61 protein-coding genes, 1 tRNA gene and 1 other RNA gene (1 of these 63 running past the window's edge) are annotated in these 57,671 nt (G+C 37.9%); 45 read left to right on the top strand and 18 right to left on the bottom strand.

Features of this window, described 5'->3' with window-relative positions; genetic code table 11:
* The 4 genes from M3206_RS15135 to M3206_RS15120 form a co-directional block, all read left to right on the top strand.
* Positions 1-5: the 3' end of a hypothetical protein gene (locus tag M3206_RS15135; protein ID WP_251313367.1), read on the top strand. The gene continues 505 nt to the left of window position 1, outside the view; only the last 5 of its 510 coding nucleotides appear in the window; the start codon falls outside the window, past its left edge; its stop codon occupies positions 3-5.
* Positions 6-72: 67 nt separating this feature from the next.
* Complete coding sequence (gene tlp / locus M3206_RS15130; protein WP_251313366.1) at positions 73-309, top strand: small acid-soluble spore protein Tlp; 237 nt, start codon at positions 73-75, stop codon at positions 307-309.
* Positions 310-394: 85 nt separating this feature from the next.
* On the top strand, positions 395-817 hold the full coding sequence (locus tag M3206_RS15125; RefSeq protein ID WP_251313365.1) for an acyl-CoA thioesterase: 423 nt from the start codon (positions 395-397) through the stop codon (positions 815-817).
* Positions 817-1,113 carry a hypothetical protein gene (locus M3206_RS15120; protein ID WP_251313364.1) on the top strand — a complete coding sequence of 99 codons (297 nt, stop codon included), beginning with the start codon at positions 817-819 and terminating at the stop codon, positions 1,111-1,113. The genes M3206_RS15125 and M3206_RS15120 overlap by 1 nt, the downstream gene beginning before the upstream one ends.
* Before the next feature lies 1 nt (position 1,114).
* On the opposite strand, the gene M3206_RS15115 is transcribed toward M3206_RS15120, so the two are convergent.
* Positions 1,115-1,399 (bottom strand): HesB/YadR/YfhF family protein, encoded by a 285-nt coding sequence (locus M3206_RS15115; RefSeq protein ID WP_251313363.1) that lies wholly within the window; start codon positions 1,397-1,399, stop codon positions 1,115-1,117.
* A 155-nt stretch (positions 1,400-1,554) separates the two neighbouring features.
* On the opposite strand from M3206_RS15115, the gene asd reads away from it, so the two are divergent.
* Both asd and M3206_RS15105 read left to right on the top strand, forming a co-directional pair.
* A complete protein-coding gene (asd, locus tag M3206_RS15110; RefSeq protein WP_251313362.1) occupies positions 1,555-2,412 on the top strand; it encodes an archaetidylserine decarboxylase in 858 nt (285 codons plus the stop codon).
* 99 nt (positions 2,413-2,511) lie between these two features.
* Positions 2,512-3,138 carry a uracil-DNA glycosylase family protein gene (locus tag M3206_RS15105; RefSeq protein WP_251313361.1) on the top strand — a complete coding sequence of 209 codons (627 nt, stop codon included), beginning with the start codon at positions 2,512-2,514 and terminating at the stop codon, positions 3,136-3,138.
* A gap of 11 nt (positions 3,139-3,149) precedes the next feature.
* On the opposite strand, the gene M3206_RS15100 is transcribed toward M3206_RS15105, so the two are convergent.
* Positions 3,150-4,559 carry a Na+/H+ antiporter NhaC family protein gene (locus M3206_RS15100; protein WP_251313360.1) on the bottom strand — a complete coding sequence of 470 codons (1,410 nt, stop codon included), beginning with the start codon at positions 4,557-4,559 and terminating at the stop codon, positions 3,150-3,152.
* Positions 4,560-5,039: 480 nt separating this feature from the next.
* On the opposite strand from M3206_RS15100, the gene M3206_RS15095 reads away from it, so the two are divergent.
* From M3206_RS15095 to M3206_RS15080, 4 genes are all read left to right on the top strand, one after another.
* On the top strand, positions 5,040-6,563 hold the full coding sequence (locus M3206_RS15095; RefSeq protein ID WP_251313359.1) for a DEAD/DEAH box helicase: 1,524 nt from the start codon (positions 5,040-5,042) through the stop codon (positions 6,561-6,563).
* A 242-nt stretch (positions 6,564-6,805) separates the two neighbouring features.
* Positions 6,806-7,306, top strand: coding sequence for a metallophosphoesterase family protein (locus M3206_RS15090; RefSeq protein WP_251313358.1), 501 nt, complete (start codon positions 6,806-6,808; stop codon positions 7,304-7,306).
* Positions 7,307-7,366: 60 nt separating this feature from the next.
* Positions 7,367-7,909: a GNAT family N-acetyltransferase gene (locus M3206_RS15085; RefSeq protein WP_251313357.1), complete on the top strand. Its 543-nt coding sequence runs from the start codon at positions 7,367-7,369 to the stop codon at positions 7,907-7,909.
* 117 nt (positions 7,910-8,026) lie between these two features.
* Positions 8,027-11,560 carry a dynamin family protein gene (locus M3206_RS15080; protein WP_251313356.1) on the top strand — a complete coding sequence of 1,178 codons (3,534 nt, stop codon included), beginning with the start codon at positions 8,027-8,029 and terminating at the stop codon, positions 11,558-11,560.
* A 427-nt stretch (positions 11,561-11,987) separates the two neighbouring features.
* Here the strand turns inward: M3206_RS15080 and M3206_RS15075 are convergent, their stop codons facing one another.
* Positions 11,988-13,439 (bottom strand): UDP-N-acetylmuramoyl-L-alanyl-D-glutamate--2,6-diaminopimelate ligase, encoded by a 1,452-nt coding sequence (locus M3206_RS15075; RefSeq protein ID WP_251313355.1) that lies wholly within the window; start codon positions 13,437-13,439, stop codon positions 11,988-11,990.
* Positions 13,440-13,566: 127 nt separating this feature from the next.
* Positions 13,567-14,724 (bottom strand): aminotransferase A, encoded by a 1,158-nt coding sequence (locus M3206_RS15070; RefSeq protein WP_251313354.1) that lies wholly within the window; start codon positions 14,722-14,724, stop codon positions 13,567-13,569.
* A 175-nt stretch (positions 14,725-14,899) separates the two neighbouring features.
* Between M3206_RS15070 and M3206_RS15065 the strand changes: the two genes are divergently transcribed.
* Positions 14,900-16,165, top strand: a complete 1,266-nt coding sequence (locus M3206_RS15065; RefSeq protein WP_251313353.1) for an MFS transporter — start codon at positions 14,900-14,902, stop codon at positions 16,163-16,165.
* A 35-nt stretch (positions 16,166-16,200) separates the two neighbouring features.
* Here the strand turns inward: M3206_RS15065 and M3206_RS15060 are convergent, their stop codons facing one another.
* Positions 16,201-16,815 (bottom strand): cyclase family protein, encoded by a 615-nt coding sequence (locus M3206_RS15060; protein ID WP_251313352.1) that lies wholly within the window; start codon positions 16,813-16,815, stop codon positions 16,201-16,203.
* 2 nt (positions 16,816-16,817) lie between these two features.
* Positions 16,818-18,317, bottom strand: a complete 1,500-nt coding sequence (zwf, locus tag M3206_RS15055) for a glucose-6-phosphate dehydrogenase (RefSeq protein WP_251313351.1) — start codon at positions 18,315-18,317, stop codon at positions 16,818-16,820.
* Positions 18,318-18,413: 96 nt separating this feature from the next.
* Here zwf and M3206_RS15050 point away from each other — a divergent pair, with 96 nt between their 5' ends.
* From M3206_RS15050 to M3206_RS14985, 14 genes are all read left to right on the top strand, one after another.
* Positions 18,414-19,247 (top strand): sulfurtransferase, encoded by an 834-nt coding sequence (locus M3206_RS15050; protein WP_251313350.1) that lies wholly within the window; start codon positions 18,414-18,416, stop codon positions 19,245-19,247.
* 41 nt (positions 19,248-19,288) lie between these two features.
* Positions 19,289-20,128 (top strand): PHP domain-containing protein, encoded by an 840-nt coding sequence (locus M3206_RS15045; RefSeq protein ID WP_251313378.1) that lies wholly within the window; start codon positions 19,289-19,291, stop codon positions 20,126-20,128.
* A 73-nt stretch (positions 20,129-20,201) separates the two neighbouring features.
* Positions 20,202-20,798 carry a trimeric intracellular cation channel family protein gene (locus M3206_RS15040; RefSeq protein WP_251313349.1) on the top strand — a complete coding sequence of 199 codons (597 nt, stop codon included), beginning with the start codon at positions 20,202-20,204 and terminating at the stop codon, positions 20,796-20,798.
* Between the two features lie 97 nt (positions 20,799-20,895).
* Positions 20,896-21,756 carry a putative beta-lysine N-acetyltransferase gene (gene ablB, locus M3206_RS15035; RefSeq protein WP_251313348.1) on the top strand — a complete coding sequence of 287 codons (861 nt, stop codon included), beginning with the start codon at positions 20,896-20,898 and terminating at the stop codon, positions 21,754-21,756.
* Positions 21,757-21,816: 60 nt separating this feature from the next.
* Positions 21,817-23,211: a sigma-54 interaction domain-containing protein gene (locus M3206_RS15030; protein ID WP_251313347.1), complete on the top strand. Its 1,395-nt coding sequence runs from the start codon at positions 21,817-21,819 to the stop codon at positions 23,209-23,211.
* A gap of 178 nt (positions 23,212-23,389) precedes the next feature.
* Entirely contained in the window at positions 23,390-24,817 is a 1,428-nt protein-coding gene (gene ablA, locus M3206_RS15025; protein ID WP_251313346.1) for a lysine 2,3-aminomutase, read from the top strand.
* Positions 24,818-24,831: 14 nt separating this feature from the next.
* A complete protein-coding gene (locus tag M3206_RS15020) occupies positions 24,832-25,104 on the top strand; it encodes a YokU family protein (RefSeq protein ID WP_251313345.1) in 273 nt (90 codons plus the stop codon).
* A gap of 20 nt (positions 25,105-25,124) precedes the next feature.
* Positions 25,125-26,546, top strand: a complete 1,422-nt coding sequence (locus tag M3206_RS15015) for an aspartate aminotransferase family protein (protein ID WP_425590740.1) — start codon at positions 25,125-25,127, stop codon at positions 26,544-26,546.
* A gap of 14 nt (positions 26,547-26,560) precedes the next feature.
* A complete protein-coding gene (locus M3206_RS15010) occupies positions 26,561-27,289 on the top strand; it encodes a CoA transferase subunit A (RefSeq protein WP_251313343.1) in 729 nt (242 codons plus the stop codon).
* Positions 27,232-27,894 (top strand): 3-oxoacid CoA-transferase subunit B, encoded by a 663-nt coding sequence (locus tag M3206_RS15005; protein ID WP_251313342.1) that lies wholly within the window; start codon positions 27,232-27,234, stop codon positions 27,892-27,894. The genes M3206_RS15010 and M3206_RS15005 overlap by 58 nt, the downstream gene beginning before the upstream one ends.
* Before the next feature lie 20 nt (positions 27,895-27,914).
* Positions 27,915-29,174 carry a peptidase gene (locus M3206_RS15000; protein ID WP_251313341.1) on the top strand — a complete coding sequence of 420 codons (1,260 nt, stop codon included), beginning with the start codon at positions 27,915-27,917 and terminating at the stop codon, positions 29,172-29,174.
* Positions 29,174-30,481 (top strand): 4-aminobutyrate--2-oxoglutarate transaminase, encoded by a 1,308-nt coding sequence (gabT, locus tag M3206_RS14995; protein ID WP_251313340.1) that lies wholly within the window; start codon positions 29,174-29,176, stop codon positions 30,479-30,481. The genes M3206_RS15000 and gabT overlap by 1 nt, the downstream gene beginning before the upstream one ends.
* A gap of 122 nt (positions 30,482-30,603) precedes the next feature.
* Positions 30,604-30,762 carry a hypothetical protein gene (locus tag M3206_RS14990; RefSeq protein WP_251313339.1) on the top strand — a complete coding sequence of 53 codons (159 nt, stop codon included), beginning with the start codon at positions 30,604-30,606 and terminating at the stop codon, positions 30,760-30,762.
* Positions 30,759-32,015, top strand: a complete 1,257-nt coding sequence (locus tag M3206_RS14985; protein WP_251313338.1) for a hypothetical protein — start codon at positions 30,759-30,761, stop codon at positions 32,013-32,015. Before M3206_RS14990 ends, M3206_RS14985 begins: the two co-directional genes overlap by 4 nt.
* 34 nt (positions 32,016-32,049) lie before the next feature.
* On the opposite strand, the gene M3206_RS14980 is transcribed toward M3206_RS14985, so the two are convergent.
* Positions 32,050-32,298, bottom strand: a complete 249-nt coding sequence (locus M3206_RS14980) for a DNA alkylation repair protein (protein WP_251313337.1) — start codon at positions 32,296-32,298, stop codon at positions 32,050-32,052.
* Between the two features lie 105 nt (positions 32,299-32,403).
* Here M3206_RS14980 and M3206_RS14975 point away from each other — a divergent pair, with 105 nt between their 5' ends.
* The 3 genes from M3206_RS14975 to M3206_RS14965 all read left to right on the top strand — a co-directional run bounded on the left by M3206_RS14975 (position 32,404) and on the right by M3206_RS14965 (position 33,719).
* A complete protein-coding gene (locus M3206_RS14975) occupies positions 32,404-32,544 on the top strand; it encodes a hypothetical protein (protein WP_251313336.1) in 141 nt (46 codons plus the stop codon).
* Positions 32,545-32,574: 30 nt separating this feature from the next.
* A non-coding RNA gene (gene ssrS, locus M3206_RS14970) (6S RNA) lies at positions 32,575-32,759 on the top strand.
* Positions 32,760-32,831: 72 nt separating this feature from the next.
* Complete coding sequence (locus M3206_RS14965) at positions 32,832-33,719, top strand: 5'-3' exonuclease (RefSeq protein ID WP_251313335.1); 888 nt, start codon at positions 32,832-32,834, stop codon at positions 33,717-33,719.
* On the opposite strand, the gene M3206_RS14960 is transcribed toward M3206_RS14965, so the two are convergent.
* Complete coding sequence (locus M3206_RS14960) at positions 33,716-34,636, bottom strand: DMT family transporter (protein ID WP_425590742.1); 921 nt, start codon at positions 34,634-34,636, stop codon at positions 33,716-33,718. The genes M3206_RS14965 and M3206_RS14960 overlap by 4 nt on opposite strands.
* Complete coding sequence (locus M3206_RS14955) at positions 34,636-35,037, bottom strand: reverse transcriptase-like protein (protein WP_251313333.1); 402 nt, start codon at positions 35,035-35,037, stop codon at positions 34,636-34,638. Before M3206_RS14955 ends, M3206_RS14960 begins: the two co-directional genes overlap by 1 nt.
* Before the next feature lie 73 nt (positions 35,038-35,110).
* On the opposite strand from M3206_RS14955, the gene M3206_RS14950 reads away from it, so the two are divergent.
* The 3 genes from M3206_RS14950 to M3206_RS14940 are packed head-to-tail and all read left to right on the top strand — an operon-like array spanning position 35,111 to position 36,779.
* Positions 35,111-35,779: a reverse transcriptase-like protein gene (locus M3206_RS14950; protein WP_251313332.1), complete on the top strand. Its 669-nt coding sequence runs from the start codon at positions 35,111-35,113 to the stop codon at positions 35,777-35,779.
* Positions 35,780-35,831: 52 nt separating this feature from the next.
* Complete coding sequence (locus tag M3206_RS14945; RefSeq protein ID WP_251313331.1) at positions 35,832-36,131, top strand: DUF6123 family protein; 300 nt, start codon at positions 35,832-35,834, stop codon at positions 36,129-36,131.
* A 3-nt stretch (positions 36,132-36,134) separates the two neighbouring features.
* Positions 36,135-36,779: an HD domain-containing protein gene (locus M3206_RS14940; RefSeq protein ID WP_251313330.1), complete on the top strand. Its 645-nt coding sequence runs from the start codon at positions 36,135-36,137 to the stop codon at positions 36,777-36,779.
* 308 nt (positions 36,780-37,087) lie between these two features.
* On the opposite strand, the gene M3206_RS14935 is transcribed toward M3206_RS14940, so the two are convergent.
* The gene (locus M3206_RS14935) at positions 37,088-37,417 is read right to left on the bottom strand and encodes a 2Fe-2S iron-sulfur cluster-binding protein (protein WP_251313329.1); all 330 of its coding nucleotides are present in this window, start codon (positions 37,415-37,417) and stop codon (positions 37,088-37,090) included.
* A gap of 166 nt (positions 37,418-37,583) precedes the next feature.
* Between M3206_RS14935 and M3206_RS14930 the strand changes: the two genes are divergently transcribed.
* The 4 genes from M3206_RS14930 (at position 37,584) to M3206_RS14915 (ending at position 41,985) form a co-directional block, all read left to right on the top strand.
* On the top strand, positions 37,584-39,272 hold the full coding sequence (locus M3206_RS14930; protein WP_251313328.1) for a formate--tetrahydrofolate ligase: 1,689 nt from the start codon (positions 37,584-37,586) through the stop codon (positions 39,270-39,272).
* A 54-nt stretch (positions 39,273-39,326) separates the two neighbouring features.
* Positions 39,327-39,476 carry a YycC family protein gene (locus M3206_RS14925; protein ID WP_251313327.1) on the top strand — a complete coding sequence of 50 codons (150 nt, stop codon included), beginning with the start codon at positions 39,327-39,329 and terminating at the stop codon, positions 39,474-39,476.
* Positions 39,477-39,590: 114 nt separating this feature from the next.
* Positions 39,591-40,451 carry a CvfB family protein gene (locus M3206_RS14920; RefSeq protein ID WP_251313326.1) on the top strand — a complete coding sequence of 287 codons (861 nt, stop codon included), beginning with the start codon at positions 39,591-39,593 and terminating at the stop codon, positions 40,449-40,451.
* Positions 40,452-40,566: 115 nt separating this feature from the next.
* Positions 40,567-41,985, top strand: a complete 1,419-nt coding sequence (locus M3206_RS14915; protein ID WP_251313377.1) for an amino acid permease — start codon at positions 40,567-40,569, stop codon at positions 41,983-41,985.
* Positions 41,986-42,001: 16 nt separating this feature from the next.
* Here M3206_RS14915 and M3206_RS14910 read toward each other — a convergent pair whose 3' ends face one another.
* A complete protein-coding gene (locus M3206_RS14910) occupies positions 42,002-43,543 on the bottom strand; it encodes a solute symporter family protein (RefSeq protein ID WP_251313325.1) in 1,542 nt (513 codons plus the stop codon).
* Positions 43,540-43,875, bottom strand: a complete 336-nt coding sequence (locus M3206_RS14905; RefSeq protein WP_251313324.1) for a DUF485 domain-containing protein — start codon at positions 43,873-43,875, stop codon at positions 43,540-43,542. The genes M3206_RS14910 and M3206_RS14905 overlap by 4 nt, the downstream gene beginning before the upstream one ends.
* 209 nt (positions 43,876-44,084) lie before the next feature.
* Here M3206_RS14905 and M3206_RS14900 point away from each other — a divergent pair, with 209 nt between their 5' ends.
* Both M3206_RS14900 and M3206_RS14895 read left to right on the top strand, forming a co-directional pair.
* Entirely contained in the window at positions 44,085-44,765 is a 681-nt protein-coding gene (locus M3206_RS14900) for an MgtC/SapB family protein (protein ID WP_251313323.1), read from the top strand.
* Between the two features lie 12 nt (positions 44,766-44,777).
* A complete protein-coding gene (locus M3206_RS14895; protein WP_251313322.1) occupies positions 44,778-45,335 on the top strand; it encodes a cysteine hydrolase family protein in 558 nt (185 codons plus the stop codon).
* A gap of 64 nt (positions 45,336-45,399) precedes the next feature.
* Here the strand turns inward: M3206_RS14895 and M3206_RS14890 are convergent, their stop codons facing one another.
* Positions 45,400-46,464 (bottom strand): SDR family oxidoreductase, encoded by a 1,065-nt coding sequence (locus tag M3206_RS14890; RefSeq protein WP_251313321.1) that lies wholly within the window; start codon positions 46,462-46,464, stop codon positions 45,400-45,402.
* A gap of 73 nt (positions 46,465-46,537) precedes the next feature.
* Between M3206_RS14890 and M3206_RS14885 the strand changes: the two genes are divergently transcribed.
* Positions 46,538-47,200, top strand: a complete 663-nt coding sequence (locus M3206_RS14885) for an NAD(P)H-binding protein (protein ID WP_251313320.1) — start codon at positions 46,538-46,540, stop codon at positions 47,198-47,200.
* Positions 47,201-47,263: 63 nt separating this feature from the next.
* Complete coding sequence (locus M3206_RS14880) at positions 47,264-47,698, top strand: BrxA/BrxB family bacilliredoxin (RefSeq protein WP_251313319.1); 435 nt, start codon at positions 47,264-47,266, stop codon at positions 47,696-47,698.
* 98 nt (positions 47,699-47,796) lie between these two features.
* Here the strand turns inward: M3206_RS14880 and M3206_RS14875 are convergent, their stop codons facing one another.
* The 3 genes from M3206_RS14875 to M3206_RS14865 all read right to left on the bottom strand — a co-directional run bounded on the left by M3206_RS14875 (position 47,797) and on the right by M3206_RS14865 (position 51,070).
* Positions 47,797-47,976, bottom strand: a complete 180-nt coding sequence (locus tag M3206_RS14875; protein ID WP_285876991.1) for a YjcZ family sporulation protein — start codon at positions 47,974-47,976, stop codon at positions 47,797-47,799.
* Between the two features lie 228 nt (positions 47,977-48,204).
* Positions 48,205-48,789: a glycerol-3-phosphate 1-O-acyltransferase PlsY gene (gene plsY, locus M3206_RS14870; RefSeq protein ID WP_251313318.1), complete on the bottom strand. Its 585-nt coding sequence runs from the start codon at positions 48,787-48,789 to the stop codon at positions 48,205-48,207.
* A 91-nt stretch (positions 48,790-48,880) separates the two neighbouring features.
* Positions 48,881-51,070: an MMPL family transporter gene (locus M3206_RS14865; RefSeq protein WP_251313317.1), complete on the bottom strand. Its 2,190-nt coding sequence runs from the start codon at positions 51,068-51,070 to the stop codon at positions 48,881-48,883.
* A gap of 111 nt (positions 51,071-51,181) precedes the next feature.
* On the opposite strand from M3206_RS14865, the gene M3206_RS14860 reads away from it, so the two are divergent.
* Complete coding sequence (locus M3206_RS14860; RefSeq protein ID WP_251313316.1) at positions 51,182-51,955, top strand: class I SAM-dependent methyltransferase; 774 nt, start codon at positions 51,182-51,184, stop codon at positions 51,953-51,955.
* 15 nt (positions 51,956-51,970) lie between these two features.
* Positions 51,971-52,990 (top strand): low-specificity L-threonine aldolase, encoded by a 1,020-nt coding sequence (gene ltaE, locus M3206_RS14855; protein WP_251313315.1) that lies wholly within the window; start codon positions 51,971-51,973, stop codon positions 52,988-52,990.
* A 38-nt stretch (positions 52,991-53,028) separates the two neighbouring features.
* Here the strand turns inward: ltaE and M3206_RS14850 are convergent, their stop codons facing one another.
* On the bottom strand, positions 53,029-54,489 hold the full coding sequence (locus tag M3206_RS14850) for an amidase family protein (RefSeq protein ID WP_251313314.1): 1,461 nt from the start codon (positions 54,487-54,489) through the stop codon (positions 53,029-53,031).
* A 140-nt stretch (positions 54,490-54,629) separates the two neighbouring features.
* The gene (locus M3206_RS14845) at positions 54,630-55,370 is read right to left on the bottom strand and encodes a DUF6081 family protein (RefSeq protein WP_251313313.1); all 741 of its coding nucleotides are present in this window, start codon (positions 55,368-55,370) and stop codon (positions 54,630-54,632) included.
* A gap of 193 nt (positions 55,371-55,563) precedes the next feature.
* Here M3206_RS14845 and M3206_RS14840 point away from each other — a divergent pair, with 193 nt between their 5' ends.
* From M3206_RS14840 to M3206_RS14825, 4 genes are all read left to right on the top strand, one after another.
* A complete protein-coding gene (locus tag M3206_RS14840; protein WP_251313312.1) occupies positions 55,564-55,848 on the top strand; it encodes a hypothetical protein in 285 nt (94 codons plus the stop codon).
* A 99-nt stretch (positions 55,849-55,947) separates the two neighbouring features.
* Positions 55,948-56,322 carry a DUF2203 domain-containing protein gene (locus tag M3206_RS14835; protein WP_251313311.1) on the top strand — a complete coding sequence of 125 codons (375 nt, stop codon included), beginning with the start codon at positions 55,948-55,950 and terminating at the stop codon, positions 56,320-56,322.
* An 80-nt stretch (positions 56,323-56,402) separates the two neighbouring features.
* Positions 56,403-56,477: transfer RNA gene (locus tag M3206_RS14830), tRNA-Arg, on the top strand.
* A 122-nt stretch (positions 56,478-56,599) separates the two neighbouring features.
* A complete protein-coding gene (locus M3206_RS14825; RefSeq protein ID WP_285876989.1) occupies positions 56,600-57,520 on the top strand; it encodes a rhodanese-related sulfurtransferase in 921 nt (306 codons plus the stop codon).
* Positions 57,521-57,671: the final 151 nt, after the last annotated feature.

The raw sequence follows: 57,671 nt of genomic DNA, 5'->3' as shown, positions 1-57,671 counted from the left end.
ATTAAAGAATAATTTGTTTGGGTTTTTGCAAACACTATGATGGATCAACTTTAATAAAAAGGAGAGTACATCATGCCAAAACCAAACAGAGATGATCGCAGCAATAACGTAGAGCGATTAGAACAAATGGTAGAGAATACACACCAAAACATTCAAGAAGCAAACGAAACGGCTGAAAACATGAATTTAACTGCTAGCCAGAGAGAGCAGATTAAAGAAAAGAATCAGCATAGACAAGAATCGATCGAACAATTTCAAAATGAAATTCAAGAAGAAAAAGCCTATAGAGAAGGTAGAGATCTTCAATAATAAAGAGGCCGGCATATTGCTGGTCTTTTTTTGCTTTCTCTATTAAAGTGAAAGAAATAGAGAATAAAGGGTGGAACTGATACAAATGAAGTTTATTGAAACAACCGTGGACGTAAGGTATGCAGAAACAGATCAAATGGGAGTTGTATACCATGCTAATTATTTGGTTTGGTTTGAAATTGGAAGAACGAAACTCATAGAATCTCTTGGTTTTAAATATGCGGATATGGAAGCGCAAGGTATTCTTTCACCTGTAACGGATATTCAAGCTTCATATAAAAAACCGTTAACCTATGGACATCAGGCTATTATCAAAACAGCAATAAAGGAATATACAGGGATTAAAGTTATTTATGCTTATGAAATCTTTAACGAAAACCAAGAATTGTGTGTAACGGGCACCTCAACACACGTTTGCGTAAAAAAAGAAAACTTTCGTCCGATCTCCATAAAGAAACACTTCCCTGAATGGCATAATGCCTATGTAAGAGCGAGCAGTGATCTCTGATGGCGTTTGGAATTAATAGGGCTCAGTTAAATAAATGGAAATCAGAAGTGGAATCAGGTGAGATTTCTTTTCTTACTCACTATTGGCTGGATCCGCGTTTTCCTCATGAAAAGAGTGTTACGAAGGTAGGATGCAAGGATTTAAAGAAATTAACAGCATGGGGCCGCAAATATGGCTTGCAAAAAGAATGGATCCATGAAAGGGACGCTTATCCCCATTTTGATCTGATCGGGGATAAGCAAAGGATAATCATGGAAAAAGAAGGACGTATGGAAGAGCTGAAAAAGTTTTTATAAATTAGTTATGAAATTTGAATTTAATTTCATCGTTTTCAACGGAAACCGTTAGATCATTTTGATCAAAGAACCATTCATCTTCTTCCTCGATAAAGAATTCATGATTCTGAATGTCCAAAGCAACCGCTGGATGCTTTGGCGTATCTTTATTGATACCTAGAGAAAAACCATCTTGAACCGTGCTGCATCCTCCTAATCGAACAAAGAAACGGATTTGGTTTCCTTCAATGGCTTGTAGGTCATTAATAATATGCTCTGCTGTTTTTTCGGTCATGTTAATTTTCAATGTGAACACTCCTTATACTGAACGATTTTGATTGGTGCTATTGTGACATATGCCTATTGAATAAACAATAAAAATGCCTTTCCAACTATGTTAAAATGATATAAGTAGTAATCGCATATTTTGACAGGATCTAACATCTATAAAGGGGAAATTAAATGAAACATCGAGTTGCAAGATTAGCACTAACCCTATTACCACAAAATAAAATATCATCCATTGTCGGCAGAGCAGGTCGTTCGAAATTAAGTAAACGTTATGTGAAACGGTATGCGGAACATTATAAAATTAACCTATCTGAAATTGAGAAACCCATTCATGAGTATGCCCATCTGACAGAGTTCTTCACAAGAAAACTTAAACAAGATGCTCGGCCAATCTGCGGGGAGGAATCAGAGGCTGTTTCGCCCGTTGATGGACTGGTGACTCAAATGGGACGTATCGAAAAAGGAACGATCATACAGGCGAAAGGAATTTCCTATCCTGTTCAAAAACTCCTCGCAGATGAAGGGAATCCTGATTTCGAAAACGGTCATTTTATCACCATTTATTTAAGTCCGAAAGATTACCATCGAATCCATATGCCTGTTAAAGGGCAAGTATATAGTTCAACCTATATTCCGGGTAGGCTTTTCCCAGTAAACGATATCGGGGTTAATCATGTAAAAGGATTATTTACTAAAAATGAACGCGTTGTTACATTTGCACAAACCGATTACGGTAAGCTTGCGATCGTTAAGGTAGGCGCATTTATTGTAGGGAGTGTAAAGGTTAAATACGATGATAATGTACGGAAATGGAAGAAGATAAAAAAGACTACCGTTTCTCCTGTTACGTATGAAAAAGGAGATGAAGTAGGTCTTTTTGAGTTTGGATCTACAGTGATCCTGCTATTTGAAGATAAAGATTTTTCATTCGATAAATCTCTTTCGGTTGGAAAATCTGTGCGAATGGGTGAAGTTATTGGAAAACATCCAGATACATCAAAACAAAAAGAGTACTCACCATCTGTTTAATTTCCCTGCTAGTTTATTTATTACTCTAGTTAAATACTCAATAAATATATCCGGCAGACATTTGTTTGCTGGATTTTACTTTAGAGAGGAGTAAATACCATGCTCAATATAAATAAGTTTTTTGAAAAAGCAAAAGCGAGTTACAGTGTGCCAGATATTGCCTTACATCCAACGATAATCTTTATATTGGAATCTCCACACAAAGAAGAACTGAAATCAGGCGTACCTCTTGCAGGACTCTCTGGAAGATCAATGGCGAAAGAACTGTTTTTAAAAGAAGATACCCTTCCTATGGGGAAATATTTAAAAAAACTAGCGGATAATAAAACGCAAATGTTTTATGGCATTGTTAATGTTTGTCCTTTCCCGCTCCAAGAATCAGCCTATCCTGATAAAGAATTTGTTCAAAGATATAAAAATGAACTGCAGATTACTGAAGCTATCCGTAAAAGCACAGCAAAACATTTTAGAGATGAAAACAAGGAACTGTTTCATAAACTGGTTTTAAAGGATTTTGAAGAGCGATTATTGAGTACGGTAGAAGATGATTCCATTATCGTTCCATGCGGAAAATTTGCGGAGAGATATGTAAATCAATTAACAATAAAGGACAAGCTGAATATAATTAAAGGAGTGCCGCATCCTTCATATAATTCTTGGTCAAAAGAACGTTATAGAGACGTTATCCAAACGGTAAGGGATCAAGAAAAAAAACGAACCTCCTGATGAAAGGAGGTTCAAAAGAAGAAGACAGTTACCCCATATAAGACTGCAGTAATGCCGGCAGCAATAAGAGCAGGTTTCAACTTGTAACGCGCATATTTAATCACAGATAGATTCAAAATACGGGCGATGGTGTTCGTGTCATCACTCAATGGGGAAGCAAAAGCCCCAAAGGTTCCGCTTGCAAAAACGGCTCCAATCATAAGTGGCAAGGAAACACCAGCAACGCCTGCCATAGAAATACCAAGCGGCATTAAAATTCCCCAAGTTCCCCAAGCTGAACCGATAAAATAAGAGACCGCACAGCCAAATAAAAACAATAAAGGTACGATTACTGACGCTGGTATCCATCCTGCATATTTTGTTACAAAGACAGAAAAGCCTAGCTCTTCTGTTACAGAGGATAGCCCCCACACCACAGCAAGCAGAACAATGACGCTCATTAGCTCGTTTCCTCCGAATATGAATCCATTCAAAAGATCACCTGTCTTCATGTGCTGGAACCGTAAAAAGAGAAACGTAAAGATCGAGGTGAACAAAAGAGCAATCAGCATGGCGTCCATTACATCTGCTGAGATAAAAGCTTTTATGAATCCCCCCGATTTTTTATAACCATCCCACCAGGTAAGAAGAAGGGTCAACGTAACCACTATGATCAATGGGATGATTAAATTCCAAGGTTTGTTTGGCAGATTCCTTCCTACTGCAGGATCACAACTATGCCAGTCATCATCCTCTTTTTCTCCAACATGATCAGGATCGCTTTCTTCCGTAGATTTTGAGTGATGGAAGAAGCTTAAGTAAATCCCAACGATAATCATGACGAACGAGAAAAAGTTATATGGGATACTTTGAATAAATAAAGCATAGGGATCTCCCGAAAGTTTTTCGTTTTTTAGGGAGATATCTACGATCGATGTCATATAGCCTACGAAAGCTGTCGCAATAGGGATCAGAACAATGATCGGCGTTGCCGTTGTTTCAATAACAAAACCGAGTTCTTGAGTTGACATCTTCACCTTTTTTAACAACGCTCTCATGATAGGAGCAATCGTTACGAATCGGAAACTCGGTGCCGCAAAAGTACCGATGGTAGAAGCATAAGTTAGAAAAAGAGCCCCTTTTTTCGTTTGAATTCTGTTGGATGCTTCTTCAACAAAACCTCTAATCCCTCCAGAAAGCTTGATCATCGAGATCAAACCTGAAAAAGCATAAAGAAAAACTAAAATCTTAATATTTTTTGGATCAATAAGTCCTTTAACAAGAAATTGGACCATTCTATCGAGGCCTCCTACAAACGTAGGTTTAAGGAGGTAAGAACCTGTTAAAAGTCCTGCAATCAGGCCTGGCAGTACTTGTTTTGTTTTTATTGCGATTGGTATGACAACTAAAAATGGGATGACCGAAACCCAGCTGCTACTCATAAAAGCCCTTCTTTCGCACGGAATCATAAGATTAGCGTGTGATGGTTTTAAAAAAATATTCTACTTATACCAATAAAAATTATTAAGCGGGATCATTTTTATGTTTTAACTTTTTTGAGTTTGGTTAAAATAACGTAAACTCAATTAGTTGAAATAATTATCACTCAAATATTTAAATGCTTCTTCAGATGGAAAGAGTTGCATTTATTATGGTTACGTGATAAGTTTAACAACGGAATATATATGGACGGAACAAGTTTGAATTACGGATAGCCTTGTAACTATTAACTTTTAATTTTTACGCATATTCACATGGCCAAGCATTTCCAGTCATTTACACTCACGGAAATGCTATTTTATGTGCAAAACATGATGTATTTTGAAAATCGATTTGGCTGACACCTAAAAAAAGAGTTTTCTTTTGTCAGGTCCACGAGGTTATCGTAAAAACCTTTTTCGTCAAGAAAAGGAGATAGAACATTGACAACATTTAATGAATTGGGACTTAGTCCCGAGTTGCTTCAATCCATCAATAACATGGGGTTTGAGGAAGCAACACCGATTCAGCGTGATACAATCCCTACTGCTTTAAAAGGGACTGACTTAATTGGACAAGCACAAACAGGTACTGGTAAAACAGCAGCGTTTGGTATACCGCTAATCGAAAAAATGGACACAAAATCAAGAATCGTGCAAGGAATCGTTCTAGCACCAACGAGAGAATTAGCTGTCCAAGTAGCAGAAGAACTAAACAAAATCGGACAATTTAAAGGAATTAAAACATTGCCGATCTACGGTGGACAATCCATCGTTCGTCAAATTAAAGCACTAAAGAATGGTCCGCATATCGTAGTAGGAACACCAGGTCGTGTTCAGGACCATATCAATAGAAAAACGTTAAAATTAGAAAAAGTTCATACAGTTGTATTGGATGAAGCGGATGAAATGCTTAACATGGGCTTTGTTGAAGATATCGAAAAGATCCTAGAAAACGTTCCTTCAGAACGCCATACGATGCTTTTCTCAGCAACAATGCCTAAGCAGATTCAAAACCTTGCAGCGAAGTTCATGAAAGATGTTTTACTTATCAAAGTTAAAGCTTCTGAAATGACAGTTAAGAACATTGAACAAGAATATGTAGAAGTAAAAGAACGCCAAAAATTCGATGCATTATGCCGTTTTATGGATATTCACTCACCGGAACTTGCAATCGTATTTGGACGTACGAAGCGCCGTGTTGATGAGTTATCTGAGGCTCTTAGCAAACGTGGTTATTCTGCAGAAGGTATTCATGGTGATCTTCCTCAAGCAAAGCGTGATAAAGTATTGCGTGCCTTTAAGAACAATACTATCGAAGTACTTGTTGCAACTGACGTAGCAGCTCGTGGTCTGGATATCTCAGGGGTATCACACGTGTATAACTTTGATATTCCACAAGATCCAGAAAGCTATGTTCACCGTATTGGACGTACTGGACGTGCAGGAAAAACAGGTTACGCTTTAACGTTTATTACTCCGCGTGAAATTGATCATTTATATACGATTGAGAAAATCACGAAGCGTAAAATGGTAAAACGTTCTGTTCCATCCGTATCTGAGGCAATGGAAGGACAGCAACAGATTACACTTGAAAAATTAATGGAAGTTGTTGAAGAAGATAACTTTGGCGGATATAAGCAAACGGCAGTTGAATTATTAGACGAAAATGATTCTGTGACGCTTTTAGCAGCTGCGTTAAAACTTCTAACAAAAGAGCCTGATACAACACCTGTTAAATTAACAGACGAGCCACCATTATCAACGAAAAAGCGTCGTCCAAACAACCGTTTCTCTGACCGCAGACGTTCTGGCGGCAAAAGAGAAGGTGGAGGCGGAAGAGATCGTCGTTCTGGCTTCTCAAAAGATAGAAGCGGATCCCGTGATGGCGGAAGCCGAAGCGGTGGACGTGACCAATCTTATCGTTCTCAAAAACGTGTTCGTGAAGATTTTAAAAACAGAGGTTAGATGAAATAAAAGCAAGGGGAAGATTCCCTTTGCTTTTTTGTTTTGGTTGTTTGCGTTTTCAGTATAGTTTTGTGATTATTGTTAATTTCCAGCCCCATTCGTCACTTCTTGACATTGAGCGGTCTCACCTGTCCCACTCATCCTGCAGGAGTCTCGCAACCTTACGCTCCAATTAACTTGCATAGTAAGATATAAAGAAAAACACTTTGATGTCGCTTTTACAAAAGGGGAGAAAATCTGTCATGAAAAAAATTTTACTATTAGCTGATACCCATATGCCTAAGAAGAGAAAAGATTTTCCTGTTGATCTCCTACATGTATTAAAAGAAGGGGTGGATCTTATCATTCATGCAGGGGACTGGTCCGAAAAGTCGGTATATAAGGAGTTAATCCACTATGCACCTGTTTACGGAGTACAAGGGAACATAGAAAAGGATGGATGGACGAAACAGCTTCCGTTTAAAAAAGTCATCCAAGTAGAAAACAAAAAGATCGCAATCGTACATGGGCATCTTGGCAAGGGAAGGACAACACCAGATCGTGCCTTTCAATCATGTATGGACGAGGAACCAGATCTTATTGTTTTTGGTCATTCACACATCCCTTTTATGGAACAGCGAGATAAGGTTATGTTATTCAATCCTGGTTCACCCACTGATAAAAGAAAACAAAAGCAGTTTTCCTTTGGTCTTTTAACGATAGATACAAATGGTATGGAATTAAAGCATCACTATTTTACATAGTGAATGACAACTTTTGAAAGAGATATAATAAGAAAAGATTGACAAGGGAGGAAATGGAACATGCAGAGTGGGGAAACTTTTTCATTTCAAGCTAAAAACAGTGAAACCATACGTTTGCGTCCAGTTGAGGAAAAGGATGCACAAGATATCATCAAGCATGTAGAAACTATTATTCAAGCGGGTAGATATCTTCAAAAAGAAAAACCACGTTCATTAGAAGAAGAAATAAAATTTATACAAGAAGTAAGGTTAAAGAACAACATGTACACAGCTGTTGAACGAAACGGGAAAGTCGTTGGTATTGCAAGAGTCATAAAAGGCGAACTTATTATGAAAAGCCATACAGGCATATTCAGAACGTGGATCCATCCTGATTCCCAAGGGCTCGGAATCGGAAAGCAAGTGATGAATTATACCTTAGAATGGGGACGTACAAACCAATTACATAAATTATGGCTGACTGTTTTTTCTGGAAATGAGAAAGCGGTAAAAGTATATGAAAAATCTGGTTTTATAATAGAAGGCAGGCAGAAGAATCAGGCTTTCATTGATGGGAAATTTGAAGACGAGATCTTTATGGCCTATTTTTTTAATACAAAGTAAAAAGAATGGTTATGGATTGTGTTTTTCGCGTATTCAATCTGATAAACAATGATGAAATCGGTATCATATATATGGTAAAGTGAATAGTGATACATGAACCAAAGACAGGTGGATACGATGAAATCAACTGAAAAAGATGGTCTATATACTGAAAAACAGCGTTTGATTGCACTTTTTGAAAAGTTTGAGGAAATAAAAGAATTTGAGAAAGCAGAACAGGTCAGTGATTTTTTTCTTAAAGTAGCTGACGAAGAATATGCCATCGCTTTTTGCGGGCATTTCTCTGCTGGAAAATCAAGTTTGATCAATGCTTTATCAAATACAGGTATTTTACCAGCTAGTCCAATACCGACAAGTGCGAATATCGTAAAAATGAAAAAAGGTGAACCTAAGGCAGTTGTTCATTTAAAAAATAAAGAAGTCGTTACGTTCAAATATCCTTACAACATCGAAGAGATCAAGACTTTATGCAAGGACGGCGAGCTCGTTGAGTCGATTGAGCTCTTTTATGAAACAGAGGATGTTCATGCAGCAAACATTGCGTTTTATGACACTCCTGGGATCGATTCTACAGACCCTGCTCATAAAAAAGCGACGGAAGAAGTCATACACTTAGCAGATGTCATTTTCTATGTTATGGATTATAACCACATCCTTTCAGAGACAAATATTGAGTTTATTAAATCGCTGAATGAAAAGGGCAAATCGATCCGATTAATTATCAATCAAATCGATAAACATCAAGAAGAGGAACTATCTTTTCAGTCCTTTAAAAAGAATGTATTTAAGGCTTTTCAAGCATTTGGAATCAGTAAAGAACAAATCTTCTTCACAAGTGTAAAGTCACCCGATATTCCGTTTAACGATTTATCCGGTTTAGTCGCTTATATTAAAAGGATTGAACTAAATAAAGACAGTTTACTTTTAGAAGAAACGAATCGCCAACTTCGTTATCTAGTTACAGAGTTTGTTGATGAAAATGAAAAAAACAAACAAAAAGTAGATGTAGTAGAAGGAAAACTGGAACAATTGTATGAAGAAAGGGAAAAACAACAAGCATTCATAAACGAGACTGAACAAAAGATAATGGATAAAGAAAAAAACATTCGTGACCAGTTTGCAAAAATAATAGAGTCAGCACAATTGATGCCTTATGAAACACGAGAAAAAGCAGGGCTGTTTATTGAAGCTGCTAAAAAAGATTTTAAGGTAGGCTTGTTTTTTGCAAAACAAAAAACAGAACAAGAACGAAATCTAAGAAAAAATGCGTTTCAAGAAAAGCTTCAAGAGGCGATCGATGCTCATATTAATTGGCATGCACAAACTTATATAAGTACCTTACAGAAAGAGTTGCAAGCCGATCTGCCCCAATGGGAAGCGGTAAAATTGAATGATGAAACATTGTATACACATGTTCAATCCGGTTTAGCTTCACAAGGACAAGGCCTTCTCAATTATTGTGAAAGCATCGCTGGGGAAGTGAAAAAGAAAGCCCGTCAGCAGATGATTGATGTAACTTCTTTAGCCGTTTCCAAGCTAAAAGAGGAGAATCAAAAAGTTACTGCGACTTATCAAAATAAAGTTGAAAAAATGGATCGAGAAATAGGAGCTCTTGAAAAGGAAAAAGAAGAATCGATTAGTTGGGCGGAGAAAAAGAGAGCATTATTTCATATCGTTAGTTCCGAAGCTTCATTCGTATATGCTGTAAACAAATATGAGGATAGATTCAAAGCTCAGTTCGATGAGATCTCGATTGAAGCGTTTAAAAGTAAATTTGGTGGAAAATCAGTAAATGAAACAAATACAGCCGAATTAGAGAGTGTGGAACGACAAAAGGCAGAAAAAGAAAGTTTGAGCTCACTACAAGCTGAGACTGAAAATTTATATAAGACAGCTTCTCTCTTAACTCAAATATCAGGTTTTTCAAAACTAGCAGAAGAGATGGATCAGCTCGCACAAAGACTAGAGAAGCGTTCCTTTTCAGCAGTATTATTTGGGGCATTTTCTGCAGGTAAATCCTCTTTTGCAAATGCTTTGTTTGGAGAAGCCATTCTTCCTTCATCACCAAATCCAACAACAGCTGCCATAAATGAAATCAGAAAACCTGATGAAATGAATGAGCATGGCACTGTATCGATTGAAATGAAATCAGAGAATGAAGTTTTGAATGAAATCAATAGTATTCTTCAAACGAATTATAGTGATTTGAATGATGTCTTACAAGACCATCAAGAAATCAAAGAGAGTAAACATATTGGTGCTTTTTTGGAAGGGTATCAAGATTCTAAGGGACATTTAGGTACAAATGTTATAACGGATCTGTCTCATATTAGATATTATGCTGCTGTTGAATCGAAAGCATGTTATGTAAAAAAAATCACGATCTATTACAGCTGCCCGTTAACTGAAAAAGGGCTAGTACTCGTTGATACACCAGGGGCAAACTCTATTCATTCCCGACATACAGAAGTGGCTTTCGAATATATGAAACAAGCAGACATTATTATCTATCTGACGTATTTTAATCATGCGTTCTCGTATGCGGATCGAGAGTTCTTAATACAATTAGGTAGAATTAAAGATACATTTACATCTGATAAAATGTTTTTCGCAATAAACGCATCTGATCTTGCTAACAGCGAAGAAGACAAACACGATGTTGTGAACCATGTAAAAGATCATCTTCTTTCTTTTGGGATCCGAAATCCAAGATTATTTTCAGTTTCCAGTAAGAATGAATTAGCGAAGCCAGGGAACCCTGAGAGCGGTTTTGATCGTTTTAATGAAAGCTTGTACGAATATGTAGAGAATGATCTAGAGCAGGCAATGATTAATAGTGCCCTAGCTTCTCAGATTCATGCTAAAAACGTCCTACACAATATGCTTTCTGAAACAGAGTTAAGGATGAAAAAAGAAGATGAATATATAAATGCTGTTCAACAAAGGGAAAATTCATTGCTTGATTATTGCTCGAAGAAAATTTTCCTGGATAAGAAGCAGTTTGAACAGGAACAGAAAGAGCTTTTATTCTACGTGAAACAGAGAGTTCTAATTCGTTATCACGATTTTTATAAAGAGACCATTCATCCGGCTGCAGTAAGAAATGCCAAAGCTGAGCTTCAGACTTGTATCCAAGACTTGTATGATAAGTTAGCACATGATCTTCACCAAGAATTCAGAGCCTGTTCATTGCGGTTAGATCGATGGATACAAAAAGATTTAAATGACAAGGAAAAGAAGATGATTACAGAAGCTGAGGAAAGTCAGGTGAGCTTAAAAACACCTGTAGAGAATAGAGATCTGTATTTCACACCCTCACTTTCTTCTAAGTTCAATGAGCTTGCAGGAGTAGACCATAAAGGATGGTTATCCTATTTCAAAAATGCAAAACAATTCTTTGAACAAGGCGGTTCTAACGAGTTGAAAAATGATTTAGCAAAACAAGTTGAAGAGGAAATAGAGGCTTGGATTTTAGAAGCAGGCAAAGCGCTTGAACTCCATTATACATCCGTTATTGAGAAAGCTGAACATCATTCAAAAGAAGATTTCACCGTTCAAATCACGAATTATTTTGATGAACTAAAGAAACCAGGTGATTTAGAAGCACGGATGGCAGAATTAAAAAATTGCCTGGAAAAGATGGAATATTAATTTCAGTGTTACCTTTAAATCGCGACGGAACTCGTTGCGATTTTTTGTTTAGAATCGATTTGATAGAAGAATCGACTTTTATCATCGAATTTTTAGCTATACAGGAAGGCTGTATACCCCTAATTTAATTATTGTAGTTAGTTTTGTGGTTTTGAATGAGATGGGCTGACGCCGTCAGTCTGTTTTTTGAATGATAAAATACAAATGAAGTTTTTACGGTACGTGTTTTTCGCGCAAACTTGCTGATTCGAACCTTGCTCAGCAATAAGACACCGTGTATAAGCATTTTTGCATGGAATTCGTATCTCATCTGGTTTTCATTCATCAAAACGTTCACTTTTTTAAATAAAAAAGGGGCTAGACCCAAAAGTTTTTAGACTTTGGGGTCTGCCCTTTTATTTTGTGACTTAATAGGATATTTTTTGTTTTATAACGCTGTTTTGTTCGACGATTGAAAAAGTTTAACTGTAGATAGATCTGAATTCGACGGGTATTGATACTTTTCTTTATATTGCTCAGGTCCTTTTCCCGTAATAATGACCACACTATTTGGAGGAGCTTCCCTTAAAGCATAGAAGATTGCTTCTGTTCTGTCCGCAATAACTGTTGGTGAGTATGGTCCAGGAGGTATGGCTTCAATTGTTTCTTTAATAAGCTGCTCACTTGTTACCCCGTCTAGATCATCTACGGTTAAAATGCTTTGATCACTATATTCAAGTGAGATGCTGATCATTTCCGTTCTTTTCGTCACATCCCGATTTCCTCTAAATCCAAAAACGTGATAGAAAGGGCGGTCACCGGCTTTTTTTCTAGCTGCCTCTAATACTTGAGAAACACCATCAGGAGTATGTGCATAATCGATGATGACTTCAGTACCATTATAGAGTGTAACTTCCTCAAATCTTCCTGGAATACCTCCAAAGGTCTTCAGATAGTTGATCGACTCCTTTATTGGAACACCATAATCAAGGGCAGCTGCGATAGCGGCACTCGTGTTTAACGCGTTGTAGTCACCAGGCAAAGGAAGGGGGACAGTGACATGCAGGGTTTCATGAACAAGATTAAAATAATCTTTCCCTATATCTTCAATATAGAAGTGATCACTTTTTCTTTTTCCATATGTCCATACCTGTAAGGAATCTTTTGTTGACAATTCCTTTATTAAACGTCTACCATAGTTTCCTTCACTACAAATAATAGCGGTACCGTTTGGCTTCAAGTATGAAAATAATTCTGCTTTGCATTGATAATAAGACTCCATCGTACCATGGTAGTCCAGATGATCATGAGTTAGGTTTAAAAAGATGGCCTGATCATACGTGATTCCCTCAATCCTCTTTTGTTCAAGGCCATGAGAACTTACTTCCATTACAACCGCTTCATCATTGCTTTCTTTTAACATTTTCTGCAAGGTAACAGGATCAGGGGTTGTGTGAGAGCTTTGAACAATTTCAGAATTAATATAATGATGAACCGTTCCAAACAACGCGGTTGTAATTTCGTGTGAAATGAGTATATGCCGCAAGAGGAAGGAAGTCGTGGTTTTTCCATTCGTTCCAGTTATTCCAGTCATTTTATGCTTTTTATACGGTTCATCATAGTAATAAGAAGCAGCGATACTTAACAGTCGTTTCGTATCTTTTGCGTAAAAGTAAAGTCCAGAGGCTGATGTTTCATGATATTCACCAACTACGGCTGCAGCACCATTCTCGAATGCTTCTTGTATGTATTGATGTCCGTCCGCCTGCACACCAGAAATTGCAAAGAACAAATAACCTGGTTTTACATGTTTGGAATGAGAAGTAATACCAGTGATTATTGGATTTTGATCTGTGTGTGCTGCAATATGCAGATGGTTTAGTAATCCTTTTAAATTCACGGAAACGTCATCCTTTTAATAAAGTATTTGTAGTGTTTTTCTAATTTGAGTTCTTATACCATGAACCAAAATTAACCGTAATCTGGTTATGTAAACTATTCGAAAAAACTGCCCAATTTAGGGCAGTTTAACAGAGAGTTTTAATAAATTTTTCGAGTCCGTTCATTCCTTTTTCCAACTGTTCTAAAGATGCTGCGTAAGAGATCCTGATATAACCTTCACCTAAAGTTGAAAAAGCATCACCTGGTACTACTGCGATATGTTCTTGCCTAAGGAGATTTAGAGCAAATTGATACGAACTTAAACCAAATTGCAAAACGGGTATGAATAAATAAAATGCCCCATTCGGTTTTACAAAATTTATTCCCATCTGTTCTAAACGCATGGAACAGAATTGTAACCGTTTGTTGTATTCATTCCTCATAAGAGCTGCATCATCTTTCCCATTCGTCAGTGCTTCAATAGCGGCAGCTTGTGAAATCGTTGATGCACAAGTTACATTGTACTGATGAACTTTTAGTACATGCTGCAGGATGTTAGAAGGGGCAAATAAAAACCCGATTCTCCAGCCGGTCATACTATGTGATTTTGAAAGGCCGTTGATTACAAAGGTTTTGTCCCGCATACCTTCATAAGTTGCGATCGATCGGTGTTTTCCGTTATATCTGAGTTCACTGTAGATTTCATCAGATAGGACAAAGATCTCTTGTTTACTTAAGTAATCAGCTAGAGCTTCTAGTTCATAATCTTCTAATGTTACCCCGGTTGGATTAGATGGAAACGGGAGAATAATGGCTTTTGTTTTAGGAGTAATTGCTTCCTTAACAAGATCTGGGGTCACTTTAAAAGCAGTTTCTGTCGTATCCATATATATAGCTTTCGCACCGCAAAGTGTAATTACGGGTTCATATCCGGGATAAACAGGAGCAGGAAGTAATACTTCATCACCTTCAGATAAAATGGCTCTCAAAGTGATATCGATGGCTTCACTTGCTCCCGCTGTAACAATTACTTCATTTTGATGGTTATACTGTAAATCATACTTTTCATTAACAAATGTAGTGGCGGCTTTTCTTAATTTTTCATAGCCCGCGTTATGTGAATAGACTGTCTGATTGTTATGTATGGCTTGAATCGCTGCTTCCTTCACATGCAGTGGAGTAGGAAAATCAGGCTGGCCAAGGGTAAGGGATATCGCATCAGGATATTTTGCGACCTCATTAAAGAACTTGCGAATCCCAGATATTTGAATCGATCTTGCGCGGCTATTTAATAATTGTTCCATTATCGTTTACTTCCTTTCATCTTCCACAAGCATTATCTTAGAATTATGGATTAACATTCACTTTGCCATAAGTGTAGCTTTAATTTGATTCTTGCGTCAATGGGTGGATTTTCTTGTATGGTTTTAGTTCTTTAAACAATACTAAAGAGGTAATAGTACGGTAGTGGAGGATATTATGGAAGCAAAGAAAAAATGGGATCTGCTTGCACTCGCATCAATTCCTCTTGTAATGACATTGGGAAATTCGATGCTTATACCTGTTTTGCCTGAAATTGAAAAGGAACTAAAGATTTCTTCCTTTCAGGTTTCAATGATCATTACGGTTTATTCAATCGTAGCTATTCTTTTAATACCCATCGCAGGTTACCTTTCGGATCGATATGGTCGTAAAAAAGTTATTATCCCGAGTTTGTTTATTGCGGGGTTAGGAGGGTTAATTTCAGGATGGGCAGCCTGGCAAGCAGATAATGCTTTTATGCTTATCCTTGTAGGGAGGTTTCTTCAAGGAGTAGGTTCGTCAGGTGCAGCACCAGTCGTGATGCCCCTAGTTGGAGATATGTTCAAAGATGAAGAACAGGTAAGCTCTGGTCTAGGTCTGATTGAAACATCTAATACGATAGGGAAGGTTTTAAGCCCGATCCTTGGAGCATTCTTAGCCACGATCATTTGGTTTTTACCTTTTTGGCTCATTCCTGTATTCTGTGTTCTATCTATTTTATTGGTGTTGTTTTTAGTAAAAGTACCAAAGCAAGATCAAGAAAAGCAGCCTTTTAAAGAATTTTTAAAGGAAATAAAAGAAATTTTTCATATTGAAGGTAGATGGCTTGCGGCGATTTTTTTTATAGGTGGAGTCATCATGTTTGTGCTTTTTGGTATTTTATTTTATCTTTCAACGATCTTAGAGGAGAGATATGGCATAAATGGTGTAATGAAAGGTCTGGTTCTTGCTGTTCCATTATTGGCTTTATCCATTTGTTCCTATATTGCAGGTAAAAAAATCAAACAAAATAAAATAGTCATGAAATGGTGTACGTTTATATCAATGGTTCTTCTTGGAGGATCTACATTCTTGATCACTTTTTTTGAGAACGTTTATTTTCTCTTAGGAGCATTATTTATTGCGGGTATTGGGATTGGTGCAGCGTTACCTTGCTTGGATGCATTGATCACAGAGGGAATTGATAAGGAAACAAGAGGTACGATCACCTCGATTTACAGTTCTATGCGATTCGTTGGGGTGGCTTTAGGGCCGCCAATCTATGCAGTTCTCATGAAATCATCACACGAGATGGTTTTCTATACGTCTGCCGGGGTAAGTGTTCTTGCTGCAATCGCTGCCTTTTTTGCAATAAAACCTGAAAAAGAAAAGGGTGGAGGAGATGAAGGGGAAGGCAGTGAAGAAAAAAAGCCGGTAAAGCAATTAAAGCCAGCCATAGAGTAAATGAAAAAAACAGCGGAATCAAATCCGCTGTTTTTTTAATATTCTTCGATTAAAACAATACGTGCTGGAGAAGCATCTAGTCCTCTAATTTTTAAAGGAGCAGCTACCATTAAATACTCGCCTTCTGGTACATCTTTTAATTGAAGACCTTCTATGATGATTACATCATTTTGAAATAATTGTTTATGGGTAGGGTGATTTTCCTGAGCACGTTCAACTCCTAGAGCATCAATACCTACACCTGAGACTCCGATCTCAACAAGGGTTTTAGCAGCTTCTTTATCTACATATATAAATTCAAAGTTGAATTCCGTATCCCATGAGTTCTTCGTTTTAAATAGTACAAAATCACCTTGTTTAATATCTTTACCGGTTAGATCTTCCGCTTTAATCGAATCTTCAGCATTCGTCAGATCGATCACTTTTGCTTTTCGAACCAATTTTTCTAACGGCAAAGTTTCGATCGTGTCACCGCCAGGTACCATGTGAAGGGGAGCATCGACATGTGTTCCTGTATGAACATCCATCGCAATTCGCGTTTCAGTTACATGAGCGTTTTGTGAAGTATTAAAGGAAGGCTGCTTTTCAGGTTTGTTTTTATATACAGGCATACCTTCATAAATCGGTAGTGAAACGTCATAGATTTTCATGATTAGCATTCCTCTCTAACTTTAGTTGGTTCCCACCAAGAATGGCCGTCTCTGTTTAGCAATTGTTCTGCTTCAACAGGTCCCATACTGCCAGATTCATAATACGTAATTGGAGCGCCGGTGCCATTCCAAGTTTTCGTAATACGGTCGATAAACTCCCAGCTTAAAGCAACTTCATCCCAACGAGTAAAGTACGTGGAATTCCCTAATAAGCAGTCATGTAAAAGTTTCTCATAAGCTTCAGGGGAGTTCATGTCAGTAGTTGATTTATTGTTATATGTCATATCGATCGGCAATAAGTCCGATGTATCTCCTTTCGGCTTTGCATTAAGAGTAAGGCTTACACCTTCATCAGGCTGAATATGGATTCTCAACAGGTTCGGCTGATATTTCTCTGTATTTGCATGATAGAGTGCCATCGGTCCTTGCTTGAACTGGATCACGATCTCTGTAGATTTAACAGCCATACGCTTTCCTGTTCGAATATAAAAAGGCACGCCTGTCCATCTGAAATTGTCGATAAACAGTTTTGCTGCTACAAACGTTTCAGTTTTGGAATCAGGTGCAACATTTTCTTCCTTTAAGTATGCAGGAACGGATTCACCCTTCATTTCACCTTCAATATATTGGCCGCGAATCACGTTTTCTCTTACTTCTTCTTCGTTAAAGAACCGTAATGAACGAAGAACTTTTACCTTTTCATCACGGATATGCTCCGGTTTTAGTTCACCAGGTGGTTCCATTGCGACCATCATTACCATTTGAAGCATATGATTTTGTACCATATCTAATAGAGCACCTGACTTTTCATAGTACGCTGCTCTGTCTTCTACACCAAGAGTTTCACTTGAAGTGATCTGTACAGAATCAATATATTTGTTGTTCCAGATTGATTCAAAGATCGCATTTCCAAAACGGATAACTTGTATATTTTGTACCATCTCTTTACCGAGGTAGTGATCAATACGGTAAATATCATCTTCATTAAAACTTTGCTGAATTTCTTCATTAAGTTTTGTAGCTGAAGGAAGATCATGGCCAAACGGTTTTTCAATAACGATTCTTTGCCAGCCATTGGTGTTTGTAATGCCTTCAGATTTTAAGAAGGTAGGAATGGTACCAAAGAAACGTGGTGCCATCGCTAGATAATAGAGGCGGTTCCCGTTCGTCTGATAATCTCTGTCAAGTGTGTTTAGTAATTCTTCAAGCTCATGATAGCTTGTTTCGCTTGTAACATCCATCTTTAAATAGTAGAAATGAGAAACAAATTTCTTTAGCTTATCCGTTTCAGCGTTTGGAGTATGTTCGTTAACTGCTTCGAACACTTCTTGCTGAAATTTCTCGTGAGAATATTCTTTTCTGGATACACCTACAACAGAAAAGTTCTCTTTCATGTGGCCCTTTTGATACAATTGATAAAGAGCAGGAAAGAGTTTTCGGTGAGCAAGATCACCTGTCGCTCCAAAAATTACAATAGAAGCATTTGGTATACTATGTATCATTTTGCAAGTCACTTCTTTCTATCTGTTCTATTTTTTACAGTTTTCCCTAGATGAAGATAAATTAACGAAAATACTTCATAAACAGGAGGTTATCTTATGTCCAATCTCGTAAGTCCCGAATGGGTGAACAATAAGATAAGGGATAAAAATACGATTGTGATCGATTGCCGCTTTTCATTGGCTGACCCAGAAATGGGTTATCGGTTATACGAAGAAGATCATATTGAAGGAGCTTTTTATGCTGACTTGGAAAAACATCTATCAGGACCACTTACCACTCATGGTGGGCGTCATCCGTTACCTTCCGTAAACATATTATCACAATTTTTAAGCGACTGTGGAGTAGACAATGAAAAAATAGTAGTAGCCTACGATGATCAATCCGGTACAATGGCAGCCAGGTTCTGGTGGCTAATGAAATACATGGGCTTGAAAAAAGTTTATGTGATGCAAGGCGGTTACACACACTATAAAGAAAAAGGGTATGCTGTCTCAAGTAAAGTGCCTGATAAAATATCGTCAGAGATAAAATTTGATATTAATACGAATATGATAAGCACACGTGATGAAGTCGTTAATGCCGTCCAACAAAAGGATAAATTGCTTATCGACGCAAGAGAGTCTAAGCGATTTAAAGGGGAAACAGAGCCTATCGATCCAGTCGCGGGACATATCCCTACAGCAGTAAACGTTTCTTGGGATAAGCATTTTAGTAAAACGGGATGGTGGAAGGACAAGAATGAGCTTCGCCAGTTATATAAAGAACTTTTAATGAATAACAAAAAAACGATTGTATATTGTGGTTCAGGTGTAACGGCTTGTGTAAACATACTAGCAATGGATGAAGCAGGTTTTGAATGGCCTTTATTGTATGCAGGCAGCTGGAGTGATTGGATCAGCTATACAGATCATGAAGTTGAAAAAGGTTAACAATATAATTTCACGTACCGTATATGATTATTAAATTGGAGATGAAAACATTGAACCAAGGAGATTTACATACGCACACTACGGCTTCAGATGGAACTTTTTCACCCGAACAGAACGTTCAGCGAGCAGTTGAAAAAGGGTTAAAAGCTATTGCGATCACTGATCACGATACGGTTAACGGGATAGAAGGTGCTTTAAAAGAGGCAAACAAGTATAATGATTTTGAATGTATCCCAGGAATTGAGATCAGTACATTGTATAAAGGACAAGATATTCATGTCTTAGGATACTATTTGGATTACAAGGATAAGAATCTTATAAAGAAATTAGAAGAGCTTACTACAGTTAGAGATCAGCGCAATAAAATGATTCTACAAAAATTAAATGGGCTTGGGATTCGAATTGATGAAGAAGAACTTGAAGCAAAAAGATGTGGCGATGGTAACGTAGGCAGAGGACACATAGCTGAGATATTAATGGAGAAAGGTATCGTGAATTCACTTCCTGAAGCGTTCGATAAATTTTTGGGGAAAGGAAAAGTAGCGTATGCTATACCAGACAGAATATCTCCTATAGATGCAGTAAAAATTATTTTGTATGCGAAGGGTATTCCAGTGTTAGCGCATCCTGGAATCTATGATGCTGATGAACTGATCCCACTATTAAGTGAAAACGGACTTGCAGGCATCGAATACTGTCATCCGGATCATACTGTAGAACAGGTTCAACAATATGAAGAAATCGCAGAAAAATATTCATTGATCAAGACTGCAGGAAGTGATTTTCATGGCTTCAGGAATGGTGAGGTCTTTCATGGAGATATCGGAAGCTGTTCAGTTCCATTAAGTACTTTGGAACAGTTGAAGAATTTTTATAAATAACCCTTGCCACCACGCTTGTAACCTTATATGATTCAATACGGAGAATGATTGAATACAGAAAGGAAGTACGAGTTTGACTTGGGATTTATTGAACATCATTGGAACCATTGCATTTGCCATTTCCGGTGCACTCGTTGCGATGGAAGAAGATTATGATATATTAGGTGTTTTTATTTTAGGGCTGGTTACCGCATTCGGTGGGGGAATCATACGAAATGTATTAATCGGACTTCCTGTAGATACGATTTGGGAACAGGGACTCCTTCTTAAATCAGCTCTCCTTGCTATGGCTATTGTCTTTTTTATGCCCGAAAAATTCATCCAGTATTCTAAAAGAAGTCTCAATTTCTTTGATGCGATTGGCCTTTCTGCTTTTGCTATTCAAGGAGCGATTGCTGCTTCAAGCATGAATCATCCGATAAGCGCGATTATCGTTGCCGCGATTTTAACCGGAATAGGCGGGGGGATCATCCGTGATATTTTGGCTGGTAGAAAGCCTGTTGTTTTAAGAGAAGAAATATATGCGGTTTGGGCTCTTTTAGGCGGACTGATTGTAGGTTTAAAAATCGTTAACGGCACCATTGAGTATATGCTGCTCTTTGGTATCCTTGTCGTATTTAGAATGCTGTCCGTAAAGTATAAATGGAGGTTGCCACATAGAGCATTATAATAGCAAGAATTATTACCACCTTACACGGGTGGTTTTTTTGTGCAGGAATCTATCTGTTTTTTATGGAATCTATGTAAATAAAGAGGGGGTTAACGAAATGCACACTACTTTTTATAAAAACGATAAAATCGAACAGCCGAATTTTACAGCAGACGTGTGTTTAGACTTTTATAATAAACGGCTCCGAATTGATGATTATCGTGGGAGTGTTCGTTTATTATCAAATTGGATCGATGAGATCGCAGCTCAGAATAAATTTGAAAAGATTATTATTAAATCTCGTCAAGAGGATCTTTTTAGATGGCTTGAGTTAGGTTTTGTATACGAAGGGGAGTTTACGGGTTATTTTAACGGTGCATCTGCCGTATCGATGTGCAAGTATTTGGATAACGAAAGAAGAAATAGCATCTACTGGACAGAAGAAGATAAAATCCTGAAAAACGTATTAAAACTGGCGCCAAGTTCTTTATTGAATCCATTACCTAAAGAATATGAATTACGTATGGCTGATGAACAAGATTCAAAAGAACTTGCCGACTTATATAATCAAGTGTTTGAGGTATATCCTACCCCTATGGATGACCCGGAATATGTTCTTAAAATGATACGATCCGGAACGTTGTTCTGTGTGGTTACTCATCAACAAAAAATCATAAGCGCTGCATCAGCTGATGTAAATGCTGACTATCATAATGCCGAAATCACGGATTGCGCAACGCTCCCTGAACATAGAAAATTTGGTCTAATGAAACATTTGGTCAGTCGATTGGAACAAGAACTATTCAAGAAAAAAATCTATTGTTCCTATTCAATCGCTAGAGCTCTTTCTTTTGGTATGAATGCTGTATTCCATCAGAAGGGATACGTATATAAGGGAAGACTGGCCAACAACTGTAAAATTTTCGATAAATTTGAGGACATGAATATATGGGTTAAAGATTTATCTGAAACCAAATAAGCGCCAAAAATCCGGCGCTTCTGCTGACAAAAAATCGGCATAAAAAGGCGGTGTTGTATCATGATTTCTGGATCTTTGGAAACAGCTGAAACGTTAAATGCAATTTTAAAAACAATTGATGAAGGCATTCATGTAGTTAATGCAAACGGAATAACGATCTTCTATAATTCAGTAGCTGCTTCGTTAGATGGCTTGACTATGGAAGAGGTACATAATCAACACGTTTTAGAAGCATTTCCTTCACTTACAAAAGAAACGAGTACTTTATTAAAGGTGATTCAAACAGGTACTCCTATATACAACAAACATCAGTCTTACATGAATCGAAAAGGAAAACAAATTGATACAGTTAATTCTACACTTCCGCTCTGGCTTAATGGTGAATTGATCGGAGCAGTAGAGGTAGCAAAAGATATATCAAAAGTTAAACAGCTTTCCGACAAACTGCTTGAATTGCAGGCAAAGATGAAGAAATCCAAGAGTAAAAATGACAACCAATCTTATTCAACGTATTATTTTGATGATATTTTAAGTGTTGACCCCATACTAAACCAAATAAAAGAACAATGCCAAAAAGCATCCAGAACGAGTTCTCCCATTATGATATACGGTGAAACGGGAACAGGTAAGGAAATGTTTGTTCAAGCGATTCATCATGCATCACCAAGAGCCAATAAACCATTTGTTGTCCAAAACTGCGCTGCTATTCCAGGGCCTTTGCTTGAAGGAATATTATTCGGTACAACAAAAGGCAGTTTTACAGGGGCAATTGACCGGCCAGGCGTTTTTGAACTAGCAGACGAAGGAACATTATTCTTAGATGAAATCAATTCTATGCCTATCGAACTGCAGGCGAAGCTTCTTCGGGTGATCCAAGAAGGTGTAGTTCAGAGAGTGGGAAGTACAAATGTTAGAAAAGTAGATGTAAGGATCATTTCGGCACTTAATGAAAGTCCTGAACAATGTTTATCAAATGGCGTTTTAAGACAGGATTTGTTTTTCCGATTGAATGTCGTTTATATTGAACTCCCGCCATTACGTGAAAGGCTCAAGGATATTTCTTTTTTGTCCCATCGTTTCATAAAAGATTTAAATACTGCTTTTAAGAAGAATGTAACGGGACTAACTGAAGAAGCTGAACACCTTCTATATGAATATAAATGGCCGGGGAACATTCGCGAACTGAAACACGCTATTGAGCATTGTATGAATTTCGCTGATAACGATTCACCGATTGGAATTTCTCTTTTACCAAAACATATCAAAGATACGATGACATTGGAAAAAACAATACCTAAACATTCAACCATTCCCCCATTAAGGGAAGCTTTAGGAAAATACGAAAAACAGCTCATAAAAATGGCTTTAAAGCAAACTGACGGGAATATTCAGCAAGCTGCAAGAATATTGCAGGTTCCAAGGCAAACGCTTCAATATAAAATGAAACAAAAATAAACTGCCGATTTTTCGGCGGTTTTTCTTTTTCATGAAGTTCTTTCCAATACAGAGCAGGCCCAAAAACGCTCTACCTTGCATAAACTATAAGGCATTGTTTATCGTTTTGAAATTTCAAAAAAATTGGCATGAATCTTGCGTGTGTTATGTGGTGTAGAAATAAAGGAGGTCATTATATATGCCGGTAGTTAATGGATTATATCAACCAAAAAAACATTGGAAAGAATATGAGCTTTGGAAAGATGTGACGGAAGAGCAATGGAATGATTGGTTATGGCAGCTTACCCATACGATTAGAAACTTAAAAGATTTAAGAAAAGTGATCAATCTAACTCCTGAAGAAGAAGAAGGCGTAAAAATCTCAACGATGACAATTCCATTGAACATCACACCCTATTATGCATGGCTGATGGATCAAGACGACCCGAGATGCCCGGTCCGTATGCAGTCTGTACCGATCGGAAAGGAAATTTTAAAGACCAAGTACGATTTAGAGGATCCCCTTCACGAAGATGAGGATTCACCTGTTCCTGGACTTACTCACCGTTATCCGGACAGAGTTCTCTTTTTAGTAACTAACCAATGTTCTATGTATTGCCGTTATTGTACGAGAAGACGGTTTTCAGGTCAGATCGGTATGGGAGTTCCAAAAAAGCAGCTTGATGCAGCTATTAATTATATAAGAAATAATCCGGAAGTAAGAGATTGCTTAATTTCTGGTGGAGATGGTCTATTAATCAATGACAATATTCTCGAATATATTTTAAAGAACCTTAGAGAGATCCCACACCTTGAAATTATTCGAATCGGTACTAGAGCTCCTGTAGTTTTCCCGCAAAGAATTACAGAAAATCTTTGTAATATCCTTAAAAAATACCATCCGGTGTGGCTGAATACACACTTTAATACTTCATTAGAGATTACAGAAGAGTCGAAAAGAGCTTGTGAAATGCTTGCGAATGCAGGGGTACCGGTTGGAAACCAATCTGTTATTCTAGCAGGAATTAATGACAGTGTACCAATCATGAAGAAGTTAATGCATGATCTTGTAAAAATAAGAGTTAGACCTTATTACATCTATCAGTGTGACCTTTCTGAAGGAATCGGACATTTCAGAGCTCCCGTATCGAAAGGACTTGAAATTATTGAAGGCTTAAGAGGGCATACATCAGGTTACGCTGTTCCAACATTTGTTGTGGACGCTCCAGGCGGAGGAGGAAAAATCGCCGTTCAGCCAAATTATATAATCTCTCAATCTCCGGAAAAAGTGGTTCTCAGAAACTTTGAAGGTGTCATCACTTCTTATCCTGAACCGCAAAACTATCAAGCTGGCAGAGCGGATGCTTATTTTAATGAGATTATGGGAACCAACCATATCAAACCTGCCATTGGAATATCAGCATTGATGCGTGACGAAACATTCAACTTGGTTCCGCAAGGTTTAAAACGTTTAGAACGAAGAGAAAATTATGAAAAAAATCCTGAACATAGTTCATTAAAAGATAAACGAGACAAACGTGATGAATTGAAAGAGAAAAAATTTAAATTAGAACAAGAGAAAAACGCAGGAGATTCAATCCCTCCTGAAGAACAGAAGAATGCATAAGAATGGAGGATAACATGAAGTGTTTATGGTGTGAAAATGACAATGCCGAGCAGACGGCACGTACCGGTTATTGGGAACTGCCGGACGGCACAAGAGCAATCGAAATAACGATCATTCCTTCAGTTTCCTGCCCATCTTGTGGAATGGAGTATCAAGAAGACCACGTTGTAGAGGAAATTGAGGATCAGCTTATGCTTATTGACACAAAAAAGATCGGTGAATCGATTTCGTTTACGGAGCTCATGAGTATACCAAGATTTTTAAAGAAAAATTATTTTAAGCTATAACAACTCATGTTAATAAGGAAATGTCCTACTTTCGGGCATTTCCTTTTCACCCCTTAGAGGAAGGAGCCTTTTTTATGAGGAAATCACATCTCATTAAACCGGTTCTAGGAAATGATTATCCAGTAATTAGTCACGGTAAAGGAATCTACCTATACGATAAGGATGGAAAGCAGTACATTGACGGATCATCAGGAGCGATTACTGCCAACATTGGGCACGGAGTTCAAGAAATTGCTGAAGCGATGTGGAATCAAGCAAAACATGTATCCTTTGTATATCGATCTCAGTTTACGAGTGATGTTGCTGAAACATTGGCAGAAAAACTAGCAGAAATCGCACCGGGAGATCTAAATTCCGTTTTCTTCGTTAATAGTGGTTCTGAGGCGACAGAAACCGCATTAAAGATTGCTATTCAATATTTTCAAGAGCAAGGGAATTTCACGAAAACAAAGATACTATCCAGATGGACCAGTTACCACGGAATTACACTAGGTGCTTTGTCAATGTCTGGACATCAGATAAGAAGGCAGCGTTTTAACTTTCTTTTGGAAGATTTCCCTGTTGCCCCAGCACCTTATTGTTATCAATGCCCGTTAAAAGAAACCTATCCGGGATGCGGGATAAGGTGCGCCGATGAACTAGAAAACATTGTTCAGGCAATTGGGCCCGAGCAGATCGCCGCTTTTATTGTTGAACCAATAATTGGCGCTTCGGGCGGAGCCATCGTTCCTCCTGATGAATATTATTCAAAAATCAGAGCGGTTTGTAATAAGTACGATATTTTAATGATCGCTGATGAAGTAATGACAGGAATGGGAAGAACGGGGAAAATGTTTGCGATGGAACACTGGGGAGTGGTCCCAGACATCATCGCTATCGGTAAAGGGATGAGTGCAGGCTATACTCCTATGGCTGCAACAATCGTATCAGACAAAATGATGAAAGCGATTGAATCTGGAAGTAAAATTGTGATGAGCGGTCATACGTTCAGTGCCAATCCACAATCAGCGGCAGTCTGTTTAGCTGTTCTTCATTATATGGAAAAACATAACCTCCAAGAAAATGCTGCATTGATGGGAGATTATCTTCTCAACCATTTACAGCGTTTGCAATGGAAGTATTCATTGATCGGCGATGTTCGTGGAAAAGGATTATTATGCGGTCTTGAGCTCGTTAAAGACCCAATAACGAAAGAACCATTTGAGCTTTCTAACAAGATCACAGACCGTCTCCTTGCCATTTGCTTTGAAAAAGGTCTGCTTGTCTATCCGGCGGTTGGAGGTGTAACCGGATTCTCAGGAGATTCTATTCTTATCTCTCCGCCACTGACGGTTACAAAAGAACAGATCAATGACATTATTGATATTTTAGATCAATCGATCTGCGAACTTACGAATCAACTAATCTCTGAAGGTTTATATATTACGGAAGCCACGAGTTGAAAGAGGTGTGAGAGATGGCACAAGTAAATAAACAAATTTCATTAGAAAGTGCATCTCAATATTTTTTTGACGGAATGTCACTGATGGTAGGGGGGTTTGGAGGAGTAGGTGCTCCTCCATCCCTCATAAATCTCATTCTGGATAAAAATATTCAAGATATTTTTCTGATTAGCAATGACACAGGATTTCCTTGGATCGGGCCAGGTAAATTGATTACGGAAAAGCGAGTTAAGAAATTGATCGCCTCGCATATTGGTTCAAATCCGGAAGCTGGTGAACAGATGCAGGAGGGAACTTTGGACGTTGAGTTTGTCCCTCAAGGAACACTCGCCGAAAAAATCAGGGCAGGGGGTATGGGATTAGGCGGTATTTTAGTCGATGTAGGTTTAGGTACGGTGGTTGAAGCAAACAAAGAAAAAGTTCAGGTTAACCACAAAGAGTATATGATCGAGACCGCTTTAACAGCTGACGTTTCAATAGTCTATGCAAAAAAAGCAGATCCCTATGGGAATCTCATCTATGACAAAAGTGCGCGAAATACAAATCCTCTTGTAGCTACAGCAGGACAGATTACGATCGCTGAAGTTGAAGAAATTGTGCCGATCGGCTCATTAAATCCAGAAGAAATCATTACTCCTGGTGTTTATGTTGATTACATTATTCAAAGTAAAGGAGTGGACTGGAAATGGGTTTGGGAATTGAAACAAGGCACAGGATCGCAAGAAGGGCAGCGCTCGAAATAAAAGATGGTATGACAGTGAACCTGGGCATAGGAATCCCTACACTAGTTGCTGATTATATCCCAAAAGAATTACATATTATGCTCCATACAGAGAATGGCATTTTAGGCATGGGCGGTTCACCTCTTGAAGGTGAGGAAGACGGAAACCTATCTAATGCGGGAGGATATCCAGTAACGATTCAGCCTGGTGCTTCTTACTTTGACAGCGCCACAGCTTTTGGAATCATTCGCAAAGGTTTGCTTGATGTAACGATATTAGGTGCATTGGAAGTTAGTGAGAGAGGCGATATCGCCAATTGGATCGTACCTGGAAAGCGTGTACCAGGCATGGGAGGTGCGATCGACCTTGCACAAAAAGCGAAAAAAGTAATCATTTTAATGAATCATACAGACAAGTACGGAAACCCCAAAATTGTGAAAGACTGTTCACTGCCCCTTACGGTTAAAGAAGGGGCGCATATGATCATCACTGAAAGAGCAGTCTTTCAGTGTGAGAAAGGAAAATTAGTTCTCAAGGAAATCATGAATCCATATACGATCAATGAGGTTATTGAGACAACAGGTGCTGCTGTAGTTGTGGATGAAAAAGTTTCTGTATTTCAATAAATTGCTTAGGGAGGACAATCATGCTTTTAAAAGAAAAACTCTCAAATTGGCTGTTGAATGAGCAAGACAAGGCTATACGATTCTTGCAGGAAACCGTTCAAGAAGCAAGTACGACTGGAAATGAATCTGGCGTTCAGAATTTGATCGCGAAGAAACTAAACGATATGGGTCTCGAAGTGGACATGTGGCATCCTGATGGAGAAGAGCTTGCAAAACACCCTTACTTTTGTGCAAGCCGTACGAACTTTAATACGAGCCCCAATGTAGTTGGGATTTGGAGAGGAAAAGGAAATGGACGGTCACTCGTCTTAAACGGACATATTGATGTTGTGCCTGAAGGTGATCTGAAACAATGGGATGACCATCCATACAGCGGGAAGATCATAGATGGCAAGCTTTATGGTCGTGGCTCTACTGATATGAAGGGAGGAAATTTATCTCTTCTTCTTGCCATTCAGGCTTTAAAAGAAACAGGAACTATATTAGAGGGAGACCTTTATTTTCATAGTGTCATAGAAGAAGAGAGTGGAGGTGCAGGAACACTGGCAGCTGTTCTTAGAGGGTATACGGCGGACGCAGCCATCATTCCTGAACCAACAAATATGAAAATATTCCCGGCTCAACAAGGATCCATGTGGTTTAAAGTTACGATTAAAGGTAAGTCTGCACATGGTGGCACCCGTTATGAAGGAATCAGTGCCATCGAGAAAACGGCTGTCGTATTAGAAGCAATTCAATCTCTTGAAACGAAACGCAACGAAAGAATAACGGACCCCTTATACAAGGATATACCCATACCAGTACCTATTAACATTGGAAAAATAACTGGCGGAAACTGGCCATCTTCCGTTCCTGATACTGTTAAATTAGAAGGTAGAATTGGTGTTGCCCCTAATGAAACACTTGAGGAAGTAAAACAGGAATTAGAAGATTATCTTTCTAGTATTCAGGATGATTGGCTATCTGAGAATCCGGTCACGGTAGAATGGTTTGGAGCACAATGGCTTCCTGGATCGATTGAGACGGATCATCCTCTCATGAGTACACTTATTAAGAACTATGAACACGTAAAAAAAGTACGCCCCACAATAGAAGCTTCTCCATGGGGGACAGATGGAGGTCTGCTTTCACAAGTAGGAAACACACCTTCCATTGTTTTTGGTCCAGGCGTTACGGCAGTAGCACATTACCCGAATGAGTACATTGAAATTTCTAAGATAATCGAAGCGGCAGAGATTATCGCTTTAACCATTTATGACTGGTGCGGGGGGAGTAACTGATGAAGAAATCAGAAGCGTTATTAAAGAGAAAAGAATTGCATGTCCCCAGAGGACCCTTTAATACGGTATTGAGTTTTCTGGATCATGCAAAAGGCAGTACGATGACAGATGTTGACGGCAAAGAATACATTGATTTTGCCGGTGCAATCGGCACGCTTAATGTCGGCCATTGCCCGCCACGAGTCGTTGATGCATTAAAAAAACAACTTGATAAATATATTCACCCTTGTTTTCATGTCATGATGTATGAACCGTACATCCAGCTCGCTGAAAAGTTAAACGAGATCACCCCGGGGACTCATCACAAAAAAACCTTCTTCTTAAACAGCGGGGCAGAAGCTGTAGAGAACGCTATAAAAATAGCTCGGAAATATACAGGACGAAAAGCGATTATTTCCTTTGAACGAGGTTTTCATGGAAGAACGCTTCTTGCCATGTCATTAACAAGCAAAGTAAAACCGTATAAATTTGAATTTGGTCCCTTTGCTCCTGAAACATACAAGATGCCGTACCCTTACTATTATAGAGATGAACGTAATACAGAAGAAACGGATAGAGCGATTTTAAACAAGTTTGAAGACTTCTTTTTAGGTGAAGTTCCCCCAGAAGAAATCGCAGCAATCATCTTTGAACCTGTTCAAGGTGAAGGAGGTTTTGTAATTCCATCAAAGAATTTCATAAAAGGACTCCGCCAGATTTGTGATAAATATAATATCGTATTGATTGCAGATGAAATCCAAACCGGTTTCGGACGTACTGGAAAAATGTTTGCCATGGAGCACTTTGATGTAGTTCCAGACTTGATGACGATGTCTAAATCAATCGCTGCTGGCCTTCCTATTTCGGCAGTAACAGGCAGAGCTGAAATGATGGATGCACCAGCTCCTGGAGAAATCGGGGGAACATATGGCGGGAGTCCACTTGGTTGTGTAGCAGCACTTGAAGTTATTTCCATGATCGAAGAAGAACAGTTATTAACGAAGGCAAATAAAATTGGTGAAATCATATTGAGTACGTTTACTAAATGGAAAGATCAATACGAATTTATCGGTGATGTAAGAGGAATCGGAGCCATGTGTGCACTAGAAATCGTGAAAGATAAGAAATCAAAAGCACCAGATGCGGACAAAGCAAAGAAAATTATCGCATTATGCAACCTGAACGGCGTTGCGATTATGGGAGCAGGATTATATAGCAATGTGATCAGAATTCTCTCGCCACTCGTTATTTCAGAAGAACAGCTACAAAAAGGACTTAACATCATTGAAGAACAGCTGAATCATATAAGTGAGACTGTATCCATGTAATAAGTTAAACCTTGCTGCGACGGCAAGGTTTTTTTATTCCAAAAAGTAGAAAAATTTCATTAATATTCTAACTATTATGATATTCTTTTACTAAAAGAGAGATAGAGATGAGGGTCGCGGTTTTGTATAAATGGAAAAAGCTTTTTATCGGAGTTGGTTTACTTATTGGATTTATCATTTTTACTCAATATAAGCAAAATGCTGAACCTGTTTGGAAAGTGAATGAAAAAACTTTCAGGTTATTAACGATTGGGACGAATTACTGGAGAAAGAAGAAATGAAGCACGATGATCTGAAATTCGCCACTCGATTTAATATGCTCAAAGACAGCAATAAATCAATTCTACTCCCAAACGAAAATCGAACACTAAGAATCGAAAAGACATGGAATAATGGCTATCAATTTTATGTCCTTTACAGTGTGGACCTTTTAGAACGTGACAAAAATGAGGCGGAAATTCCGAAGCTAAGAGTTGATAAGATAATAATGACTACGAATAAGGGAGAAGGTTTCGAAACGGAAGCTCAGTTATTTAAAGGAAACACTGATTTAGAAGGTTATGTCTATAAGCATCGATTTTATCGTTCGTTTATGGTTTATCCAAATTTTGAGGACGTTCAAGAAAAAGATTGGGAAAAATTCAGCAACAGTGAGAGATTGGAACTAACATCATTGAGCATTAACTCTAGTAAGGGAGAAACAGCTGTTGACTCTTTAGCTTTTAAGATTAACCCAAACGGTGATACGATTGCTTCAAGCAAAGTTGAAAAAACGTTAAAACTTTATGATAGTACAGAGATAAAACTAAACAAGCTGGAATTTTATCAGATGGGCACAAGATTAACCACCGATAAACATAAAAATGATCATTTAATTGGTTTTAGTGGCTGGAATAAAGATTCAGGCTTTCCGATCGAATATGGAATTCATAAAGGTCCGAACGGGAAAACCTATATAGAATCCTTTTCCATAATGAATCTATTACTAATGATGGATCGAACGGATCAATCTGAATTCACTGTATCTCAATCCTTACATGTAACAGATGGCAGTTATTCATTTATTGTACCTAAAAAAGAAATGGCTAAAGCTGTTAATAATCCTGACGTTCAAATTCAAATGAACCAATCAATTGTAGTTAAAGAAGGGATTAAAGCCTTTTATAAAGGATTAATTTTTGATCAGACTAATAACCAGTTTGGAATTAAATTCACCTTGGAAACGAATGCAGAACCGATTGACAACTATATGTTTTACCCAAAACCCCAATATCATTATCAAAATATAGATGAAATGGAACAGGATAAACGTTATTTAGCAAATTTAGTTTCGATAAAAGACTCTAAAGGGAAAGAACTAGAGGATTATGGGGTAGAGAGTATCATCACTGACAGGAATTCTGAATTCATGATTTCTTTTTATGATGACATACCAAAAGACGATTTAACGATAACCCTTTCAAACTTAACTCGGATTGAACCTTTGAAGAAAGAGATTAAGATTCCAGTTAAATTTCCTGCGTTGAGCAAATAAAAAAGGCTGCTAAGATGTCTGCAGCCTTTTTTTATTACCTTGGATTGCTTTGTGCACGTTTAATGTACATTTCCTCTTCACCTACAACACCACAAGCTCCGCATTGAATTAATCTTTCGGAACCTTTATACGGAATGTGAAACATATCGAGTTGACCTTCTTCATATTGTTGTACAACATTTCCTGTTGAAGGGTCTAGTTTTACAGAGACTGGCCTTTGTTCAATGACATTAAAACGCGTTCGATTTGTTTTGCAATTAGGACATAAATAAGGATTTGCCAATAGTAAGACCTCCTTTTTAGTATTTAGATTAACCATTTAAGGAAAAATTATGTAAGTTTTAATTTAATCATTTTTAGCCATAGTAAATATAAGGAGGGATAATAAATGGGCAGACAGAAAAAAGGGAATGCGAATGCGCAAAGAAATAACAATGTAAAAGAAAACGGAGCAGAAAACCAGACGGAATTTGCTTCTTATGCTGAGTTAGAAGTTGAAAAAATGCATCACGGTAAGAAAACAAAATGAATTTACATCTGACTTAATACAGAGTATAATAAAAATCTGCGATGTTAGTGGCTTTCCAATGTCTTTAACCTATGTGCTAAAGACGGGAATCCTATATGATCTGTCAGACAGTCATGCCTTGCACTCGACATGGAAGGCTGTAACGGCAGCTGCGGATACCCACCTGAGAGATCAGGTTCCAAAGGCATATAAAGTCACGGCAGAGCGGATTTTACTTAACCATCAACAAGCGTATTTTACTTCACTGTAAAATGCGCTTTTTTCATAACATAACGGGGGAAACGGGTATGGAGAAAAAAGAAGTATTATTATTGATCGACGGGTTTAACCTGCTGAGCAGATGTTATTTTGCAACAGCATACGGAAAGGAAATGCATGATTTGCCTCGAAATTCGAAAGGGCAATTCATAAACGCCATTCGTGTAACGATTCAGAAGTTACTGATGCTTGTTAGAGAACACGAGCCAACGCATATTGCAGTTGCTTGGGATGTAAAACGGGAAGAGACTCTTCGAAGAGAAAGATTTGCTGATTATAAAGGAACACGAAACGAATTGCCTGAGCCACTTATTCAGCAGTATGAAACACTGGTTGAACTGTTCGATTCAATTGGCATTTCTCAGCTAACTATTCCTAGATATGAAGCAGATGATATCATCGGTACTTTGGTAAACCGCTGGCGTAATGAAAAAGACGGAGAATGTATTATCTATAGTAATGACCGTGATCTATTACAGCTATTATGTGATCGAACTTCTCAGCTTATTTCTATAAAGAGAGAAGAACTGAAATATACATTGAATCATTTTCAAGAAGAATATGGGATCACTCCTGCTCAATGGATTGATGTAAAAGCGTTATTAGGAGATAAGAGTGATAATATTCCGGGAGTAGCAGGGGTTGGAGATAAAGCTGCTTTGCCACTAATCCAACAATATGGTGCTGTTGAACATATCTATGAAAACTTTGAAAACCTGGATCCTAAATTTAAACGTTATCTAAAAAAGCTTGAAGCAGGAAGAGATATGGCTGTTTTAAGTAAAGAATTATGTACGATCTTTACGGATGTTCCGGACCTCATCGAGAAGGATCTTGATGAATGCCGATATCAATTAAATAAAGAAGCGGTTCGTGAAGCATTACAAGCCTTAGAAATACAAATAAGAGTGGGTTAGAAACCCACTCTTTTTTTCTTTTTGAATGTTACATCCGTGTACTTCAACTCGGAAAGAATCATACCGAAAAGAATAAGAATACATCCGATAAGCGCTTTTGAGCCTAGACGTTCATTTAGTACGATAAATGCAGTAATTGCTGCAAATACAGGTTCCATCGCAAAGATTAAGGCCACTCTTGCAGGAGTGGTATAAGATTGAAAATACGTTTGAGCTAAAAAGGCGAGAGCTGTCGCAAACAATGATGTGATAAGTAAGGCCGTTATGACTTCGGATTTAAGCAGCATATTCATAGCAAATATTCCTTGCCATCGCTCAGTAAATAACGCTGTAATCAAACTTAATATAGATACGGTAAACAATTGCACAACAGTCAAACCTAATGCATCAAATGATTTAGCAAATTTACCGGTAAAAACGATATGGAGGGCAAACGATATGGCACATAAAAGCACATAGCCATCACCTATGTTTAATGAGAAACGATCATGAATCGTTAGTAAATACAATCCAAACACTGCGAGTACTGAACTCATTCCGATCTGCCAGTCTAACCTTTGCTTGAGTAATACATAGCTGAAAAGAGGGACGAGAACAACACTTAATCCCGTAATAAAACCAGCTTTAGAAGAAGTCGTGTAAAGAAGTCCCACAGTTTGAAAGCCATAACCTAGGAACAGCCAAAATCCTAATATCAAGCCACTTCTTAATAGATGTTTGTTTCGGAATTCCTTAAACGAAATACGCTTAAAAAAGTATACAATAAATAATAAAAGGATGGCTGCTATAAAAAAACGTACCGTATTAAATGAATAAGGTTCAAGAAATGCGATTGCTTTTTGAACAATTACAAAAGTCGTTCCCCAAACGAACGCAACTAATAGCAAATTAAAATCCGCAAACCATGGTTTCTTTATCATTTGGTTTTCCTGTTTAGTTGAATGGCTTTTCTGGCCAATTCATCGGCTACTTTATTTTGTTTCGATGGAATCCATTTTATAAAGAATAAGTCGAGCTGGTCAGCAAAAGTTAAAGCCTGCTCAAGGAGAACCGTGTATCTTTTGTCCTTTGCATACCTTTTTTCAACTGCGCTTTCTACAGCTTGAGAATCGGTTCGGAAGGATACTATACGCCAATTGTTTTCAACACATAACTCTAAGCCACGGATGAGGGCCAGAAATTCTGCTTCATGGTTAGACATCATACCTAATGGGAAATGATAAGATTGGGTTGTCCCATCTCCAATTTTTACATAAACTCCTGCACCTGATAAACCAGGGTCACCAGCACTTGCACCATCTATATATACTTCGATCAATGGATGACTCTCCTCTATATAAACTTATATACGTATTATAATGGACTTTAAATAAAACAAAAAGGAGATTGTTATGAAGTTCTCCATCGAATATTTTTATAAACATCCTAAATCTCATTTTAAAATCAAATTTGTTTCTGATCCGGTTTCTCTACAAGAAGCCATTTTCACAGCTAATGATCTTGAAAAAACTGGCCGACTCTCCGAATTGCTATTCGTTGATTCTAAAGGTGTAACTTGGACAAAAAAAGAATTACTAAAGCTTACTGAAGTTAAAAAAGAAGAGCCTAAAGACATCCGGTTATTTTTTGATGGTGGTTTTTTGGCGGAATCCGGTATCAGCGGCCAAGGGATTGTGATCTACTATTCACAGAATGGGTTAAACTATCGGATTAAGAAAAACGCTAACTATACAAATCTTGAATCAAACAATGAAGCAGAGTATGCAGCGTTATGGGAAGCTGCACGGGAACTTGAAGAACTAGGCGTTCAATATGAACAGGTCGTTATTCAAGGGGACTCTAAGGTTGTGATCGAACAGATGAAAGGTGAGTGGCCATGTTATGAAGTGAATCTCCAAAACTGGGCAGATAAAATCGACATCTTGTTCAAAAAACTTCAAATTGAGCCGGTTTATGAATGGATTGCAAGAAACGAAAATAAAGATGCTGACCACTTAGTGAACCAAGCTTTGAACGGAAAGATCATCAAAGCAAAAAAAGAAGTCATTGATAATTCCTGATTGTAACTGATACAATCTATTAGAATCTTTTGACTTTGGGGTTGGTTAAAATATGGCAGCAAACATTCTAGAAGATTATGTAGCATGGCTAGCTTCAAAAGGTTTCCGCCTTTCAGATGGTGATCTTCATTTTATTGATTTTGGGAAGCATTATACGGAAGCAACTGAATCACAAGTGAAGATAGCTTTAGAAGTTACGCTCGTCAAGCAATTATCGTTTGATGCGAGTTATTTTATTGCACTTCTTGAATCCTTTGTTCAAGAAGGTGTCCGTTCAAAAAAGCGCGCTTATGAATGGCTCGATCATTTACAGTCGAGCCGAGAAATGAACCAATCTTGTATAGTGGGGTAATAAATGAGTAATTCCATAATAGAAAAAACCGAGGAATTTGTTAGAGAAAAATTAAAAGATGAAAGTAGTGGACACGACTGGTACCATATTTACCGTGTAACAAAGCTGGCAGAAACGATCGCAGAGCATGAAGGTGCTGATCGCTTCATTTGTGTAATGGCCGCATTACTGCATGATATAGCGGATGAAAAAATAGCGGGCACAGAAGAGGAAGGACTAAAAGAGGTTAAATTATGGCTCGAATCCATCGCCTTGGAAAGTAAATACATAGACCATATAGTATCCATTATCAGCACAATGTCATTTAAAGGTGGAAATCAGTCTCCTATGCAAACGATTGAAGGAAAAGTTGTCCAAGATGCGGACAGATTGGATGCAATAGGTGCTATTGGGATAGGAAGAACTTTTGCTTATTCTGGAGCAAAAGGACAACTAATGTATGATCCTAATATTCCTGTCAGAGAAAAGATGACAAAAGATCAATACCGAAATGAAAAAAGTACTGCGGTTAACCACTTTTATGAAAAATTATTAAAGTTAAAAGATAAGATGAACACGGAAATCGGAAAAAAAATGGCCGATGAACGTCATGCCTTTTTAGAAAAATTCTTAGAGCAGTTTTTTGAAGAATGGGAAGGGAAAAGGTAGGTTTTAGTCCCTCGATGAAGTTTTAGATAGCGAGGCTGACCATGTCAGCCTTCTTTTTATTCAATTAAAAGTTCCGAATGCATTTTAACGGTACGTGTTCTTTTATTCTGTTACACGTTCGCGCAAGATGACCCTCGTTTCGCACAGAAGCGTCGAGCTACGCGCAAAAACTTTGATTTTCGAGCAGGACAGGTAGTTTTTCGCGCAAACTTGCTGATTCAGACATTTTCAAAACGTCATTTTAACTCTTGTTTTACAAAAAAAGAGGATTGAACTCAAAAGCTGTTACACTTTTGAGTTCGAGCCTTTTATTCGCATTCTTCGTCAGGACGAGGACCAGCATCTAATCCTTCAGATGTTGCCGTCAATACAGGTTTGATGGACGCATCTGAACTTACACAAACTTGGCAGGATAGTCTAACGTTTTCAGATAAGCCTTTTGTTTCAATGATGTTCGCTTCTTTTTCCCCTATTGGACCAAGGTCTCCAGACAAAACTTCAACACGACATGTTGTACATCTTGCTTTTCCTCCACAGCGGTGAAGAATATCAATTCCATTGTCTTCTAACGCTAGGACTAGTTTTTTCCCATTTTCAACGTTATACGTTCCATAACCTTGTACATCAATTCTTGCCATGTATGTACCTCCTTAAGAATATCTTTCCATTTCTATTATACGATAACCTGAATGGAAGTAAATTAAACGAATCAAAGTTACGTGTATAAAAACTAATCGCATCGCAAACCTATTTCATATACAATAGGGAGTGGAGATAATTTTACATATGGAGGGTCAAATCAACATGCTAGAAAAGGTTACGTATAAAAGTGATATCGAGATTGCCCAATCAGCCAAGATGCTGCGCATTGAAGAAATTGTAGGACATCTGGGAATTGATGAAGATGATTGGGAACCTTATGGAAGATACAAAGGGAAACTATCTTTAGATCTATTTCAAAAGCTTCAAAATGTCGAGGATGGAAAAGTAGTCTTAGTTACAGCAATCAGTCCAACACCAGCAGGGGAGGGGAAATCTACTGTAACAGTAGGTCTTGGACAAGCCCTTAACCGTGTTGGAAAGAAAACGATTATCGCTCTACGGGAACCTTCCCTTGGTCCTAGCATGGGGATTAAAGGCGGAGCAGCAGGTGGAGGTTACTCACAAGTAATGCCAATGGAAGATATAAACCTTCATTTTACAGGTGACCTTCATGCGATCACCACTGCTAATAATGCTCTGGCTGCACTAATTGATAATCATATCCACCAAGGAAATGCATTAAATATTGATCCGCGTAGAATCGTTTGGAAACGCGCTTTAGATATGAATGATCGCGCTTTAAGAAAAATTGTCATCGGGTTAGGTGGTCCCGTTCAAGGTGTACCTCGGGAAGACGGTTTTGATATTACTGTTGCTTCAGAGATCATGGCCATATTCTGCTTGGCTAATAACCTGGAAGATTTAAAGCTTAGACTGTCTAAAATGGTTGTTGCTTTTGATTATGACAATGAACCTGTTACAGCAGGCGATTTGAATGCACACGGTGCTCTAACACTTCTGTTAAAAGATGCGCTCCGTCCGAATATTGTTCAAACACTCGAAAATACACCTGCGTTGGTTCATGGCGGTCCTTTTGCAAACATCGCCCATGGGTGCAACAGTGTTATTGCAACGAAACTTGCGTCCAAACTAGGTGATATGGTAGTTACTGAAGCAGGATTCGGTGCTGATCTAGGTGCGGAGAAATTTTTAGATATTAAAGCAAGATACGCAGGTATCAATCCTAGTGCAGTCGTAATTGTTGCTACCGTAAGGGCCCTTAAGATGCATGGAGGATTAGCGAAAGAGTACTTGAAAAATCCTGATCTTGCTGCGCTTGAAAAAGGAATGCCAAACCTTGAAAAACACCTTGATACATTAAAACAATTTGGAGTCCCAGTCGTTGTAGCCATCAATAAGTTTGTTACAGACACGGAAGAAGAAATTTCTTTTATCAAAGATTGGTGCAGCAATAGAGGAATCGCTTCCGAGGAAGCTGATGTCTGGGCAAAAGGTGGAGAAGGCGGAGAAGGTCTTGCAAGACGAGTCATTGAGACAATTGAAAATGAGAAGAATGACTATCGTCCTTTATACGATCTTGATTTATCGATTTCAGAAAAAATTGAGATGATCTGTAAAAAGGTGTATGGGGCAGGTGAGGTTCAATTTTCACCTAAAGCATTAAAACAAATGAAGCAATATAGTGATTTTGGTTGGGACAAACTACCTGTTTGTATGGCTAAAACTCAGTATTCTTTCTCAGATGACCCTAAAAAACTTGGCCGCCCCGAAAACTTTACAATAACGATTAGAGAATTAAAACCTTCTATTGGGGCTGGATTTATTGTGGCGTTAACAGGTGATGTAATGACGATGCCTGGACTCCCAAAAGTTCCTGCTGCGAATAACATGGATGTAACGGAAGATGGTAAAGCAGTAGGTTTATTCTAAAACATCGATTTAACCTTTCATATTTCTGTTATACTTTTTGCTGGAGGGAAGGATATGAAACCATTACAACTATCGGCTGAAACTGCAGTTAGATTAGCAAAAGAATTAAATGTACCGCTAGAGCAGTTAATGCATATGCCTCAACACATTCTTGTAAAAAAACTTATGGAGCTTGAGGCAGCAAAAGATACTAAAGATGAATAATTAAGATGAAGAAGGCGAAAACCTACTATGTAGGTTTTTCTTTTTTTCGAAAATTCTTCACAGAGTGATGTGGTGAATAAAAACAAGATTGATCAACAGAAAAGGAATGAAACGATGGAACCAAAAAAGCCTGGATTAGTATATACACTCAAAGTACTTAGAGATTCAGATTTAGGATATGTTTTAGATTTAGAAGATGGAAAAGAAGTGCTTTTACATAAAGCTGAAGCGAAGGGAAAATATGAGGAAGGATCAAATGTTGAAGTCTTTCTGTATCAGGACCATGAAGGAAGACTAGCAGCGACTGAAACCATTCCAAAAGTAAGACTTGACTCTTTAGCCTGGTTGGAAGTGGCAGGAGTTAATCATAAACTTGGCGTATTTTTGCATATGGGCATTAAAAAAGATCTCCTTCTTTCAAAAGACGATCTCCCCCAATCTTGGGATGAATGGCCACATATTGGAGATAAATTGTATGCGGGTATGAAACTTGATAAAAAAGGTCGACTTTTTGCAGATTTGGCTACCGAGGAAGAGATGGTAGAACAAGCAGAAGCTGCGACTGAAGAGATGTTTAACAAACAAACATCCGGGTATGTTTATAAAATCAACGAATCTGGTGTGTTAGTATTTACAGATGAACAGCATATTGGATTTATTCATAATGATGAATTGAAAGTTAAACCGCGCTTAGGACAAAAGCTAGGCGCAAGAGTCGCTTATGTACGGGAAGATGGACGAATTAATTTGTCCATGAAAGCTCGAAAAGAAGTCGCTTATAGTGAAGATGCAGAGCGTATTTATCAATACCTTCGAGAAAATAAAGGACAGATGCCTTTAACGGATAAGTCATCACCAGATGAAATCAAAGAAACGTTCCAAATGAGTAAAGCTGCTTTTAAAAGAGCACTTGGTAAGCTTCTGAAGGAAGAGAAAATCATACAGGAAAACGGTAAAACATATCTTCAAATTTAAAGATACTGAGAGCCTCAAAAAGGCTCTTTTTTTTGTTCAAAAAATGAATGTTTTAAAACGACTCCGAGTTGAATTTCTGCCCATGGGGTAAAATAGATGATGATTGAAAGGTGGTATTTCATTGAGAAGGAATTTAGGTTTATGGGTTTTAACAGCCTTGGTGGTCGGAAATATGGTCGGATCAGGAATTTTCATGCTTCCTCGATCTTTAGCAGAAGTTGCAAGTCCTGCTGGGGTTATTTCTGCTTGGGTCATCACAGGTTTCGGCGTGTTAATGACAGCACTGGTTTTTGGTAATTTATCTCTCAGAAAGCCGGAATTAAATGGTGGTCCGCAAAACTATGCGAAAGCATTATTCGGAGAAAACAAGAAATCCTCCTTACTAAGTGGTTATCTTGTCAGCTGGGGCTACTGGGTAGCAAACTGGTCAGGTAACGTTGCTATTATTACAACTTTTTCTAGTTATTTATCTACTTTCTTTCCTATTATGACAAGTTCTCAAGCTTTATTTCGAGTGATGGGAACAACGGTCACAACAGGGGGAGTTATCACATTTGTCGTATGTACGGTACTTCTATGGGGAGTGCATATACTCATCTTAAATGGGATTGAAGGTGCGGGAAAAGTAAACTTTATTGCTACAGCTGCGAAAATAATCGGGTTCTTATTATTCATTTTAGCATGTATGTATGCTTTTCAAAGCAGCAACCTTCTTCCGTTCTACGAGCCAGTTAAAGCTGAAGGCGGGGTAACGAATGGATTTTTAAGTCAGATCAACAATGCAGCCATTGCGACTCTTTGGGCATTTGTTGGAGTTGAATCTGCAGTTGTATTCTCAACACGTGCTAGAAAAAAAAGCGATGTAAAAATAGCAACCATTTTGGGGCTTTTAATCGCATTAGCACTTTATTTAAGTATTACACTTTTGGTTATGGGAACTCTTACTCAAAATGAATTAGTTGTTTCTCAAAAGCCACTGGTCGATGCGCTAATGGCTGCAATCGGTCCATCTGGAAGTATGATCATGGCACTTCTAGGAGTCCTTTCTTTATTAGGGGCAACGATCGGCTGGGTATTGCTTTCGGCTGAAGTACCTTTTCAGGCTGCACAGCAAAAAATGTTTATACCTGCTTTTCTTAAGGAAAATAAAAATGGAGCACCTGTATTCTCTTTATGGGTTACAAACTTATGTACACAGCTCTTTTTATTTTCAGTTGTTTCACAATCCATGGCACAGGCCTTTGATTTTATGATTTTTATCGCAACACTTGCGTTTTTAGTTCCGTATATTGTCGCCTCCTTTTATCAATTAAAACTCGTAATAAAAGGGGAGACATATGGGGAGTCCGGCAACAAAAGAACTGTAGATGGAATTATTGCAGGATTGGCAGCGATTTACTCAATGTGGGTCATCTATGCAGGTACAGCAGATATTAAAACATTCCTATTTGGAGTTGCCCTTCTTGCTTCTGGTATATTGTTTTTTCCGTTCGTTCCAAAAGAAGCAGAAACAAGTGAAAAACCGGCTGAATGACAGCCGGTTTTTTCCTTTATGCACCTTTACGTAGACCTGAACCTGTATTCGCTTTTACAAGAATTTCATTAAATTTCTCTTCGTCAGAAGGCTTAGATAGCAATGTACCTACGATTGCACCTAAGAAACCAAGCGGGATCGAAACAATTCCAGGGTTTTCAAGAGGGAATATTGGTTCACCTGTTAAAATGGCTGCTCCTTCTACAGGGGACCAGACACTTGGAGATAAGGCTACAAGGATTAGAGAACTTAATAAACCTACGATCATTCCTGTAACAGCACCCCCCGTGTTGAAGCGCTTCCAAAAAATCGTCAATAAAATTATAGGAAGATTTGCGCTAGCTGCGACGGCAAATGCCAATGAAACCAAGAAAGCTACATTCAATTTTTGAGCGAATAGAGCCAGTATAATCGATAAAATCGCAACTCCGATAGAAGCCCATTTCGCTGCTTTCATCTGCTCTTTCTCCGTAGCTTTACCTTTGCGGATGATGTGAGTATAAAAGTCATGAGCAAACGCTGAAGCTGCTGATAAAACTAAACCTGCAACGACTGCCAAAATCGTCGCGAAAGCAACAGCGGATACGAATGCGAACAAGAACTCACCGCCTAGTACTTGTGCCAATAGAGGAGCGGCCATATTACCTGCGGCATTTGCTGCTACGATGTTATCTTGTCCAACAAAAGCTGCAGCACCAAATCCTAAGAAGATTGTCATGATATAAAAAGCACCGATCAGCCAGGTTGCATAAACAACCGACTTTCTAGCGGTTGGTGCATCTTTAACAGTGAAAAACCTTATAAGTATATGAGGAAGTCCAGCTGTTCCTAATACAAGGGCTAAATTCAACGAAATCGTATCGAGCGGATCCTTAAACTTGTTGCCAGGATTCAAGAAAGAATCTCCTAAAGCAGTAGACGCTTTGACTTGCGTAAACATTTCTGTAAAACTAAACCCAAACTTGGCAAAAACCATTACAGAAATAATAAAAGTTCCGATCATCAAAAGAACAGCTTTTACAATTTGAACCCAAGACGTCGCGGTCATTCCGCCAAATACAACATACACCGTCATCAAAACGCCAACGATGAGGACAGAATAGATATACTCAATACCTAGGAGAAGTTTAATCAGAGCTCCTGCACCCACAAGCTGAGCAACCATATAGAAGGTTGAGATGGACATCGTATTCAATGCTGCGACACCGCGAACTTTTTTATCATTGAAACGAGCAGCGATCATATCAGCCATTGTATATTTCCCTAAATTCCGAAGAGGTTCAGCTACTAAATATAAAACAACCAGATAAGCAACTAGAAATCCGATACTATAAAAGAAACCATCAAATCCGGCTAATGCGATGGAACCTGCAATACCTAGAAATGAAGCAGCTGACATATAATCTCCTGCGATGGCTAATCCATTCTGCATTCCAGTTAGTCCACCATCAGCTGTATAAAAATCACTCGTTGTATTCGTCCTTTTGGAAGCAAAATATGTAATGACTAATGTGAGGAAGACGATTACCAAGAATAGTGTGAATGCTGTTCCATTCATGAGGAGACCTCCTTGTCCATTTCCGTAACAACTTTATCTGCAAGTTCATCAAATCGTTTTGCTTTTTTGGTGTAAATCATACATAACGCCCATGTCATAATAAATTGGGCAAAGGCGAATATCCATGCCCAAGAAATGTCTCCGATTGCTTTGTTGTTTAAAACATCTGAATAAGCTGTTAGTAAGGGAAGGCTGAAATAAAACACTAAAAAGAACAATGTCATCGGTAAAATAAAACGCTTCTTCTCTTCCATCAGTTGTTTAAAATCATTGGATTTGACGATTTCGCTGTACCTTGGTTCATTATAATTCTTCTGTCTTTTAGGTAACACGCCGTTTCCTCCTTTTATTTAAATTGAAGATTACTGAAGGACACCCCCCTTAACAGAATTATTTTTATTTTCAGATAATAGAGCTTTTTTAATTATAAACGGAAAACGATATCCATTTCAATGAATCTAGGTTTATTGTTGAAGGAATATATGCTTTTGTTTGCGTATTATTAAGTAAGGGCAAATTACAGAGAAGAGGTGCTAACATCATGAGTGTTGTCTTAATCAAATTAGGAATATCCGCATTATTTGGATTAATGATCGGAATTGAACGAGAATTAAAGAACAAACCCGTAGGTCTTAAAACAAGTCTTGTCATCTCAATAAGCAGTTGTTTGCTCACCATTGTAAGCATTGAATCAGCCGAACATTACTCGACTTTATCGGGACAAACCGTTATGGACCCTATGCGTTTAGCCGCACAAATCGTGAGCGGTATAGGTTTTCTTGGTGCAGGAGTAATTTTACGAAGAAGCAATGATGTCATATCAGGACTAACAACAGCTGCTATGATTTGGGGGGCTTCTGGCTTAGGGATCGCTGCAGGAGCTGGTTTTTATAAAGAAGCTGCAGCAGGAGCTTTGCTAATTTTGATCAGTGTCGAATTAATCCCATTAATTATGAAAGGGATAGGTCCAAAAGCATTAAGACAGATCGATATAAAGTTAAAGTTAATCGTAAAACCTGAATCAAACATGAGTGAAGTAATGAAACAAATAAATGAGCTAAACGTAAAAATTGTAAACGTAAGAATTAAAGATCTTGAGAATGATAATCGAAAAATGGAGATGGCAGCGTCCATCTATGAAAAAAGGTACACGACCGATCTATATGATGATATGAAAAAGATTCATGGAATACGAAGTGTTGAGATCGAAACCCTTGATTAATAGGAGGATAATATGAAAGCTTTAGTCGTGATTGATTACACAAATGATTTTGTCGCCGATGAAGGAAAGCTTACTTGCGGAAAACCGGGTCAGGCGATTGAAGAGAGGATTGCAACAATCGCTGATGACTTCATAAAAAATAACGATTATGTGGTTTTTGCCGTGGATATTCATGAAGAAAATGATCCCTACCATCCAGAGAGCAAATTGTTTCCGCCACACAATATTAAGAATACAGAAGGCAGGGAGCTCTACGGAAAGCTTAAGGATGTATATATTGAAAACATGGCTCGTTCACAAGAAAACATTTTATGGCTTGATAAAACAAGGTACAGCGCTTTTGCAGGGACGGAGTTAGAGGTTAAATTAAGGGAGAGAAATATAAGGGAAATCCATCTGACAGGTGTGTGTACGGACATTTGTGTCTTACATACTGCAGTGGATGCATACAATAAAGGTTTTTCAATTGTGATCCACGAAGATGCTGTTCAAAGCTTTAGCCAGCCGGGTCATGAATGGGCTTTATCGCATTTTAAACATACATTAGGTGCAGAAGTTGTTAGTAAATAACAGTCTTGTTTAAAAAAGAGGGATGCTTCACAAGTAGAAATACTTTTGAGCATCCCTCTTAAATTTAATAACGTCTTAATGTAACATCAGAAGCATTTTCTTTGTAATAACGGACTAGTACCGGCACATATTCCTCAAAATCCGGGCATGTAATACCTGTACCTTCTAAATCATGAACGAGCTGAGAAGTATCATAATCTGCTTCATGTGAAAAGTAAGAAAGGATTTCTCGAGGTACACCAAGCCATTTAGAAAAAAATGATAACGATAATAGTTTATCGGCAATGGATCGTGGCAACTGCCAGCTTGGTTTTTTACCAGTAAGCTCTTTGCAGATTAATGTATACGCCTCTTGAATCTTTGGCGATGATGGACTTAGTAAATGGTAGGTTTTAGATTCACCCCGTTTATCATGAATCAAGTACACAGAAGCATTCACGATAAAATCAACTGGTACAAGGTGTATTTTAGATGTTGATCGACCGATATATGGGATTGGCAGGGAAGATAGCTTGCTTAAGAACCTCATCATAAAATACGGCCCATCAAACTTTATCGTTTGTCCGGTTTTTGAATCACCAACGATAATTCCAGGTCTCAAAATAGTGATTGGCAGTTCATCCCTATGCATCCTTACGATCCGTTCTGCCTCATTCTTTGTCTGTTCGTAAAAGTTACGGTAGCTACTAGGTTCTGACAAGTTGGATTCTACTACTTGGCCTTTTTCTTCTCCTGACACATAAGCAGTGCTGAAATAAGCAAAACGCTTCAGATTTTTACACGTTATCACGAATTTTAATACATTTTCTGTACCAAGAACATTACAGGAATAAGAAGGGGCGTATGCTGCAGTTAAATCATACAGTGCAGCAAGATGGATGCAATGCGTTAGTTTTTCAGCTATTTCGCGTCTCAATTCTTTAGCCAAACCAAGGCCATCTTTCGTTATGTCTCCTTCTATTAAAGTGATGTTCTTTTTGTGATCCATCATTTTTTGTTCTGCAATCCTTCTCTCTTGTTTTAGAATTAATAGATAAAAATGAGAAGAGGGGTACTTGGATTGAAGAGCTTCTAAGAGTTTTGTAGCTATAAAACCTGGAAATCCAGTGATAAGATAAGTATGTTCCAAGAGTAGCACCAACCTGTCTAAAATATTTTTATACACTAAAAAAATTTTCTTAAAAGCAGAAGGGATTAAAGATATGAAAGCAAAAACGATTATTGTAGCAGGAGCAAGCGGTCTGGTTGGCAAGGAAGTTGTAAAGCAGTTAATCGCCGACCCTCATTGCAAAGAAATCATATCACTTGTTCGAAAAGTGTCCGAAACTAAACATGAAAAAGTTAAAGAAGTTTTGTATGATTATACAAAATCAGAATATGAGCTCGAGAACGTAGAAGCAGACGGCATGATTATTTGTATCGGAACTACGATGAAAAAAGTAAAAACAAAAGAAAGATTTAAAGAAGTAGACCTCCATATTCCCGTTAAACTCGCAAAGTTGGCAATTAAGTTAGACATTCAACATATTGCAGTTATTTCTGCAATGGGAGCAAGTCCGAATTCTTCCTTTTTTTATAATCGTGTAAAAGGGGAGATGGAGAAACAATTAATCTACTTACAGCTAAAAAATTTAACAATCGTAAGACCATCCTTATTAATTGGAGATCGTCACGAATTTCGTTTCGGAGAAAAATTAGCGGAAAAAATCTTTTCAGCAATGCCTTTTGCTTTTCCAAAAAAATATAAACCGATCGAATCTACTGATGTTGCCAGAGCAATGATTAAATCCATTTTTCATCATTCTAATCATCAAGTAAATATCATAGAAAACACGGATATTCATCAGTTAGGCCGAAACAGTTAAAAAAAATGCTTATCTACGCTATAATAACATTGTATGTAAATGATTCGTTTTCAGGAGGAATACATGATGAATGCCTATGAAGAATATATGAAACAAATGGCTCAGCCTATGAGAGATGAATTAACTCGTGCTGGTTTTGAAGAATTAAAGACACCAGAAGAAGTAAATTATTTTATGCAAGAAACAGAGGGAGCAGCCCTTGTTGTTATTAACTCTGTATGTGGATGTGCTGCAGGTCTTGCTCGTCCTGTTGCAGTTGCATCATTGAACCACTCCGTAAAACCTGACCAGTTGGTTACAGTGTTTGCGGGACAAGATAAAGAAGCCACTGCACAGATAAGAGAATATTTTGGTGATATTCCGCCATCTTCTCCTTCTATGGCTCTTTTAAAAGAGGGTAAGGTTGTTCATTTTATCCACAGACATAACATTGAGAATCATTCACCAGAAGAGATTCTAGAGAACCTTTTAGGAGCTTATGATCAGCATTGTTCTTAATGGATAATTTTGTAAAAATGATGTGAGATTATTTTATCACAGAATATGGAAAGAGAGAAGCGAATCCGCTTCTCTCTTTCTTTTTATAAATAATTACATTAATGACAAGATGACTCATCTTTGTCGCAATCGTCTTTACCATGGAAAGCTGTAGCACCGATAATGATTAATAGAATGAATAGAACAACAATAATTAAGAATCCACAACCATAACCATGACCATGACCATAGCCACCGCCATATCCGCCATGAATCGGCACGTTTGCAACTGGCTTCATGCCAATATTCATATTGTCACCATAAGGTATATTCATTTTCTTGTTTTCCATTTCAGTCCCTCCAAATTTAAGTCTAGGTCAACGTCACATTACACAATATGACCGGACTACCTAAGCCGACACGGACAAATGCGGAATTTTTAGTGAAAACGCCTGTACTTTTTTAGGAGAAGAGCCTATTTTTTAAAAATAGAAAGAAAAAAACCGTTCTTAACAGAAAGAACGGTCTTAAATCCATTTTACTTTTGGTTCAGTTTTCTTAACAATCCGGACAATGTTTTGTCTATGTCTGTACAATAAAAAGAGGGTAAAACCACTAAGGATATACGTTGTAATGGTATCTGCAAGAATAATACTTAAGACTACTGAGCCCACACCAGCTAAGATTGATGAAAGAGATACATACTTACTTATATATAAAGATACAAAGAAAGTAATCAAGACCAGTAGAAATAATAACGGCTGTGCAAATAATAGAACGCCTCCAGATGTAGCTACAGCTTTTCCGCCTTTAAAATTTGCAAATACAGGATAACAATGTCCAATAACGGCAGGGATTCCTGCCACTAAGGGATGCAGGTCTGCTTGCAGCAGAAAGGGCAGGCTAGCAGCTAGGGTGCCTTTTAATACGTCTGCTGCAGAAACAATGAATCCAGCTTTCTTACCTAGAGTCCTAAACGTGTTTGTGCCGCCTAGATTACCGCTGCCATGCTGACGAATATCAATTCCATAACCGATTTTTCCTACCAGTAGCGCAAAGGGGATTGAGCCTAGCAAATAAGAAAGAAGAAAAATAATAACTGTGTCGATCATATAAACACCCCTATAAATTAAATAGCTAGTTCTTATTATAGGACATTATAATTTAATTTCCCACTATTGTTTAAAGAAAAAAGCACTCCTATCAAAGAAGAGTGCTTCGTTGTTTATGTGGTTTACGTCGTTTTGAAAAAGGCATCCACCAATTCCAATGGCCGAGAAGCTTCATTAATGAAGGTACAAAAATCATCCTTACGATGGTTGCATCGATTAATATGGCTAACGCAATGGCTATTCCGATCTGCTTAACAGGCATCACATCCGTGAAAGCAAAAGATCCTGTTATAACGATCATGATTGCCGCTGCAGATGTAATAATCTTCGAGGTTGATGTCAGACCTTTCAATGTTGCATGATCATTATTACCCGTTTCTTCATACATTTCTTGAATTCTAGAGATTAAGAACACTTCGTAATCCATACTTAATCCAAAAACGATACCAAATGTAAAGACAGGAATCATTAATCCAATATCCACGGGCTCCATCATTATACCGCTTTGAAAAATCCATACGATCATACCGAAAGTCGCTGATAAACTTAGCATGTTCATAATAATTGCTTTTATCGGAATAAAGACTGATCTAAATGCAATCATTAAGATAAATAGAGTAGCTGCAAGGACAACAGCAAGCCCGTACGGAGCTTTCTCAATAATCTCGTCAAAGATTTCCTGGTTAAACTTAGTTGACCCGCCGATCGTCAAGCTAAGACCTTCATATTCCCTTTCCCATTCTTTCACGAACTGTTTTGCGTCTTTACCTGTAACATCTACAGATAGATAAGCACGAACAACTGCAGTACGATCATTCACGAATGGATCGAGCGCTGGGGAAAGCTGTTGTTTTCCTTGTTCTGTTTGAAGGAATTGAAATAGTTCGTTGCTCTTCAGCTGATCGGTATAATCAAAAAATGAATCTGTTTTCGCGATTTCTTTTTGACCTTCGAGATCTCTTATCAAACGTTCCAAGGAAAGAAATGCCTCTTTATCTTTCAGAAATGATTTTTCCGACTCTGCAACAACGAGTACAGGATACAATTCATCCTCTCCAAAAGTCTTTTCAAACTTTTCGAAAGCCGTTCTTGATTCATAATCAGGAGGTAAAGCCTCTGCTTCAGGAATTGAAAGTTTCATATCTTTAACAGGCGTTACTGAAAAAATGAGCAAACTAGCTGCAAATAATGCCATGATAACCGGACGTTTCATTACAAAAGATGCAAATGAATACCAGATCGAACGATCATTTTCCTTTATTTTAAGAATTTTAAGTGCATTAATTCGTTTACCAAGAATAGCAAGCAAGGCCGGCAGAAAAGTAATAGCGATTAAGACAGACAATACAACAACTACCATCCCGCCGATAGCCACTGTTTTAAAAATATCTATATCTATAAGAAGCATTCCTGATAACCCTAAAAAGACACATAAACCTGAAAAAGCGATCGATCTTCCAGCAGTCTGTACAGATATTACGGTTGCTTTTTCAACCCCCTTATGAAGTTCCTCCCTAAAGCGGTTAACGAGCAGGAGGGCAAAATCGATTCCTAATGCCAGTCCGATCATCGGAACAACATTTAATAAGAAAATACTTACGTTCGCTTCTTGACCGTAAAAGTATAATAAACCAAGGGAGCTTGCTACACTGATTAGTCCAACAATGATCGGCAATCCTGCCGCGACCAGGCCACCAAAAGCAAGCAATAGGATAAGGAGCGCAGCAGGAATGCCAATAGCTTCCGCGCGTGCTAAATCCTGCTGGCTTGCTGTATTCATATCTTCAGCAATTACAGGACCGCCAGTTAAAGAGACTGTAATATCATGGTCTTTCGGCAGTCTGTCTCTAATTTGATCGATCGATTTCTTCAGATCATTCAAACTCTTGTCAAACTGAATCGACGCAAATGAAACATTGTCTTTAATCATTTTGTCTGGTGCCTCATAAGGACTCTCGATACCTACTGCATCTTCAACATCTTCCATAGATTTAAGCGTGTTATTCACAAATTGTTTATATGTATCATCTTGTGCTTCATAACTTTTTGAATCAAAGATTAACATCACGGAAGACTTTGGCTGATTAAATCTTTCTTGGAGGATATTTTCAACCTTTGAGAAAGATCCCTCCATCTCAAAACCGCTGCCGCTCAAGATAGAAGGTAATTTTATTGCAAAAAAGCCTAATAGAATGGTAGTTAACATCCAAAATGCTATAATAGCAATACGGAATCGGTAAGTAATTCTGCCTAGTCTCAGGAAAGGGGAGCTTTTTTTCATGGTGGAGCCTCCTTGTACATATCTTCCCATATTTTAGGTGTGTTCTAAGAGATATGCAACTATTACGTTACATAAATAAAATAGACAATTGATTTAGACAGGATGATCTTTATGATAGTAACAACAGCAGGAAAAAATGCAGAAAAAATTATTAAAAAAGCGAAAGAAACAGCACTGTTATTAAAAAGCTCATTTTTGGAGAGAGGCAGTCATTCTATCTCTTCATTTATTGAAAAATATAACGATGATGTCCTGATGATCGGTGTAGAAAAAATTTCTTATCATCCTAAAGACGGGAGTTCTCCGTTCTTTTTTCATCCTAACTCTTCCATGTTTAGGGTTAAGCAACTGCTTAGAGGCGATAAAGATGCTTTTGTAGAAGCGGCAAAACTAAAACCTGGAATGTCATTACTCGATTGTACACTTGGTCTCGGTTCTGATTCGATCGTTGGCAGTTTAGTAGCTGGTGAGGATGGCAAGGTGACTGGGATTGAGAGTAGCAAAGCCATTGCATTTGTTGTACAAAGTGGGTTAAGTGTATGGGATAGCAGTATTAAAGAAATGAACGATGCCATGCGCCGTATTGAAGTCGTTCACGGTGACCATTATGAAGTCTTAAAAAAACAATCAGATCATTCCTTTGATGTAGTCTATTTTGATCCCATGTTTGAATCAAGTATCCAGTCACCTGGAATACAAGGCTTAAAAGGGAGTGCAGATTATCGTGTACTCACACCGGAAGTTATTAAAGAAGCCTTCAGAGTAGCATCACAGCGAGTGGTGTTAAAAGACAGCAGAAACAGCAGCAAATTTAATGAGCTTGGATTTACCGTAATTCAGAGAAACGCCAGCTTTTTATATGGAGTATTGGAAAAAAATACATAAACGAAAGGTGATAGTATGATTGATTTAAGAAGCGATACACTTACACAGCCGACCAAAAGAATGAGACAAGCGATCTATGAAGCAACTGTGGGGGATGATGTTTACGGTGAAGATCCAACGGTAAATAAATTGGAAGAACTTGCGGCAGAAATCCTTGGTAAAGAAGACGCGCTGTTTGTTACAAGTGGAACACAAGGAAATCAATTAGCTGTACTTAGCTATTGTTCGCCAGGAGATGAAATCATCGTAGAAGCAGAGTCTCATATTTTTTATTACGAAGGGGGAGGGATCTCAGCTTTAGCTGGAGTACAACCCCGTGTAGTTACAGGACATAAAGGGGCCATGGACCCTAAAGACGTTAAAGCGGCTATAAGATCAGAGGATATTCATTTTCCCGATACTTCCTTAATCTGTCTAGAAAACACACATAATCGTTCAGGAGGATCAATCGTTTTAACAGAGAATATGAAAGATATTTTTGACGTGGCTAAACAGGCTTCTATACCTGTACATATAGATGGTGCAAGATTATTTAACGCTGCTGTAGCATCTAATAAAAAAGTTATCGACTACACACAATACTGTGATTCTGTTCAAATTTGTTTATCAAAAGGTTTAGGTTCTCCCGTCGGTTCACTTTTAGCAGGAAAGAAAGAGATGATTAAGAAAGCTAGAAAATGGAGAAAACGCCTTGGCGGCGGTTTGAGGCAAGCAGGTTTCTTAGCAGCAAGCGGCATTATTTCATTAACTGAAATGGTAGATCGATTAGCTGAAGATCATGAAAAAGCATTACGATTAGCAAATGCTATAGAGGAAATTAGTGGACTTACTCTAAAAAGTCTGCCAGATACCAATATAGTCATTTTAAATATTGAAAAGACTAACAAGTCTAATGAAGAATTCTTAGAAGATCTAAAAAGAGAAGGAGTTCTTGGTGTATCATTTGGAGAAGGCCAAATCCGTTTAACCACACATTATGATGTGAGCTTTGAAGATATTGAAGAGGCTATCTCTGCATTAAAGAAAATCGCATAAGGTTATCAAAACACTGGCCGGGGATGACCCCGGCTTTTTTAGCTGAATTTAATCGGTTTACGCATTTGGGTCGATTTTTCATAGACATACGCAAATTCGATTAATTTTTTCTCTGAGAATGCCTCTGCAGTAAAAATGATGCTTAGAGGCATTCCATTCTTATCGAACCCAGAAGGAACCGAAATAGAAGGGTAGCCAGCTTTTGCGGGGATTCCATACCAAACATCATTTGGGCTGATAAGCGCATCAAGCTGATTTTCGTGCATGACTAAATCGATTCCATTGTTTTGTGTATGCTCTAAATCATTCAATCTGGAGTTTATATAATCTGGACTTGTTAACGTTCCTCCTGTTTTGTTACTTTCAATCAATAATTCTTGATTATATTTTAGACAACCTGCTTTGTTTTTTTCGTTAAAGGCGATGATATCTGATAAGGTCTGTAACCCTAAAGAAGGAGATACTGTTTTCAGATAATGATTGATCCCAGATTTAAATTCATGCAGCAAAACATGATAATCAATACTGTTTTTCTTCTCTACAGGAGAAATTTGGTCTAAATGAACAATCTCAGCTCCTGCTTTTGAGAGGTCAAAAAGAGCTTGATCAAATACAGATTTTTGTATTTCACTTAAGTTTTTTATACAAAAATCATATGCTACTCCTAATCGTTTGCCCTTTAATGATGCGTGAGGCAGTCCTTCCATGTAGGAAACCACAGGCGGTGCACTATGTGTAGCTGAGTCTTCAGGATCATAGCCAGTTAAGATCTCGAGTAATATAGCTGCATCCTTAACATTTCTTGCCATTGGTCCGGCTGTATCTTGGCTAAAAGAGATAGGGATGATTCCTGTTCTTGATACAAGACCTACGGTAGGTTTTATCCCTACAATATTATTATTTCCAGCTGGGCAGAGGATAGAGCCTGAAGTCTCTGTTCCAACAGCTAACATTGTAAAATTACAAGCTACCGCTGCTCCTGATCCAGAACTTGAACCGCTCACATCAAGTTCACCCGGACCATAAGGATTTAAGACTTGTCCACCCCTTGAACTGTACCCATTTGGCATATTATAAGCCATGAAGTTCGCCCACTCCGTCATATTCGCCTTACCGAGAATCACAGCCCCGGCGTCCCTAAGCTTTTTTACAATATAGGCATCTTTCTTTGCGTAATGATTTTCTAAGGCTATCGATCCCGCACTCGTATGCATTTGATCGCCTGTATCTATATTATACTTTAGAAGCACAGGGACACCATGTAAAGGACCACGAATCACCCTATTTTTCCTCTCAGTATCAAGACTTCGAGCAATGAATAATGCCTCGGGATTTATTTCTAAGATAGAATTAATTGTCGGACCTGATTGATCGTATAATGCTATACGTTTTAAGTAATATTTAACAAGTTCGGATGAGGTTATTCCTTCATTCTCAAAATAGGTTTGCAGCTGATCCAGTGTCATTTCATCTATTTGTAACACGTTGATTTGTGACATTTTGGCGCTTCCTCTCTTATTTACTTATTACTTATTATATAAAACTGTCGCAAAAAAAGGAATTTTCATACTATTTATAGAATACATAAAAAAAGGCCCGCATCATGCAGACCTTTGAAGGAATTAGCCGAATTGCTGTATTAGTCTTCAATTGAGATTTTCATAGGAGTCCATTCTCCGATAATTCCTTGCCCATGAAGAGAAGTGCTTCCTTCAGGAGATAAATCTTTTTCTGTCATTAAACCAAGGGCAACTGTAAATTCATTAAACTTGATTGGAACATTCTTTTCCATTCTAATTACTTCACCATTCACTGTGAAAACAACTTCATCGGTTGCACGGTGATATGAAATCTCATACTCATTCCAATCTCTATGCTTAAAAGCTGATTCTTCTTTAAAAACACAAAAATATTTGGTTTTACCCGTTTCAGGTACCTTTACACCTGGAAAAGGAAGGACTGCATAAACACTTGCATACTGATCATTACCAGCAAAGAAGTCAAGTGCAGCACCCGTTGTAAAATCTAATAAATTCACAGAAACGAATCCATCATATAAATCGCCTGGATTTGTACCGATTGGACGTGATCGCATCTTCCACTTAAATGTGATACTTCCTTCTTCAGGAATTTTCACAGGTTCTTTCGAATAATACATGTGCTTCGCATTATCTAAAAATTGTATAGAAGGGTGGGATTTAGTAAAGGGATTAACTCTGACATATAACTCATCATTTCTGACGATTACAACCGCTTCAGGCTCTCTAAACTCATGAAAAGAACCATCCGGAAGTGGGAAACCTCCCATTTTCCATGTGTCAGATTCTGATAAGATCGAATGAAAATTACCCATTACCATTTCTCTTTGCAGTTTCTTCATTGAACACAGCTCCTAGTTATATTTGCTTGTATAAGGTTATTTAATCAAATAAAAAGTTTTGGGGCAAATTTTGGCTGTTCTATTAATACCAGTCCATTAAAAAGCTAGATTAATTACGTGGACAAGTATATTTCAGAAAAAACTGAATAATAATGGTATTAAGAGCTCGCAAATTAAAGGAGGGTGTTTCTCTATGAAAACGGTATCTTATATTAATTTAAGAAAAGAAAAGGATAAGACGTTCACATGTGATGATAGAATCATGTTGTTTATAACGAAGTTTCATCTAAAATCCAAAAGGGACAAATGGTTAACATTAAGGCTGCTTCTCAGGAAGGATTCTGTTGATTTAGTAGAACAAATTTTAATCAGTTCTGAATACAGAAGAGATTTTCCTGAACTGCTTGAGGACGACAAGGTTAGAGATTTTTATTTAGATTTAAAGAATCCAAAAAAAGAAATATGCCTTACCGTTTAGCCTTTTGGGAAACCAAAAGGTTTTCTTCTTGCCGTTTTTAGTGGGCATGCATACCTTCATTTGATATAATACGAACAAGAATATGAAGGAGCATGAATGATGAAACGTTATACATTAGAAGAAGCGAACCAACTTCTGCCAGTCTTATCCAAACAATTTGATTCTCTACATAATCTACAAAGAGAATTCGATCTTTGGTACGAATCGTATAAGCAGGTTGAGCCTCATTTAAATGCAGAAGAAAAAGTAGAATGGGAAAAAAGAATTCAACATATGGAGTTAGAGGCTGAAGTTTTTATCTCAAATATTCTTTCTTACGGTGTTTGGTTTGAAGATGCATTTTCATCTACACTCCATTTTCCAGCCATTTTAAATGGAAAAAAAGGAATCTTTAAATGGCATCCTGAGGAACCGTTAATCACCGTCTATCAGAGTGCTGAAGAAAAAATCACTCCGTTACACTTAGTAAATTAAGAAAAATATATATAATTTGTTTAAATAAAGCTTGTTTTTTTTCTGTTTATTGTTTATGATATTAATCGTGACGGTAATTAGCGCCTATAGTGAAATGGATATCACACGAGATTTCGGCTCTCGTATTCTGGGTTCGAATCCTGGTGGGCGCGCCACTATCCAATTGAATATTGATTATCGGTTCAATCCGGTACTCACCACGGGGAATGGCAATTGAGACCGGTGGTTTTTTATTTGGCGTCATAAATAAACTAACGTTGCAGGTTGGTGATGAATAATGTCAGAAAAAATGAGAGTACTTTTGTATTATAAGTATGTACCGATTGATGATCCAGAAAGCTTTAAGGATGAACACCTTAAGTTTTGTAAGGATTTAGGACTTCGCGGGCGTATTATTGTTGCTCCAGAAGGCATCAATGGAACTGTATCAGGTACATTTGAACAAACAGAGATCTATATGGATCATCTTAAAGCAGATCCACGCTTTGAAGATATTGTCTTTAAAATAGATGAAGTTGAAGAGCATGCATTTAAAAAGATGTTTGTTCGCCATAAAAAAGAGCTTGTAACTTGGCGCTTTGAAGAAGACGTAAACCCGAACGAGCTTTCAGGTAAACGCTTGTCTCCAAAAGAGTTTTATGAAGCACTTCAAGATGAAGATGTTATCGTAATCGATGGTCGAAATGACTATGAATACGAAATCGGACATTTTAAAGGTGCGATCAAACCTGATGTAAAAGCATCACGCGATTTCCCTAAATGGGTTCGTGAAAACTTAAGTGAATTTAAAGATAAGAAAGTATTAACTTATTGTACAGGAGGAATCCGCTGCGAAAAGTTCACTGGTTTCCTGCTGAAAGAAGGCTTTAAAGATGTTTCACAACTTGAGGGTGGTATCGTATCTTACGGAAAAGATCCTGAAGTAAAAGGACGATTCTGGAATGGTAAATGTTACGTATTTGACGAGCGTATTGCTGTACCAATCAACCGCACTGAAGAAGATGTAGTAATCGCTAAATGTTATTATTGCGGTAAAACAGAAGATCGATACGTTAACTGCGCAAATCCTGAGTGTAACAGACAACATGTATGCTGTACGGATTGTGAAGTTAAGCATAAACGTTCATGTTCAAAAGAATGTTTAGAACATCCTCGTAACCGTTATGAAACAGAAAGTAAAGAACAAAAAAGCGTTTAATTAAGAGCCAGTATATATACTGGCTTCAGCTTGTAGACAAAGTCATGTCTACAAGCTTTTTTTATTGTACAATTAAAGTAGATAATGTTTGAGGGGAGAAATATACATGTTATCTAAGCATACTACTGAAGGACGTCACCAAGTAACTCTA

It is taken from the genome of Fictibacillus phosphorivorans (assembly GCF_023715845.1).
Lineage (GTDB): Bacteria > Bacillota > Bacilli > Bacillales > Fictibacillaceae > Fictibacillus > Fictibacillus phosphorivorans_D.
This window is presented reverse-complemented; position numbering and strand designations above follow the sequence as displayed.

Excerpts from the sequence above, each read along its gene's own strand:
- M3206_RS14965 (WP_251313335.1), top strand. The coding sequence starts at position 32,832 with ATGGAGAAAAAAGAAGTATTATTATTGATCGACGGGTTTAACCTGCTG.
- M3206_RS15125 (WP_251313365.1), top strand. The coding sequence starts at position 395 with ATGAAGTTTATTGAAACAACCGTGGACGTAAGGTATGCAGAAACAGAT.
- tlp (WP_251313366.1), top strand. The coding sequence starts at position 73 with ATGCCAAAACCAAACAGAGATGATCGCAGCAATAACGTAGAGCGATTA.
- M3206_RS15070 (WP_251313354.1), bottom strand. The coding sequence starts at position 14,724 with ATGGAACAATTATTAAATAGCCGCGCAAGATCGATTCAAATATCTGGG.
- M3206_RS15100 (WP_251313360.1), bottom strand. The coding sequence starts at position 4,559 with ATGAGTAGCAGCTGGGTTTCGGTCATCCCATTTTTAGTTGTCATACCA.
- M3206_RS14930 (WP_251313328.1), top strand. The coding sequence starts at position 37,584 with ATGCTAGAAAAGGTTACGTATAAAAGTGATATCGAGATTGCCCAATCA.
- M3206_RS14860 (WP_251313316.1), top strand. The coding sequence starts at position 51,182 with ATGATAGTAACAACAGCAGGAAAAAATGCAGAAAAAATTATTAAAAAA.
- M3206_RS15050 (WP_251313350.1), top strand. The coding sequence starts at position 18,414 with ATGTCCAATCTCGTAAGTCCCGAATGGGTGAACAATAAGATAAGGGAT.
- ablB (WP_251313348.1), top strand. The coding sequence starts at position 20,896 with ATGCACACTACTTTTTATAAAAACGATAAAATCGAACAGCCGAATTTT.
- M3206_RS14850 (WP_251313314.1), bottom strand. The coding sequence starts at position 54,489 with ATGTCACAAATCAACGTGTTACAAATAGATGAAATGACACTGGATCAG.
- M3206_RS14940 (WP_251313330.1), top strand. The coding sequence starts at position 36,135 with ATGAGTAATTCCATAATAGAAAAAACCGAGGAATTTGTTAGAGAAAAA.
- M3206_RS15065 (WP_251313353.1), top strand. The coding sequence starts at position 14,900 with ATGGAAGCAAAGAAAAAATGGGATCTGCTTGCACTCGCATCAATTCCT.
- M3206_RS15105 (WP_251313361.1), top strand. The coding sequence starts at position 2,512 with ATGCTCAATATAAATAAGTTTTTTGAAAAAGCAAAAGCGAGTTACAGT.
- M3206_RS14935 (WP_251313329.1), bottom strand. The coding sequence starts at position 37,417 with ATGGCAAGAATTGATGTACAAGGTTATGGAACGTATAACGTTGAAAAT.
- M3206_RS14875 (WP_285876991.1), bottom strand. The coding sequence starts at position 47,976 with ATGAAGCCAGTTGCAAACGTGCCGATTCATGGCGGATATGGCGGTGGC.
- M3206_RS15020 (WP_251313345.1), top strand. The coding sequence starts at position 24,832 with ATGAAGTGTTTATGGTGTGAAAATGACAATGCCGAGCAGACGGCACGT.
- ablA (WP_251313346.1), top strand. The coding sequence starts at position 23,390 with ATGCCGGTAGTTAATGGATTATATCAACCAAAAAAACATTGGAAAGAA.
- M3206_RS15000 (WP_251313341.1), top strand. The coding sequence starts at position 27,915 with ATGCTTTTAAAAGAAAAACTCTCAAATTGGCTGTTGAATGAGCAAGAC.
- M3206_RS14900 (WP_251313323.1), top strand. The coding sequence starts at position 44,085 with ATGAGTGTTGTCTTAATCAAATTAGGAATATCCGCATTATTTGGATTA.
- M3206_RS14985 (WP_251313338.1), top strand. The coding sequence starts at position 30,759 with ATGAAGCACGATGATCTGAAATTCGCCACTCGATTTAATATGCTCAAA.
- M3206_RS14880 (WP_251313319.1), top strand. The coding sequence starts at position 47,264 with ATGATGAATGCCTATGAAGAATATATGAAACAAATGGCTCAGCCTATG.
- M3206_RS15030 (WP_251313347.1), top strand. The coding sequence starts at position 21,817 with ATGATTTCTGGATCTTTGGAAACAGCTGAAACGTTAAATGCAATTTTA.
- M3206_RS15080 (WP_251313356.1), top strand. The coding sequence starts at position 8,027 with ATGAAATCAACTGAAAAAGATGGTCTATATACTGAAAAACAGCGTTTG.
- M3206_RS14835 (WP_251313311.1), top strand. The coding sequence starts at position 55,948 with ATGAAACGTTATACATTAGAAGAAGCGAACCAACTTCTGCCAGTCTTA.
- M3206_RS14840 (WP_251313312.1), top strand. The coding sequence starts at position 55,564 with ATGAAAACGGTATCTTATATTAATTTAAGAAAAGAAAAGGATAAGACG.
- M3206_RS14825 (WP_285876989.1), top strand. The coding sequence starts at position 56,600 with ATGTCAGAAAAAATGAGAGTACTTTTGTATTATAAGTATGTACCGATT.
- M3206_RS15015 (WP_425590740.1), top strand. The coding sequence starts at position 25,125 with ATGTCCTACTTTCGGGCATTTCCTTTTCACCCCTTAGAGGAAGGAGCC.
- M3206_RS15085 (WP_251313357.1), top strand. The coding sequence starts at position 7,367 with ATGCAGAGTGGGGAAACTTTTTCATTTCAAGCTAAAAACAGTGAAACC.
- M3206_RS15120 (WP_251313364.1), top strand. The coding sequence starts at position 817 with ATGGCGTTTGGAATTAATAGGGCTCAGTTAAATAAATGGAAATCAGAA.
- M3206_RS15060 (WP_251313352.1), bottom strand. The coding sequence starts at position 16,815 with ATGAAAATCTATGACGTTTCACTACCGATTTATGAAGGTATGCCTGTA.
- M3206_RS14885 (WP_251313320.1), top strand. The coding sequence starts at position 46,538 with ATGAAAGCAAAAACGATTATTGTAGCAGGAGCAAGCGGTCTGGTTGGC.
- M3206_RS15005 (WP_251313342.1), top strand. The coding sequence starts at position 27,232 with ATGGGTTTGGGAATTGAAACAAGGCACAGGATCGCAAGAAGGGCAGCG.
- M3206_RS14895 (WP_251313322.1), top strand. The coding sequence starts at position 44,778 with ATGAAAGCTTTAGTCGTGATTGATTACACAAATGATTTTGTCGCCGAT.
- M3206_RS14950 (WP_251313332.1), top strand. The coding sequence starts at position 35,111 with ATGAAGTTCTCCATCGAATATTTTTATAAACATCCTAAATCTCATTTT.
- M3206_RS15090 (WP_251313358.1), top strand. The coding sequence starts at position 6,806 with ATGAAAAAAATTTTACTATTAGCTGATACCCATATGCCTAAGAAGAGA.
- M3206_RS14975 (WP_251313336.1), top strand. The coding sequence starts at position 32,404 with ATGGGCAGACAGAAAAAAGGGAATGCGAATGCGCAAAGAAATAACAAT.
- ltaE (WP_251313315.1), top strand. The coding sequence starts at position 51,971 with ATGATTGATTTAAGAAGCGATACACTTACACAGCCGACCAAAAGAATG.
- M3206_RS14845 (WP_251313313.1), bottom strand. The coding sequence starts at position 55,370 with ATGAAGAAACTGCAAAGAGAAATGGTAATGGGTAATTTTCATTCGATC.
- gabT (WP_251313340.1), top strand. The coding sequence starts at position 29,174 with ATGAAGAAATCAGAAGCGTTATTAAAGAGAAAAGAATTGCATGTCCCC.
- M3206_RS14920 (WP_251313326.1), top strand. The coding sequence starts at position 39,591 with ATGGAACCAAAAAAGCCTGGATTAGTATATACACTCAAAGTACTTAGA.
- zwf (WP_251313351.1), bottom strand. The coding sequence starts at position 18,317 with ATGATACATAGTATACCAAATGCTTCTATTGTAATTTTTGGAGCGACA.
- M3206_RS14865 (WP_251313317.1), bottom strand. The coding sequence starts at position 51,070 with ATGAAAAAAAGCTCCCCTTTCCTGAGACTAGGCAGAATTACTTACCGA.
- asd (WP_251313362.1), top strand. The coding sequence starts at position 1,555 with ATGAAACATCGAGTTGCAAGATTAGCACTAACCCTATTACCACAAAAT.
- M3206_RS14910 (WP_251313325.1), bottom strand. The coding sequence starts at position 43,543 with ATGAATGGAACAGCATTCACACTATTCTTGGTAATCGTCTTCCTCACA.
- M3206_RS15010 (WP_251313343.1), top strand. The coding sequence starts at position 26,561 with ATGGCACAAGTAAATAAACAAATTTCATTAGAAAGTGCATCTCAATAT.
- M3206_RS14925 (WP_251313327.1), top strand. The coding sequence starts at position 39,327 with ATGAAACCATTACAACTATCGGCTGAAACTGCAGTTAGATTAGCAAAA.
- plsY (WP_251313318.1), bottom strand. The coding sequence starts at position 48,789 with ATGATCGACACAGTTATTATTTTTCTTCTTTCTTATTTGCTAGGCTCA.
- M3206_RS15045 (WP_251313378.1), top strand. The coding sequence starts at position 19,289 with ATGAAAACATTGAACCAAGGAGATTTACATACGCACACTACGGCTTCA.
- M3206_RS14945 (WP_251313331.1), top strand. The coding sequence starts at position 35,832 with ATGGCAGCAAACATTCTAGAAGATTATGTAGCATGGCTAGCTTCAAAA.